Raw genomic sequence first — 51195 nt, forward strand, 5'->3', positions numbered from 1 at the left:
CACGCCATCTCTCCTACGAACGGCGAAAGCAGGAAATGTCACGCGATGGAATAAGGCATCTCCGTTCCGGAGCAAGCAAGACATCGGTCTGGTAACTGCGCCGGACGGGCCTACGGAGCCGTACCACGTCTTTGGAGCGACTTCTGCTTCTGCATGACGAGCGCACCCACCTCATCGCCGTCACTGACGCCCTCCATGGCCCCTGGGACACTGGGACAGGTTCAACCGCGAGGAGGGCGTCTTCTCGTCCGTGGACCAGAGGATCGTCCGGACCGAGCGCATTCCGGTGAAGGAGAAGTGAGCTGATGTCCCGAGCACGTCTGCCGGCGGCCGCCGCCGTGCTGGCTCTGCTGACCTGCCTGCCGGGTTGTTCGTCGGCGTCCACCGCTGTCGAGGGCTGTATGGGGAGGCAGGCGGCCAGCGCGACCTCCGGGGAACTCGCCGGCACCTACCGGGGCGAGGGTGACGCGCAGGGCGTGACGCTCACCCTGAAGGCGTCGCAGAGCGAGCCGGGCAGCGGCACGGTCACCGTGCACGACTGGCCGACCGGTGGCTGGTACCGGGACGAACTCGGCGAGTCCTTCGACGGGTCCGGCACCTGGACCGTGGTGCAGGGCGGCACCTCGGCCACCGAGTTCGGGCACCTGTCCCTCTCCTTCACCGCACCGCAGCGCTTCCTGGACGGGGACACCCTCGATTCCCTGTCGATCGCCGAGGGCGACGGACGCACCTACCTCTACGCGGAGGACGACCCGGACGTCTGCCCCGCTTTCCGGCTGCGGCTCCAGGGCGGCTGATCCCGACGCCCCGCGCGGCAGCCGGTGAAGGTGCCCAGACCCCGCGGGGCCCTCACCGGCTGGCGGTGCCGGAGACGGTACGTCAGGTGCTTACCAGCTCCCGGCCGATGCCGGGCAGGGCCCGGTCCCCGGTCCAGCGGCTGCGGCAGCCACCAACCCGACTTGCGGAGCAGTGCCGGGATAGCCGGGACCATGGAATGGGTGGAGCCGGCGAAGACGGTCCTCATGGTCACGGCCGCGGCCGTGACGACCCGGGCTCGTGCCGGAGACCAGTCACCAGGGCCTGGTTCGGTTTCTCGCTGTGGACGCGACCCTTGCGCATCCGGGTGGCGAGCAACACCTGGTAGTCCATGGCCGGCCGAGCCCCTGCCGACCATGTAGATCGGCATCATCGACATGACCGGTCCGGTTTCCTCAATGCCCATCAGGCCGGCCGACTCCCCGGGCTCCCCGGGCTCACCGGCTTCGCGCTCCACCTGCTCCGGGACCTCGACGCCGTGACGCGGCAAGAAGATCAAGAGACAGCCCTACGGCCGAGCCGGATGCGGCGTCCTACGCAAGATGATCCTGCTGCTGTAGTCCGGAAGCAGACTCTTGCTGATGCGGCTCCGGCGGGCTAGAACTTCGTGTGATCACTGTTGTTTGCGCCGCCTGCGCCCGCCCTCTGACCAGGCCTGTGCAGCTGTCCGAGACGCTGGTCAGGCCCGAGTTCGACGGAGGGATCGGACCCGACGGGTACCGCCGGGCCCCGGCCACCATGCAGCAGGGGTTCTATGCTCTGGAGCCCGAGCCATGGGGCGCCCCGTTCCTTCCCACGGCCGAATGCGTCGCAGTATTTCCCGGAGGCCCGGCTGTCGCCGATCCCGACGGAGACGGGTTCCTCACGTCCGGAGGCCCCCGGAATACGATCGTTCTCCATCCTGACGACGCGCCGGACCTGCCGCCCGACCGTGAAGGGGACCACGGAGGCTGCTGCGGCCTGCATGGCCAGGGCGGGCTGAATCGACTGTGTCGTTGCGGCACTGCAGTGGGAACAGAGATCAGCGAGTGCTACACCGCGTACGAACTCCACCTCGACCCAACACGGGTCCATGCGCGAGACGCCACCATCGCCTGATCACCGTCGGAGTTCGTGGGACACATCCAGCGGTACGGATCTGAGGTTCAGACCCTTCTGTGCAGCCCATCGCCAAACGCTGCTCCTAGAGGTGAACGAAGGCAGGCGGCTCGGGTATGCCGTGCATTGCGACCAGCGTGACCGAGCGAGCGGAAAGCCGCCTGGTCCAGGTTGATTATTTTCGGCTGTGGCTGTGGCTGTGGCTGTGGCTGTGACCAGGTGGCGGCGTAGGTGAGCCCGGTAGCCGTCTGAGCGCGGACGCTGTCCCGCGCTGAGGCTTGATCTGCAGGCGCCGCGGGCCTCGCCCGGGACAGGTTCGGCGCCCGGGAACAGGCAGGGTGTGGGGGCCCGTGTGCCGTCCGTATGTCAGCTCGATCGGGGGGATTTGTGGACGGGGAGGGATGGATAGGTATGCGAAGGACGGAGGCGTAATCCAGCTGCCGTCCACCCGCACCTACGGAGTCGCCCGATGCCGACCCCCGGCCAAACAGTGTCCTGTCCCTTTGACTTCAGCCAGGCACTGCACTTCGACCCTGCGTTGGCTGCGTTGATGGTACGTGGACCGGTCAGCCGTATCCGGCTGCCGTACGGCGAGGCCAGGGCCTGGCTGGTGACCAGCTTTGCCGGGGTGCGTCAGGTGACCTGCGACCCGCGGTTCAGCAGGGCCGCCATCGTCGGTCGCGACTATCCGAGAATGACGCCGGAGCCCATTGTGTCGCCGGAGTCGGTCAATGTGACGGACCCACCGCGCAGCACCCGGCTGCGGCGCGTGGTGGCTCAGGCGTTCACCCGGGAACGGGTGGAGGGCATGCGGCTGGTGGCGGACCGGGTCGTGGCCGGGCTGCTGGGCGCGATGGCCCAAGCGGGGCCGCCGGCGGATCTGGTGACTCGTCTCTCCGCCCCGCTGCCCCATCTGACGATCTGCGAGCTGCTCGCCGTCCCCGAGGCCGACCGGGAAGAGCTGCGCGCGTGCACGATGCGGCTGCTGGCCACCGCACCCGGCGCCCGGCAGGCCGCCGCCGGTGCCAAGGCCCGCCTGCGCGCCTACTTCGCTGACCTGATCCCGTCCCGACGTCGCTCGCCGGGCGGAGACCTGCTCAGCGCGATGGCCGCCGCCCCGGTGCCCCAGGGTGAGCAGCCGCTGAGCGACGACGACTTGGCGGTGCTGGCCGTCACCCTCATCCTCAGCGGCAACGACACCACCACCTGCCAGATCAGCAATCTCGCCTACCTGCTGCTGAGCCGGCCCGAATTGCGGGTCGCTCTGGTCCGCGACCCTTCCCGGCGCCCCGGTGCCCTGGAGGAGTTGCTGCGGTTCATCCCCTTCCGCAAGGGCGTGGGCATCCCGCGCATCGCACTGGAGGACGTGGAGGTCGAAGGGACCGTCATCCGCGCGGGCGACTACGTGCACGTCTCCTACCTGGCCGCCAACCGTGACCCGGCTGTCTTCCCCACCCCGCACGACCTCGACATCGACCGGCCGGCACGCCCGCACATGACGTTCGGCTGGGGCGGCCACTACTGCCCGGCCGCACCTGTGGCCCGGGCCCAGCTGGAAAGCGCGGTCACAGGACTGCTCAGCCGGTTTCCGGGCCTGCGCCTGGCCATCGACGCCGAGGAGGTGGGGTGGGACACAGACACCATCCGCCGCTTTCCTCTCCGCCTGCCGGTGGCATGGTGACGACACTCCGCGCACCGGCCGGTGTGCGTGCGGCCTTATCGTTCCCGGCAGCCGATCAGCGGTCCGCGTCTGGGCCGCCGTGTGCTGGAGCAACAGGTTTCGTGTGAGTGCGGGCGTCGTCCCGCCCAACTGCCGCCATCGTGTGTGCCCAGGTCCGCTGCCTACGACCTCCCGTTCATTCCGGCATGGAGAGATCTCTGTCCCGCGACGCTGCGCGACGGCTTGGGGAAGGTCAGCTCCCCGCCTGCCGCTCCGCTGCCTGGGAACGCTCCAAAAACCCTCGGAATGCATGGGTTTACGGGGTCACCGGGGAAGGCAGCCTCCCGCCCGGCAACCGATGCCGGCACTTACGCGTCGGACACCATATGGAACGCGAATGGCTCCTCCTGCTCATACCCCTGGCGACCGGTGTGGCCTTCCTCTGCTTCGGCGTGTACGGCCTCCGCCTGGCCAGTGCGCTTCGTCGCACCGGTGTCACCGCAGAAGCGCGAGTCGTCCGTTACGACACCCGGCGAGACGGCGACGGAGCCACTTACCACCATCCGGTCGTCGCTTGGACGACCCGCGACGGCCGCGAGTGCGAGCACTCTTCCAGGCTCGGCCGCGGCAGCGCCCCCCGTGGCCTGGGCGTAGGCAGCTCTGTGACGGTCCGCTACGACGAGGAAGACCCCCGCCGCTTCGCGATCCAGGGCTGGGAGTCAACGACGGTCGACACGGTATTCACCGTGGCAGGGGCGGTGCTCACAGCAGGCACGCTGGCGGGATTCCTCCTGCTGATCACTCTGTGACCGCCCTCGGCCGGCGCACGCCCCGGAGGCGGGGCCCGCTTTCCGATCCGGCTTGTCAGCACCCGGCCGGCGGGAACGGACGTCGGTCATGCCCTTTCACCGGGCGCTGCAAGAGGTTCGAGGTGGCCGACGCCACGCTGCCCGACGGTACGTACGCGGCCAAGCCCCTCAGCCGCTACCGCTGACGAAGAGGAGACCCGGCCCGGCGGAGGGGTGAGGATGGTCCGGGTTCGCCGTGCGGCGCCGCGCTGCCTGCCCTGCCGATGCCGGGCCGTTGCGCTTCATTGCTGCCGCCCACTGGCCGTCCGCCATCGCTGTGCGCGGCCACTTCGCACGCGCCTGGCCCGTTCGCCGCCTCGCTGTCGTCTCGCGCCCTGCGTACGGTCGCCGCTCCGTACCGAGGTCTCCACCTCCTACCTCCTGGGAAGTGCCGTGCAGCGTACCGGGGTTGCGCCGCCGCATACGGCGACACGTTCAGGCCACCCGCCGCCCCGCTGTGCGCCATGCAGCCGCGGGCCAGGTACCCTCCGGCCCGCGGCATGGTCCGCCATGGCGGTGAGCAGCTCGGCGGGGCGCGGGTGCGACTGATCGGTTCGGTGGGAATGCGCGCTTCTGGTCCGGCTCAGGGCCTGATCTCCAGCTGGGCCTCACCGTTGCTGCCCCGAAGCCCGGACAACAGGCATGAGGTGGGCAGTTGCGCAGGGAGCGCCGCAACGGTCCGATGCGCTGCCAGCCCTTCGCCGCGGCCCTCGACTACCCGGCCCGAGAGCCTGACCACGAGGACACCGGCGACACGAAGAGTGGTGCTGCTGTCGTACGCGATCGACGACCGCTTTCCGTCACCGTAGTGGACGACTTCCTCAAGGCGCGGGCTGCCCACCGTGATGCAGGACGCCGCCGGCGACTCGCCTTCCAGGTGGCCGGTGGCCGGCACCGTGCGGCCGGGAGCAACCGCGCACGTGTACCTGGCGTGTGTCTGGACGTGTGTCGGGCGCGGCAGCAAGGTCAAGGGCGGGTCGTATGTGCTGCTACTGGAGCCTGTGCACACAACGTTCTCCCGCTGTACCGGCTCATGAGCCTGACCAGCTGGAGCCCAGACCACCGACGAGGCCACCAGGGCCAGGGAACTCATCACGACTGCTGCGCTGTGGCTGCCGAACATCGGCCCTCCAAAGAATGCGTTCTTCCGCAAGGCTTGTCACCAGGGTTGTGACTACCCCCAAGCCGCTTCGGCCGCCCCCGGCTCACGAGTCACACCACCGGCGCACTACGCGCGGCACGTGCGGGGAAAGACCCCACGCCCCCCGAACGGGCGCCTTGATCAGCACCGCCGAGGGGTAGGACAGCCCACTCGGATTGAAACGCTCACACTCGCGCACCGTGAGGAAGGCACCTCGATGGACCAGACAGCCGCGCACAAGCTCGTCTTCGCCATGCTCGACGCGGACGGGGACGGAGTCGTCTCCAAGGAGGAGTACATGGCGCGCACCAGGAACGTGGCACTGGCCATGGGACTCAAGGACGACGACCGACTCGTCGTCACCGCCCGCACCCTCGGAGAGCGCGCGTGGGCGTCGATGGACGCCGACAGCGACGGAAGGATGACCTTCGACGAGTACGCTGCGTGGGCCGGCGCCGAGGCGTTCGACACCGTGTGCGCTCCCGTCCTCGGCGCCCTGTACGACCTCGCCGACACCGACCATGACGGCGCCCTCGACCTTCGCGAGTTCACAGCCCTGCGCACAGCACTGAACAACCCGGCCATCAACGCCGAAGCAGCGTTCACCGCCCTGGACACCGACGGCGACGGCCGCATCCGCCGCGACGACTACATCGCGTCCATCCGCGCTCACGTCACAGGTGAAGGCTCTCCCATGGGCACGGCGCTGTACAGCCGACCGCTTTCCGACATCCCGGCGCGATGATCGGCGTAAGCGGTGCCGACAGCAGCCAGGACACCGCGCCCGGCTGCAACAGCGTCTTCGCTGACAGCCGTGGTGGACCAACTGGGCGGCATCTTCCGCAACGGCGCACTGGTTGACCGCCACGGCCGCCCGCTCCGGTAAGAAGTTGCCAGCACCTGTTTCTTGTCCGCGGTGAGCCTGGCGCCCCTGCTCTTTCTGTCCGGTTCGATGACCACTGTTGTCCACCCGGCTTGGCCGGCGGCCCGGGCCCATACCCGCCCGTCGTACGGCTACTTCGAGCGCGCCGGGTCCGCTGCGCTCCGCTGCCCGCCGCACGGTTGCCGCTCTGCCCCGTGCCGGGTTGCGGCCGACCGCTTCACTGCCCGTCGTACGGCCGCTGGTCGAGGTCGCCGTACGGCCGAGCCGCGGACGCCGCCGCCCGGGGGAGCCGGCCCCCGACACCCGCGCCCGACGCCGCGCGTACCGGGGGCCACGCCGCGCCCGCCGTGCGGTCTCCGCCCGTCCCGCTGCCGTGCGTCAGCCGTACCGCGCGGCCGCGTGTTCTGGCCGGTCGGCGCCGCCGCACAGCCGGGTCACCGCCACCGCCCGTTGCCCGACCGGACCACCGCCGCCGTCGTCCAAACGGGCCGCCGCGCGTTCTATGGGCGTTGCTCCGCCGCTGTTCGGGCTGGCGGACGCCGCCGCTGCGCCCGGCCGCGGGGGAGACGGGCCGCTTCCCGCCCGCCGTAGCGCACCCGCCGTTCGGCGCTCCTGCGAAACGGCGCGGGCTCCGAGGAGGAGCCCGCGCCGACTGCTATCTGGTGATGGCTACTCCGCCGTCATGGCTCAGATCACCGGGTTGACCGGCCTACCGGACGCGTCGGTGTAGTCGCACCGCCCGGGGGTGCTACTGCACGATGACATCGGAGTCGGCCAGGTCGCGGGCAAGCTCGGGCGGGCGCGGCCGCGGCGCTGGCTTGCCCGGACGGTAACGGGATGGGTGGCCTGGCCGATGCTGTCCAGCAGGCGACCAGCAGCCTGGATCCGGCGGACTGCGACGACCGCGACCCGTGGGGAAGCGGCCGAGTTCCCCAGGCGCTCCGGGACCGGCTGGACGTCGCGCCCGGTCTGCCTGCTGTCGAGTGGCCCCCCGGGGGCGCAAGGCGGTGACCGGTTGCATGCTCGGCATGCCAAAGGTCCTCTCCAATGACCCTGTCACCGCCGTCAAGGAGGTCCCGCCCAGGCTGTGCGCGCGTTGATCGACAGCGCCGTCGACACCCTCGTTAGCCCTCAGGCCAATGTGGGTTCGGCGTGCCGTCATCGCTCATGTGGACCCGCTGCCAGATCCCGTTCCAGCTGATTGGGGTCTCCGGCACGAACCGGTGCTGCTTCCCGCACGGACACGGAGCCAGCACCCATGCGCACCGACGGCACAGCTCAGTCCAGCCGTGCCCGGTCGAGGTCAGCACCCGCGGTCCTTCATCCGCGCAAGCTGGGCAGCCGGGCAGCTCGGCACCGTCCAGGATCGCGTTTTGTCGCCGGACGTAGTCGAACAGTCTCAGCGACGGGTGGCGAAACGGGTCTTGGTGCCAGACGCGGTCCCGACCGTCCCACTTGGTCCGCAGCCACCACGGTCGCGGGTTGGGTACAGCCCGCCGCCCCGCCCGCTTTTCCGCCCGGCGTTGCGCGGCATACTCCTCCGCTCGCGCGAGCCACAGCACTCGCGCCTCATGCAGTTCCTCCACCGCCCGTACCAGCGCGTCCGGGTCCGCCTCCAGCCGCCGGGGGATCGCGGCGCTGAGCGTGAGATGGTGGTACGTCGCCCGGAGGCCGTACGGCGCGAAGAGGGTGATGCAGGCCCTCAGCGCGCTGTGCCGACGGCGGAGAGGGAGGCGGGTGTCGTGCACGTGCGCTCGGTGGGTCAGGAAGCTGGTCATCGTGTGGGTGCCAGGTCCAGTGCCCGTGCCAGGGCGGTCGTGACGGCGGCAGCCTGTGCTGGCAGGTGTTGTTCGGCCCAGGTTCCGGCAAGCCTGAGGAAGTCCTGCAAATCCTGCTGGGCGCCCGTGACGAGCTTGCGTATGTGGTTTACCGACAGCTCGATCACCGGGCTGCCGTCCGTCCCGCGGGCGTCGAGCGTCAGCCGGACGATGTCGCCAACGCGTTCGGCTACCGAGGATGGATCGTGGCCGAAGTAGGAGCAGCCGGTGCCGTCGAGCACCTCCAGCCAGTCCCGCCAGGTCTCTAGGCCGTTGCAACAGCCCGGCTCGACGAAGACTGTGCCGGTGGTGTCGTCGCTTACCCGGAACCCTCCGGTGGCGAACAGATCCGGCATGGTGAGCAGCCCGTGCAGGAATGTGCCGAGCGGGTCGCTCGGGCACGGCCCGTGCTCCTCCTCCGGCTCGAAGGCGTTGCAGTTGGCGATCCGCATAACTGCCGTGCCGACCTCTGCCGGAGTGAGCTTCCCGTTCAGCACCAGGTAGCCATATGACTCGTGCTCGCCAATCGGCCAGAGCGCGAAGTCGTCGGCAGCGGAGATTGCCAGAACGGGTTGCATCACCATCACATGGGGATGATGCCGGACCCACTGCTACACCGCCACGGGCTTTCAGCTGCGGCATCGGGCTCGCAGTGGGCCCGCTACCTGGGCAGCTTCGCGGTGCGCTCTGGGCAGACGGCAATGGCTTCGGCATGCTGGCGGCGTACGACGCCCTCGGGCCAGTGCGTGGACTCCGGCGAAGACGGCGGTCAGGGTGGCGACCAGGGCCAGTCCCTCGATGGCGCGGAGGCGATCGGACATGCTGGGTGTGCTCCTCATCTCGGATTCGGGGTGCGGGGCGGCCGGCCTCTTGCCGATGCCGCGGACGCCCCGTGGCGCCTTCGCCCCCAGCCGCTCTCCGGCCAGGGGCGGTGGTGCTCAGACATCTCATGTCGTTGGCGGGTCGAGTTGAGTCACCGGCGATTGACGCCTGGCCTCCTGCAGCTGGCCACGCGGTTGAGGAAGGGGGTAGCGTCCTCGGCATGCTGGACGGGCCTGATGTAGCGGTGGCTCTGCAAGGCGGAGTGCGTACTCGCTCCGATGCGTGGGAGTTCGTGCGCTGGTTCGCCGACGCCTGGATGGGCCGTCCGGTGGATCCAGAAGATGGCTTCAGCGCTGACGAGTTGGCAGTTGTGGAGGCCGATCTGGGATTCGAGCTGCCGGCCGCTTTGCATGAGGGGTATACGCTCTTCGGCCGTCGGGACGACCTGACCCGGCAGCAGGACCCTCTGGTCAGGCCACCTGGCCTCTATGTCGATGACGCCCTGGGCGGCGTGCTGGTCTTCCGCTGCGAGAACCAGGGCTGCGCCTCGTGGGGAATCCCTCTGACCCGGGTCGAGCAGGACGATCCACCTGTGGTGGTTGAATCACATCAGGGCTGGGTGCCCTTTCTCGACCGGATGTCCCTGGCATGGGTCGAGCTGGTGCTGAGCGAGTCGCTGTTCGCGGCGGGCAACCTCTATGACGCCTGCGAGCTGCCCGACGCGCTGGTGCCGGATCTCCACGCCCGCTATACCCGGGTTGGCCTTCCCGACCATCCGATGTGGGCGAGCGAGGACGACTCACCGGTCCGCTGGTACGCGGCTCCCGGTCGGCTGGTCCGCCGGGACGGCCTTCAGGGCCAGTCCTGGATCCATGCGCGTGGGCGCACGATTTCCGATCTTGAGGCCGTCCGTGAAGAACTCCCGGGTCCCTGGGTCGGCTGAAGCCGCGCCGCTGCCGACGTGGGCATTGTGAGATCGGTCAGACGATCACGTAGCGAGCGCGACGGAGTGTGCGAACGCGACTGCGGGGTCGTAGAGGGTCCGCGCTTGCAGGCAGTGATAGCGGCAGCGGTAAGCAGCCGAGGAGCTTGTTGAACAGGTTCCGCAGGGCGGCGGTGTGCCGTTCGGCGGCGAAGGCCCCACATGTACCCCGCAGAGGCCAGCCGTTGGTTTCTGACGGACCTGGCGACCACGACTCGGCTTGCGGCCGGAGGCTCGGGTCACCGGGGCGGCACCGAGGCGCCTGCCGTGCACGCCCTGGACCTGCGGGATCCGGGATGGCGCGCCCCGTGGTGCCGGGCCACCCGGTCACGGTGGCGGAACTCGTCTGAGCGGTACGCCACGAGGGCGCCCTCGACGAGGGCGACCTGCTGGACCGGCGTACCCGGATCGGTGTGGTGCCGCACGACCGGGCGGTGGCGCTGGGCGCGGCCCGTGAGGCGCTGCGCCAGGAGGAGGGCGGCCGGCTGGCTCCGCACGCCCCGTAGGACGGCGGGCGCCGGTCGCGGCGCCGGCGGGTCGCAAGCCGGTCGGTCGCAAGCCGGTCGGTCGCGGTGCCGGTCGGTCGCGGCGCTGGCCGTTGCCGCGCCGGTCCGTTGTCGTGCGGGTCAGCGCTGTGCGCCGCTCAGTTGCTGCGCCGGGCGAGGCTGTGGAAGAGGATCAGCACGGCCACGGCCATCACCGTCACGTGCAGCCAGGCGGGTGCGGCCGAAGCGTCTTGGGAAGCGGTCACGAGGTGATTCATCAGTGCCTTCGATTCATGTCGTCGTTCGTTTGGTGGTGTTGTCGTGTCACGCTCCGCGCGTACCCCGCGCGGCGGGCCTGACGCGTCGGGAGGGACCGCTTCACTCCGTCGGGGCACCGTTCCGAGACGATTGTCGGTGCGACCGCCTAGGCTTCACGACGAATGGCTCGTACGGGCCGCTTCGGGGGGAGGGCGGGGCATGTGGTTCGAGCAGGTCTTCACGTACACGTGGCCGCACACGACCGGGTGGCCGCACCGGCCGGCGGAGCAGGGGTCGGCGGTGCTGTCGGTCGCGTACGAGCCGCCGGAGGGGGACGGGCACCGGCGCTGGCTGCTCCTCGCCGGGCTGCCCGTCTTCAGTGAAATGCTGGCCTTCGACGACGCGGCGCACGCGCGGGAGTTCGCCCGCGCGGTGCTGGATCTGCCGACGGCACCCGTCCGCTACGAGCGCGAGCTCCACCTGAGCGAGAGCAGCACGCGCACGCTGGTTTCGGGGCCGGCCGAGGAGGAGCGCTTCGCGACGCTGAGCGTCGGGCGCGATCCCGACGACGGGATGCGCGCCTACTTCGCCTACCAGTCGTACGTCGACTTCCCCGGAACCCCGCACATGACGGCCCTCGGCCTGGAGGTCATTTGCGACGACGTCGACGTGGAGCGGGCGCACACCGAGGCCCGGGCCCTGCTGGCGGCGCTGGACGAGGACGGCTGATCGGCCCGGCCGGCCCCGTCACTCGCGGGCGCTCTCGGCCCGTGCCAGGGCGAACACGCCGATCACCACGAGGCCGACACCGAGCACCTCCGGCACCAGCCACCAGTGGCCGCGCAGGTGCTCCTCGTAGAGCAGCACGCCCAGCGCCAGGCTGACGGTCGCGTCGCCGAGGGTGAGGGCCGGCTGCGACGCCACCAGCGGCCCGCCCTGAAGAGCGTGTTCCAGCAGCAGCAGTGCGCAGATCCCGCACACGGCGAAGGCGTAGGTGTGCCAGGTGGTGAAGAAGGCGGTGACGCCCTCGTCGTCGAGGATGTGCATGGACGTCTTCATCAGGGAGGCCGTCAGCGCGTAGCAGACCGCGGTGGCCGCACCGAGGCATCCGGCGCGGGCCATGCCCGGGGGTCTGCGCAGCGCGGTGGCCGTCAGCAGGAGGACGACAGCGGCGCACACCGCCAGGGTGATCACCCACCGGTCCAGGGGGACGTGGGTGCGGTTGCCCTCGGGCGAGGCGGCGAGCATGGCGACGATGAGCCCGGTGACCACGGCGGCCACGGCCGCCCACAGGCGCGGCGGCAGCCGCTGACGGTCCGCCAGGGACCCGAACAGCAGCGCGAGCGGCAGCTCCAGGATGAACAGCGGTTGTACGAGGGCGAGTGGGCCGGTCGCCAGGGCGGCGGCCTGGCCCACGCCGGCGACGATCACGGCCAGGATGCCGGCCAGCCAGAGGGGCTTGCGGAGCAGGTCGATCAGCATGCCCGGGCGGAAGCCTTGCGTCTGGGGGACGGTCAGCGTGGCACGGCGCTGCAGGACGGTGGCGACCGCGTTGGCGGTCGCCGCGCACAGCGCGAAGAGGGTGGGGAGGAGGACGCCCATCCGCCGATCCTCGCCGCGCAAACGGTGCGGACGGCGACGACACGGCCGTGTCCGGCCGGTCGGGGGCCATCGTCACGGCCCGCCGAACGGGCGGGCGGGGGCGCCCGGCGGGGCGCGGTCTGCCCCTTGAAGGTCCCGGCGGCGCGGCTCCGGCGGGCGGGCGGGTCCGGCGAGGGGGCCCGGCAGGGCGGCGCCCGACCTAGGCCGGCTCTCGGCGATGAGCCCGGCGGAGCAGCGCCCGACCGAGGCCGGTCCCAGGCCATGGGCCCACGGCGGGGTCCGGCGGCCGGGACCCGTGAAGGACCCGTGGAGCGGGGTCCGGTGGTCAGGCGTCCTTGAGCTCGTCGACCACCTGGCGGACCACGTCCACCGAGGAGTGCAGTGCCTCACGGGAGGCGGCGCGGGCCACGCGCATGCGCTTGGACCCGTAGTGGACCAGGACGGAGGCGCCCGACGCGTAGAGGACGGTGAGCGCGCCCGTGACCTTCTCGGGCGCCCAGACCCGTTCCAGTCCGCGCACCAGCGTCGAGTGGGCCGACAGTAGGGCCAGCAGCCCGCACGCCCCGCCGGCCGCCAGCGCCACGACGCCGTGGCGCGCCTCCGACAGGCCGAGTGCCGCCTCGTCCCGCGCGGTGTCGATGTCCTCGCGGACCGTGGTGTCCTCCCGGACCATGGTGTGAACGTCCTCGGCCGTCTGCCTCATGACGCGCTGGTACCCGGTGCGGGCGCGGGCACACCGCCGTTCGCGCCCGCCGCGGCGGCGCCCGACCGGACCGGGGAGCAACCCGGCGAAGGTTCGCGGTCACAGCACTAGCCGGTGCAGAGACGTGGGCCTGAGCACTGCAGTTGGTCCCTGTGCGGGAACGGCGGGCGTCATCGGGCGCCACCGTTCTCGAAGGCGTCGATCAGCGGGCCGATGAGGTCGGCGCTCGTCGCCTCGCCAACCCACTCACCGGACGCGAGAAAGACGGCACGGCGGCGCCGTCGGCGTTGAAGATGACGACGTACGGGCCGTACCGGTCGAAGACCAGCTCGCGAGGCACCACGACCGGTGCCGAGGTCAGGACCTCCAGCGCGTCGACGGTGAGCCGGCCGGGCGTGACGGGGTCGGCGGGCTGGGTGAGGGTGCCGGTGACGCGCAGCAGGTCACCGAGCTGGATTCGGGTCAGGAGCAGCTCGGTGATGCGGGGGTTGTCGGTCGAGCAGACCGGGACGGTGTCCGGGGGCGTCTGGGGCGGTGCTGTCCGCGTCGGCGGGTCGGACGATCAGCTCGAAGGTGGTGGTGCCGCTCGGGCCGGGGGTGGGGAGTGCGTCGACGTAACCGTCGACGGCGAGGTGCTTGGTGTCCATCAGCTGGCCTCCGCCAGGGTCTCGGTGGGGCGAGGGGAGCGGGGTCGGGTGGTGCGCTGGGCGATGTCCAGCAGCTCGCGGTTGCGCCGCTGTCGGGCGGGCGTGAGCGGGCGGGCCTTCGCTCCGTGCCGGTGCCAGAGCGGGGAGGCCGGCGGCTCAGGGTAGGCGCGGGCGTGGTCGGCGTCGCGGGTGGTGTTGCTCATGGGGCCTCCGTCTGGAGGCGAGGGGTTCAGGCGTGGTCGGTCGTCCCGCCGCCCTTGGGCGGGTCGGAGACGAACCGGGTCTCGCCGGGGTGCCGCGAATTCCAGAGCTCAGCGCAGACCTTGTGGGCTGGCTCTTTGGCGTGGGACTTCAGCGGTGTGGTGGTGCCGCACAGCACACACGGGGCGGGCAGGCCGAAGTGCGCGCCGTGGCGCCAGTTCAGGAGCTGGACCGGCGCCTAGGCCTGCTCCGGAGGCGTGGGCACCGCGCGCAGATGGCGGCGCCGGGCGGTCACGGCCGGAAGCCGGGGAACTGCTGGAACACCTTCTCCATCAGCTCCGGTGTCGGCTTCCAGGGCCCGAGCTGCCCCGCCGCGGGGACGGGCAGCGGCAGCTCCAGGACGTCGGCAAGCACCAGGCGCCAGGCGCCGGCCTGCGCCCACGGCGTGCAGGGCTCGGAACCTCGGGGTCCTGGTGGCAGTCGACCAGGCGGACCACGCCGACCACTGCGCCGGTGGTCAGCTCCCGGCCGCGGATCGTGCGGGCGACCAGCGGGAGGCGCAGTGCGGGCCGGTCGATCCGCTGGCCCGCGTGCAGGAGCATCCACTCCCGCCAGGACCACAGCCTCGGGCGGTTCTCGACGCCCTTGTCGCCGGTGAGGATGCAGGCGGCGTGCGGCTGCTGGACGCTGATGCCGCGGATCCAGTCGCCGCCGGGGAGCTTCATGGTGCTCATGCCGCTCGCCCCCCAGACTGCCGTCCCCGGGCGGCCGGCCCGGCGGCAGTTGATGGACGGCACCTCGGTGTGCGTGGTCCGGGCGAGGGTGGCACGGCCGGAGTGCTTGCCCTCGCACAGGGCGGCGTCGGCGGCCCGCTGCAGAACCGGTCGGCACCTACGTAGGCGGCGACGTCCACCACCTGGTCGTCGTCCAGGGCGACCAGTGTGTGCAGCATCCGGACCAGCGGCGTGAGGCGCTGCTCACGGCGGACGACGGGCAGCTCCAAGACGACGGCGAACTCGTCGTCCCCGAGCCTGCCGACGGCCGCGCGCGGACCCGCCCAGGCGGTGAGCCGCGCGCGAACGTCGCGAGGACAGCGTCGCCGACCGGGTGCCCGAGCGCGTCGTTGATCTGCTTGAACCTGTCGGCGTCGACCAGGACCACGGAGGTGTCGTCACCGTAACGGCGCAGGACCTGCCGGGCGCGGGCGGTGTAGGCGTCGCGGCGCAGCAGGCCGGTGAGCGGGTCGCGGCGGACCGCCGCAATGCGGGGACTGAGCCGCCGCGCATTCCCCTAGCCCGACGTCGTCCCGCACGACGCGCCGGCCCCGATCGAGCAGGCCCACACCCAACCCCGCCGCCACACCGCAGCGACCAAGGCCGCCGCCCCCTTCACCGGGCCCGTGCCGAGAGAGCGGCGCGGGAGACCGGAACACCGCTGGTTGGGCCGTCGCCTGCGCTGCGGACCACGGCTTGAGCGGAAGCATCCATTTCACGGAAAGGCCTTTCAAGCACCACCCCCGCGCGCGGGGGGACTGCGAAGCGCTCGGGCTGGCCTGCTGCGGCCCGTGCGGACTGCCCCCGTGCGGGGGAGGCCTCGTCGCCCAGCTCGCTGTCGGTGCGGCGGCGTCGCGGTGTCGCGGTGTCGCGGCTCCGCGCGGTTTCGAGCGGTACGGGGAGAGCCTTCAGCCTTTCCGCTCGAGGTCAAGGCGCGGGCGTAGGGGACGGGGTGACGCGGGCGGCCCGCAGGGCGAGGGACGCCGCACTGATCGCGCTGGTGAACGACACCTCGGTCAGCACTCCGGGCGCCGAGATCTGGTCGCCGGCGAGGAGGACCCCGTCGCCCCGGTTGATCGCCGGGCGGTCGCGCCACGTGGTGCCCGGGAGGTCGACCGCTCCCGTACGGCCGTTGGCGACGGCCTCGCGGCGCCAGAGGGTGCGCTCGCGCCAGCCGGGGAAGCCCTTGTCGAGCAGCCGTTCCGCGTGGGCGACACCGTCCGCCTTGGACTGCTGCGGGGCGATCGGGAACTGGCCCTGGAGGAGGGTCTGCCCGGCCGGTGCGAGGGAGGGGTCCTGGGCGGTGAACCGTTCCAGCCAGCCGGGTGCGTCCAGGTCGGAGACCACAAACGGGTCGCCGCGGTGCGACCGGAGGGCTAGGTCGAGCAGGACGGTGCGCCCGCTGGGCCAGGTGAGCGCCGGGTCCCCGAGGAGGCGGCGGGCGGCGTCCAGGGACGTGGCGACGAGGACCGGGCCGTCACGGTCGGGCAGCGCGTCCACGCGGGCGGAGGTCTCGACGCGTACGCCGAGGTCCCGGGCACGGGCGGCCATGCGGTCGATGACCCCGCCCCAGCCGCCTTGCGGGTAGTGCGCCTCGGGCGGCAGCGCGGTGGCCCGGCGCAGCCGCTCCTGCACGAAGCGGGCGGAGAGCGAGCCGGGGTCGTGGTGGAACAGCGCAACGGCCGCGAAGTGCGCGGCGGCGCGGCCGGCGGGGCCGTCGGTCAGGCGCTGCGACCAGGTGGCGAAGTCCGCGTCGACCGGGGCCTGTTCGGGCCTGCGGCGCGCCAGGCGGAGCATGCCGAGGGGCGGCGTACGGCGCAGCTCGCCGTCCAGGTGGAAGCGGAACCGGACGCTTTCGCGCGGCGGCACGGCGGCCATGGGCCCGAGCAGGCTTCGCTGCGCCAGCCAGGACCAGTGCGGGCCGCGGTGGTAGAGGGCGTGGGGGCCTTCGTTCGTGCGGTACGGGCCCTCGGCGGTGCGGGCCCGTCCACCGAGGGTGCGGTGCGCCTCGTACAGAGTGACCCGGGCGCCGGCTTCGGCGGCGGTGATGGCGGCGGTGAGCCCGGCGAAGCCGCCGCCGACGATGGTGATGGGTGTGGGCATGGTGTCTCTCCCGGAGGGTGGGTGTGTGGCCGTTCCTCAGGGATGACGGGTGGGTGGTGCGATGTGTGACATCGGGCGGTTGGGGGTGGTGCGGTGGGCCAGGTACCGGGCGCGCGGGGCGCCGGGTGGTGCCAAGCCGCGATGACCGAGGCCGCCGCCCTGCGTCGGGCCCGAGCGGAGAAGGCTGGCCGCCACGGCCACCGTGGCCATGTCGGCGGCGAGGGAGGAGCGGGTGTCTGCTGCGTGGCTGCCGGTGCAGCCGGTCGACGAACCCACGCTCGTTACAGAGGACGGGCGCGCTCCTCAGGACCTGGCGGACACCGGCGTGCCGGAAGGCGAACCAGATTCGAACGCACGTATCATTCCGGCTATGGCTGAGACCTCCTTCCCTGGCGACCTGCTCGCCGCGCAGAGCCGCCTGCACCAGGTAACCGCGGAGCTTTCGGCGCTGTTGCGGTCCCTGCCGTGGTCGGTGGAGCCCATGGAGGGCTGGCCCGGTACCGAGCACCCTCATGCCGGCGAGGTCTCCGGAGGCCGGTAGTCGAGCCCTGGAAGGACCGATGAGCAGAAGGCCGCCGTCGCCCGGCTGCGCGAGGAGTGCCTCGAGCTGTCCGAGACGGTCACGACCCACTCGTACGGGGAGGGCTTCCAGGGCGCGGACGTGGTCAAGGAGAGGATGTGGCTCAATGCCGCGTCCGGCGCCGAGGTGACGGTAGCCGCGGCGGACCTGAGTACCGCCGCCTGAGCGCGTAGACCGCTCACGATGTCCGACTGAGGATGCCCCGGAGACGGATGACCGCGCTCGGCCTCAGCCATCGGTGTCGTCCTCGTCTGCCGTCGTACGGGGCCGGCCCGGAGAACCTGTTCACGATCACGCAGAATCCCATGAACAGTCCGGAGATGAACAATTTCGAAAGACAGATCTACAACGCTGCGAAGGAGAAGGGAGAAGTAGTCACCTGCAATGTCTTCCTTCACTACGCCAACGATGACCCAGACTCACCTCCGCGGAGCATCCAGGTCGAAGCCTGCACGCCGACGAGAACAAAAAGCTCCTGTTTGGTATCGAGGACTGGATTGAAAACCCTGTCCATGACGAGCCGCGTCCCTAACATCCTGGAGAATATATGGCTGCGATCACCGCTCTGGCTCAGCTGTGCCCGCCACCCTCGGAGCCCAGTCTTAACGATTGGGACGAAGTGGAGCAGTCTGTCGGGCTGTGCCTGCCCGACGACTACAAGCAGGTCGCTGATCTCTACGGGCGCGGTGATTTCAACAACTTCATCACCCTCTACAAGCTCGGGGGGCATGAGGAATACAGCCTGACCGGTCCCACGCCGAGACGCCTGCGCGAACAGATCAAGCAGATCTGGCAGGCCGACCCGTATGCCGAGCCACTTCCCTGCAATGTCGAAAATCTTCTGGCCGCAGGTGTCACAGGAAACGGCGACTACATTTTCTGGATCACGGATCCCGTCGAAGATCCGGACTCCTGGAAGATTACGGTCAATCACGCCATGCGCGGCGGCTGGTTCACATTCGACGGGAAGATTAGCGAATTCATCCTGGCCGTCCTGCAGGGGTCCGTGCAAGTCCCCATGTTTCCTCGCACGATTCCCGCTGCAGGGCCCGTGTTCTCTCCAGCCCCACCAGAACGCGGCCCCAGTGTGCGGGTCAGCACAGAAGATGCCGCAACGAGCCCTAAAGCGATCAGGGCATGGGCACGTGCCAACGGGTACGAACTCCCGGACCGCGGACGTATTCCTCCCGAGATCGTCCGGGCTTGGGAGCAGCGCGGCAACGGTTGACATCAGATTGGCCTCCCTGCCTGACCGCGCCAAGGCAGGCAGGGGCAGCTGGCCCCCGTACCGTCAAGGAGCGGATGCGCCTCAAGGCCACGGCTCGCCCCACCGTGACGGTGACCGCGGCGGACCTGAGCACTGCCGCCTGAGCTCTGCTCCCCAAGAGGCCGCCGACCGTCGATACGGTGGCCCGGGCTTGTACGGGTACGTACCCGTACCCGTACCCGTGGGGTTCAGGAGCATGATGATGTCCGACGCCAACGTCCGCATTCCGGAGGAAGCAAAGGACCGGCTGGCCGCCATAGCCGCGGCGGAGGGGCTGTCCCTGCGCGCTTACCTCGCGCGTCTGGCCGAGACGCTGCTGACCCCGGCCGAGCGGGCCGAGCGGGCCGAGAAGGCACGGGCTGCACTCAAAGAGTGGACCGGCTACGCACCGACCGCTGCCGAGGAGCAGGAGCTGGACAGCGAGCTGGACCGGCGCCTGGCGCAGGCGGCCGGCCGGTGAGCGATGCCGTGCACATCGTCCTGGACGACACCGCGATGACCGCGGCCGGCCAGGGCAACGTCCTCGCCTCCCCCCTGATCCACCGCGCCCACGCCGAAGCGGACTGGTTCCTGTACGCCCCGGCGCGCGCGCTGGTCGAAGCCGACCGCGCCCGGCCCGGCCCGGCCGAGCACCTGGCCTCCCTGCCCGATATCACCGTGCTCGAGCTGGACCTGCCCGCCGCCCCTTGCCCTCGCGGAGCAGGAGACCTGGGCTGCGGCCCACAGCCAGTACGCCGCGCAGCCGACCGCGGACCGGCCCGACGGAGCGATCATCGCCACCACCGCTCCCGACCGGTGGGCGGGGGAGCCGGTACGCGTACTTGACCTGACCCCCTGAGCCGGCAGCGGCTCGTACGACAAGGCGACCCGGGCTCCAGGGAGGCAGCCGAGCGGCTGTCCGATTGGCTCCTAGCGCGACGTTCTCCGGCGGCAGGGGTGTACTTCAAAGGCGCGATGTTCTCCGGCGGCACGGTGAACTTCGGCGGCACCACAGGTTCAGCTGCTGAGGGCTCTTCTGTGCACCTCCATACGCGTCGCCGGCCGGCTCCACGACGGAGAACTGGACGAGCCCCTGGTCCGTGTCGTCCGCCCGCGTGGGCGGCGCCGGCGGGACGGTCAGCCCGTGCTCGTGCAGCGGCACCTCCCGGTCCAGCAGGATCGGATCCGGTACCGGCGCCTCGCCCCCGCACGACCGGCGCGTCCAGCGCGTGGGCCATCACCTCGGCGCCGTACCGCGCTGCGGAGCAGCGACGCTGAGAAGGCTCATGGTCACTGGGACATGGAGATGTCCACGATGGCACCGGTGCCTTGGTGTAGGGCCTTGACCGCGCGTTCCAACGCCGTGGCGAGTTCGTCGGGTCGGGTGACGCGTTCGCCGTGCATGCCGAAGAGCGGGGCGAAGCCGGCCGGCGAGGGGAAGTTGTCCAGTTCGGCTCCGAGGAAGTCGCCGGTCGCAGCAGCGGCACCTTGTGGGTAGAGCCTGGTGTGGGCCGCTTGCATGGCCTGGTACCGGTGGTTGTTCAAGACCACGATCAGCAGTGGCAGGCCGTTGGCCCGGGCTGCCTGCAGACCGGGGATGACCGGGTTGTAGAAGAACCCTCCGTCCCCCACGAGCAGCACCACCGGCCGCTCGGGGGCGGCGAGCTTGATACCGAGTGACACCGGGATGCCTTGGCCCAGACCGCCCCGCGCCCGGAAGTAGGAGTCCGGGGAAGAAGGACGCAGATGGCGGCGGAGCGTCGGGCTGTAGCGAGTGGTCTCGTCGACGATCACGCTGTCCGTGCCGGCGAGGAGGTCCCTCATCAGCGCGGCGACCAGCACCGGGGAGATGGCGGTGCCCGCGGCTGCCTCTGACTCCGTGCGGGTGTCCGCCGCCTGCCTGGCGTGCCGCTCGGCTGCCTGTGCCTGCTGTCGGCTGCTCCTCACCTGTGCCGGGACGGCATCACCGTGCTGTGCGAGCGCGTGCAGGGTTTGTACCGCCCCTCCCTCCAGATACAGGTCGGCATGCAGCACTTGGTGGATCAGATGCGGACGCTGTGGTGCTTCGCCCAGCGCCACGATCCGCCCCCGGGTGGGTCGGCGGGCGGGCGGGAAGAAGGGGGTCTGGCAGCCCGCGAGCAGCACCAGGTCGGATTCGGCCACGTAGGAGGACAGGTCGGACCCCGCGTGCAGGGGGTGCGTCGCCGGGAAGTTCACACACAGGGCCTGGGACTCGATCACGGGGACGGCGAACGCCTCGCAGAAGGCGACCAGAGCCTCCATGCCGCCGTCTTCCAGACCCAGGCGCTCCGCGACCACCACGGGACGTGCGGCGCCGGCGAGCAGGTCGATGAGCGCCCGCTGGTCCGCCATCGCGCTGACCGTGCGGCCCCTCGCCGGCACCGGTGGGCAGTCATGGCCCGGCCAGGGTTCCTGCAGCGCCTCCTGCGAAAGGTTCACATAGACGGGCCCCGCGGGCGCCCGCGTGGCGATCTCAGCGGCGCGGGTGAGGCTCGGGTACACGGTGGGGAGGCTCGCGGCCTGACCGGCCCACTTGACGAACGGGCGTGCCATGCCGTCCGGGGAGCAGCTCAGGGAGGGGTTGGAGTACCACTGGTAGCCGGGACCCGGGCCGGGTCCGTCCCCGTAGGTCGTGGACTGCGCGGACGCCGCCACCAGCGGCACCCCCAACTGCAAGGCGCCGTGCAGGGCGAACGCACCTTGCAGCAGCCCGGCACCGGCGTGCAGCAGTACGCCTTGCGGGCGCCGGGTGATCAGCGCGTAGCCGACCGCCATGGAGACCGCCACCGACTCATGAGCCAGGTTGAGGTAACGGGGGTGGTCGCTTCCGTCGCGGCGTCGGCGTGCCAGTGCCTCCCATACCGGTGCCCACTCCGAGCCCGGAGAGGAGAACAGACAGTCGGCCCCCATGGCCTGGAAAGCACTGACCACCGCCTCGCCCCCGTCACGGACTTCCTCGCCCGCAGGCTCTGCGTTCCGCATGCGTTCAGCCTTCCCGACGTGGCGCTGTCCCCGTGCTGCCGTCGACGGCACGCTAGACCTTCCCGGCACGGGCAGCCCTCCCCGGCGCCCACACCGCTCGATACGTCCACCCGAAAGGACTTGGTAAGGCCTGTCACGCCTTGCACGGGCAAGCCACACCCGAGGCTCGGGCGCCTGGTCTTCGATCCGCCGTGATGCGCATGCCTCGGGTCGTGGGCCCGGCCAGCGTCGGGTGGCCTGCTGTCACCGAGTCACGGGTAGCGCCCGCGGGCCGCGGAAAATGGTGCGGGGCTGTCACCGCCCCCGGGTCGAAGGGAGCGCCAGTCGCAGGCACCGAGCCGAACCGCAACGGGTCGCCGTCCTCATCGAGCCGGACGCCCCGCACCGCACCCCCGCGGCCAGCTGTCCCGGGCCGTGTTGGGCACCCCCGGAGGGCTGCCCGCCGTCAGGGGCGTGTGAAAGGAGGCTGCCGATCGCCGACCATGCGGGCGAATGCGCAGGGCCGGGCGACGCACCCGTCTCGACCGCGGGTATATCCCGCCGGGACGCCCGTGCCGCAGGAGCCGCTCGACCTTGCTCCTCCTGGGCCGGGAGCGATGACAGGAAGTGGTGAGTGATGCCCGTCGAGCCTGCTCGAGGAGATGCGGGGCCTGGCGCCGTGGACGTTCTCATCGTCGGTGCCGGCCCGACAGGGCTCACTCTCGCCGTTGACCTGACCCGGCGCGGCGTACGCACCCATGTCGTGGAGGCCGCCGACCGGCAGTCGTGGGGCGGTTCGCGCGGCAAGAGCCTCCAGCCGCGCACGCAGGAGATCTTCGACGATCTCGGCGTGATGGATGCCCTGCGGGATGTCGGCAGTCCCTTCCCACCCATGCAGACCTGGCGGGACGGTCGGCGGGACGGCGAATGGCGACTGGTGGAGCGCGATCCGCAGGCGCCGGCCTCGCGGTATCCCGACCCCTGGCTGGTGCCTCAGTGGCGCACGCAGGAGATCCTGCGGCATCGGCTGGAGGCGTTGGGCACAGCGGTCGAGTACGGTACCCGGTTGACGTCCCTGCGCCAGACCGACCGGCATGTGAGGGCCGAACTGACGCACGCGGACGGCAGCCGTCGCACCCTGACCGTGCCCTTCCTGGTCGGCGCCGACGGAGGGCACAGCACGGTGCGCGAAGAGCTGGGCGTGACGATGAAGGACAGCGGCGACGATCTGCACGCGGCCATCGTGGCGGATGTCCGCGTGCGCGGTCTGGACCGCGATCACTGGCACATCTGGCCCGACGGCCCGGGCGGTGGCCTGCTGCTGTGCCCGCTGCCCGGCACCGACCATTTCCGGCTCAACGCCCGCCCCCTGGACGAGGACAGCGACCTCACCCCGCGAAGGGTCCGGGCACTGGTCGCCGCCCGCACCCATCTGTCCGCCGACGCCGTCACCGACGTGCCGTGGAGCTCCTACTACCGCCCCCGTACGGCGCTGGCCGAATGTTTCCGTAACGGCCGGGTCTTCCTCGCGGGCGACGCCGCGCACATCCACTCGCCCGGCGGCGGACAGGGCCTGAACATCGGTGTCCAAGACGCCTACAACCTGGGCTGGAAGCTGGGCCAGGTCCTGCGCCACCACGCCCCGGAAGCCCTGCTGGACAGCTACGACGCCGAACGCCGCCCCGCGGCGGCCGGCGTCCTGGAGCTCAGCTCCCTGCTCTACCGGCTCGGCCGGGGCCCGCAGGGAAACAGCGCACGGACACGCCACGGCGCCCGCCTCACCCTGCTGCTGGTCCACTACCGCGACAGCCCGCTGAGCACCGAGGCGCGCGAACGACTCACGGCCACAGCCGTCCAGGCCGGTGATCGCGCCCCCGATCTCGTGGGTGCCTTCATGGAAGGCACCACGGCCCACGGCACTCTCCGACACCTTTTTGAGCTGATCAAAGGCCCGCACTTCACGCTTCTCGCGGTGAACGACCCACCACCCCCGATGCCGCAGGCCGTCCGCACGCTGCGCGTGACGGGTGGCGCCCTGGCCCAGGCACTGGGCGCAGGACTGTTCCTGATCCGTCCCGACGGCCACATCGGCCTGGCGACCCGGGACCCGGCGCACCTGGAGCGCTACCTGGCGAAGGTCCACCGCGCCGACTGACGGAATCCGTGGCCCCGGGGCGACGGCCTGACCCGTCACTCCACGGCCGTACGCAACGCACCCGGTCGACACAAGAGAAGGTGAGGCCTCCTTGGTACCGAACGCGGAGGACCATGCCGCAGACAGGGGCAGACCCGCGGTGGCTCAGTGGCCGCCCGCAGCGGCGGGGACCATGCCCGATCGGCTGAGGATCGGCCTGGTCGCGGAGGTCGTGGTCTGCCTGCCGCTGTGGATCGCGGAGAGCGAGGGCCTGCTGGCCGCGCAGGGCTTGAACGTCGAGCACCATGTGATCGGCTCCACGGACGGGGTCACCGACGCGCTGCGGGCGGGTGAGGTCGACTTCGCCCTCACCACACCGGAGGGTGTCCTGATGGACAGGGCGACGGGAGGGCCGCTGCGGATTCTGGCGGGCGTGACCAACCATCCACCGCTGTCGCTAGTTGCCCAGCCGGGCTACCGGACGGTGTCCGATCTGCGAGGAGGCGTCCTGGGAACCTCGTCACTGACCGAGGGCACCCGCCACCTCGTCGACGCGGTGCTGGGGGCGCATGGTCTGCGGCACACCCATGACTACCGGTTCCTGGTGGTCGGCAACCACACCGAGCGCCGGCGGCTGCTGCAGGACGGAACGCTCACCGCGGCCCTGCAGCCCCTTCCTTTCGACACGATGGCGATCGACGCGGGACTGACATGCCTGGCCCAGGTGGACCGTTACGTCCCGCACGCGGCGTTCCTCTCCGTCTGTGCGGACACCACCTCTGCCGCCTGCCGCGCAGGCGCGGTGGGTTTTCTGCGCGCTTTGAGCGAGGGAGCGCGCCGCTTCCACAGCGCGCCCGCCCACTACGAGCAGTTGACCGCCCAGCGCCTGGGCATCACACGTCACTACGCCAGAACCGCGATCACCGGCCTGGTACGGCGCGACCTGATCGACCCCCGACTGCACCTGACCACGGCGGCACTGCGGGGCACGGCCCAACTGCTCGTGCGGGCAGGGCGGCTCGACGCCGCCCACTGCGGACCGCAGGCCCTTGCCACCGCTGTCGACGACCGCTGGCTGGCCGCGGCACGCGGCGAGCGGCCCGCACCACGCTGACCGGCGCAACGGTGGACGTACGTGGCCGTGATGGTGCAGTCGTACTGCGTGCGGGCCCGACCCTGCCGATGGTGCGGCGTGGTGGGGAGCAACCGGCTGTTGCACGTGTGAAGGTTCGATCGACGGTACTCGGCGGGAGGGACCGTGAGGCTGGAGAGGGCGTGGCAGTGGTGAGTACGGCGCGGGAGCGGTTCGGGTCGGTGCTCGCTTTGGCGGGAGTGGCGGCCGCGACCGCCTCGGTGCGGCACACCGCTCAGCACATCGGGGAGGAGATCTACCGAGTGCCGCACGACCGCCGGGGCGCAGGCCATGTCCACTACCACATGGCGCGGGAGGCACTGGTCACCACGGGGGCGTTGGCCAGCGTGGTCACGGGCGTGCTGGCGGGGCCGGGCAGGGGCCGGACCGGCTGGCTTGCCATGGCAGCCGTGGTCGCCGGTTACAGCGCCGCCATGTGGTGCGCTGGACCCGTCACCGGCCGATGGGCTCCGAGCCGCCACGCGCTGTACTCGCACATCGGGTCCACCGCCGGACTGGTCGCGGGTGTACTCCTGCTGCGTCCCCGGCGGCAGGAGAGGTGAGTTCGGTATGGGTGACGTCGGACGTCTGGGGGGAGCATGCGGTGCGAAGGGCGCGACGTTCACGCCCACCTCGCCGGTCCGGCCATTGTCGTGGACGCGTTTCGCTGGTGGCTTCGTTCGGCCGGCCCCGAGGCGCGGGAACCGACCGGGGCAGCACCGCGAGGTGACCGGTAGGGCACTCACCCCAAGGCAGGCCCTGCGGAGAAGCGCCGAGCGGCACGTGGCGAGGCGTCCCAGGGAACGCGGCGAGGGCCGCGCCCTCGCGGGTACGACCCTCTCCGTTGCCGGCCGGCCGTCAGAGCAGCGGCCTCTTCGTGTACGTCAGCAGGTCACGCGGGCCGCTTGACCCACTGCTGCGCCTGATCCCCGAAGGCGCATTCGACGAGTTCCACGGGCGCGTTCCTCCGGATGACCGCCATACACTTTTGCTGCGCGGGACTCCGGTAGACGTACCGGGTGCCGACCTGGATCGCGTGCCACCACACCACGCCGCCGTTGCCTTCGCATTTCTGCATGGAGATGTCGGCGGTGCCGTTGAACACCGCGCCGACGCACAGCTCCTCCCCTCCCACCCGCTGCCTGATCTGGACGGGCTTACCGCCTGCGGAGGCCACTTGCCACTCCTGGTTCTTCCCCCCGTTGCGGTCGTACGCCAGGATGCTCGAGTACTCGCCTCCACCGGCATCGTTGTCGAGCACCATGTCGGAATAGGCGACGTTCTCGAGCACCAGCCCACTCTGTGCTGTCGCTTTCTCGGGAGTCGCCAGGGTACCCGCGGCGAGGAAACCCGCCATGATCAGAGCGGTGACTGCGGTCTTCCTACCCGCTCTCACCAGGTTGGTGACGGTGTGACGCATAGGTCAGTCTCCTTCCCCTCATCGGGCCACGGCACGGGCGCCGGGACAGACGCCCTTTCGTGACTCTATGAATGGAATCACGCACTGTGCGTGACGAGTTGGGAGATGGTGGACGCTCACACGAACGAGTCATGGGTCGTTCTGCAAACCTTGAGAAGTTCCTCCCTGTCGCCTCTCCCTGTCGGACGCCGAGCCGATCCGCCCCGGTGCTCTCCCTCTCATGGACAGGGGCCGGAGACCCGCACGGGCAGGTCCTGGGTCGCGTGCCACCCGAATGGCCCCTTCTCACTCGCGTGGCTTGTCCCGGTTTGCCCGGGGGGCGGGAGCGCGCCACGCTCGGCCTGATGGGCGCCGCCGGGGACCACCGCAGGTCGTGCGTGCCGGTGGCTCGCGTACCAACCGGCTTGTACACCACCCCCGTCGGACCCCGTGTCCTGGCTCGAGTGGGAGGTACGCGGCATGGTCACTTCGCAGACGGCTGACGTCGTGGTGGTGGGCAACGGCGTGCTGGGGTTGTCGGTGGCGGTCGAGATCGCTCTGCGCGCCCCGAGGACCAGAGTGGCGGTGGTGGGGCCCACGGGCCGGCCGATGGCGGCCACCGCCGCCGCCGGGGCGATGCTCAACTGCTTCGGGGAGGTCACCCGCTACACCGACCGGCACCCGGTCTCCCGGGCTCGCTTCGCGCTCGCCCGTGAAGCCCTGGACGCCTGGCCCGGCTGGGTGGAGACCCTCGCCGACCTGGCCGGCCCAACTGTCGGAGAGGCCCTGCGCGCCTCCTACCGCCCGGGAACGTTCGTCCTGCTCGGCGCCAGGTCCGGCCACGTGGCCGCCGACAATTTCGAGGCGATGCGCGCGGCCGCCGAGCGGTACGACGAACCGTACGACCTTCTGGGGGCGGCCGACGTGGACGGCCTGGCACCGCGGCCCGACGCGCGCCCACTGCGGGTGCTGCACCTGCGCCGGGAGGGCGCGGTGGACGCGCGCGCGGTCCTGGCGGCGCTGGAGGCCGCCGCGTCGCGGCTCGGTGTGCGCCTGGTGTCCGGTACGGTCCGGGAACTGCTGGCCGGTGCGGGTGCGGTACGCGGGGTCCGCCTCGATGGGGACGGCGACACGTTGACGGCCGGCACGGTCGTCCTGGCCGCCGGTGCCGCCTCGAGCGCGCTGGCCGACACCGTGCTGCCGCCCGGTGCCGTGCCGCCCATGTTGTTCGGCACCGGCGCGTCACTGCTGGTCCAGCGCACCACGACCAGCGGGCCCGGTGCCCGGCAAGTGATGCGCACACCCAACCGGGCGGCCACCTGCGGCCTGCATGTGGTCCCCATGGCAGACGAGGGCCACCAGTACATCGGCGCCACCAACGTCATCACCACCGAGCCGATCGCCGGCGCCGAACTCGGTTCCTGCCACTCACTGATGCGCCAGGTGTGCGAGCAGTTCGACCACGACCTCGCCTTCGCCCGCGTGCGGCGCCTCATGGTCGGGGCCAGGCCCGTCCCGCTGGACTGCTTTCCGTTGCTGGGCCCGTGCTCCATGTCCGGCCTGGTCTTCGCCACCGGCACCTACCGGGACGGCTTCCACTGCTCGCCGGCGCTCGCCCCTCGGCTGGCCGCCACCGTCCTGGATCCCGCCGCCGAGGACACGGATCTGCGATGGTTCGCACCCGAACGTCTGCCCATCGCGGTACTGACTCCGGACGAGGCGCTCACCGACGCTGTCGAACACGCCGTGGACACCATGAGCGAGCAGGGAATGCAACTGCCCTTCTGGGTCGACGGCACCCCGCTGCGGGAGTGGGTACGCCGCCGCATCGAACGCCTCAACGAGGAACTGGGACAGCCTCTCGCCCTGGCTCCGGAGCTCATCTACCCCCAGTTCCTCGCACCGAAGTCGACCGACAGCTCCTGCGCCACCACTCGCCTGCGACGCTACCTGGACGCCGCGCGTACCCACTACGCGCTGCGCCTCGACGCCCCGGCGCGGATCCCCGGCTGAGACCATGACGCCCCGGGAGGCGCAGGCCGGCGTACCCGCTCGCTCCACGCCATGGGATTCCGTCCCCCGGGCCGGCACGAGGACCGGATACGGAAGGAGCGGGCAGGTTCCGTACCGGTGGACGACGTACCGGTCGTGGTGGTCGGAGCGGGCCCGGTCGGTCTGCTGGTCGCCTGCGACCTGGCCCTGACCGGCATCCGCGTGACGCTGCTGGACAAGTGGGCCCACGGCGCCGGGTGGACTCGGGCGCTGCATCTGTACCCGCGCGCTCTGGAGATTCTTTCCCGGCGCGGGCTGGCCGAGGAGCTCATCGTCAGCGGTCGGCCGCTGCCGCGCGGGCACTTCGCCGCGCTCCCGGTCGAGTTGGACTTCTCCGTCCTGGACACGCCCTTCCCCTTCATGCTCAGCCTGCCGCAGGAGATTCTGGAGCGCTCCCTGGAACGCCGTGCCCGTGCCCTCGGGGTGACAGTGCGACGCCGGTGTGAGGTGGTTGCCGTGTGCCAGGACCGGACCGGTGTCGACCTCACGGTGCGGGAGGCGGCGGGCCGGCGCCGTATCCGGGCCCGCTATGCGGTCGGCTGCGACGGCAGCCACAGCGCGGTCCGCGCGCACGCGGGCATCGCGTTCAACGGCTCGCCGGTGCGCGCCACCTCCCTGCTGGCCGATGTGATCCTGGACCGCCCGCCACCACCCGGAACCGCTCCGAACAACGACGGGCGCGGAGTGCTGCTGCTATGGCCGCTGCCCGAGCGCTGCCACCGTGTGGTGGTGATCGACAAGCACACGGTGGGACAGCCCGCGGATGGCACGGCGACCCTAGCCGAGGTCCGGGCGGCCCTGCGGCGCGTGTGCGGCGACGACTTCGACGTGCGGGCCCCCCGGCGCGTGGCCCGGGTTTCCGGCGCCTCGTACCACGCCGAGTGCTACCGTGCGGGCCGTGTCCTGCTCGCGGGGGACGCCGCCCACGCCCTCTTCCCGGCGGGCGGGCAGGGGCTCAACACCGGCCTGCGGGACGCGGTCGACCTGGCGGGCGCACTTGGCGCCCATCTGGTCGGGGGTGCTCCGGCGGAGTTGCTGGATGCCTATGCCGCCCGGCGCCGGGCGGCGGTGGCCCGGGTGCTGGCGAGTACCGACCTGCAACGTGCGGTCATGACCGACTTCACTGTGCCGGGTACCGTTCTAAAGCGTCTGCTCACCCGGGTACTCGCCGTGCCCGCAGCCAACCGCGCGCTCGCCATCGCCGTCGCCGGCCTGCTTCCGCCCTCCGTTTGAACCACCTCCCACGACTGCGCGCGATCAAAAGCACGACGCGTGGGCCGTCGAACGGGTTCGGCCACGCCGCCTCGCGCGGAAGCGGCATCACCCCGCTTCCGGGTTCGTTGCCTCGAATGGCTCGACCCGATTGCCGCCGACAGGCGTGTGCCGATCCTGGAGTAGGGGCGGCGCGATGGAAGGACCAGCACCGATGTCCGAAGCAGCTTGTCGCCGGTACGTTGTCACCGAACCGCCGGCGCTGGAGTTCGACCCGTTCTTGCTCGCCTCCCTGCGCGAGTGGCCGATCTTCCGCATTCAACTGCCGTTCGGCGAGGGGGTCGCGTGGCTGGTGACCCGCTACGACGATGTCGTCCGCGTCGTCTCCGACCCGCGGTTCAGCCGGGCACGCGCCGGCGTCGGCTCCTTCCCCAGGACCACGAAGCACAACATCTCACGCCCCGGAACACTGACCATGCTCGATCCGCCGGAACACACCCGGCTTCGCGCGGTGGTCAACCCGCTGTTCTCCCGGCAGGCCATGGACCGCTTGCGGCCGGTGGCCCAAGACATCCTGGACCGGCTGCTGGAGGATCTGCTGACGGCCGGCCCGCCGGCCGATCTCGTGCGGCAGGTGATCAGCCCGTTCACGCTCCATGTCTCCGGCGAGCTGATCGGTGTCCCCACCGCCGACCGGGAGCGCATCCGCGCGTGGTCGCGGCGAGCCCTGATGAGGTCCACCGACGAGGCCAGCGCCCACGACGGGCGCCAAGCCAGCCAAGCCATGAGCGACTACTTCCGCACCCTCATCTCCGGTGAACGCGTCCACCCCGGGGACAGCACCGTGCTCGGCACCCTGCTGGCCGCCGTGAACCAAGGCTGCATCGACGAGGCCGAACTCGCCGAGACCGTCACCGGGCTGCAGATCAACGCCTGGAACATCTTGCGCAACAACTTCTCGAACTTCCTCTACGTCCTTCTCACCCACGAGAAACTGTGGGCCCACCTGCGCTCCGCGCCGCAGCTCCTGCCGCAGGCGGTGGAGGAGCTGCTGCGCTGGACCCCCAGCCGCTACGGCATCGGGCGGCCCCGCCTCGCCACGGACGACGTCGAGATCGGTGGCGTCACCATTCGCAAGGGCGAGTACGTCTGCCACTCCTACATGACCGCCAACCGCGACGAAGACGCCTACCCGGACGCCGGCCGGATCGATTTCACCCGCCAGGGACCACCCCAGCTGGCCTTCGGACACGGCCCGCACTACTGCCCCGGCGCCCCACTGTCCCGCATGGAAGCGGACGTCCTGCTCGGAACCCTGCTGCGCCGTCTTCCCCACCTGCGGCTCGCTCACCCCGCCCATCAGGTGCGATGGCAGCCCGGCACGATCTTTCGCGGACCCGAGGAGCTGGCCGTGACGTGGTGATGGCGGGGTGCGCGCCGTAGGCGGCGGGCGCGGCACCGGTCATCAGGACCGCCGGCGGCTCGTGAGCGCCTCATCGAGGTCGGAGTGATGGAGTGGGGGCCGGAGCTCGGGGTCAGGGGCGAGGCGGTGATCATCCGTGCGGCGAACGTACGCCCACGGTCACGCCCGCACCCCCGCCTTCCGCTGCGCGCGGATTCCGCTCCCCGCTCAACAGCCCGGTTCAACGAGGTTGGACTGCTTCCTGATCCTCGCGGAGGAACTGCCGCGCGTGCGGGGACGACTCCGCGAGGACCCGGGCCAGGACATCGAACCGGGGGACTACCCCCCGTGGGCGCGGGGGGCGACTCCAAGCTCGACCCACTAGCTGCCCGCTGCGGCGCGGGATTCTCCTGCGTGCGGGGACGAGCGGGGACAACGCGTGCACCAGGGGATGCCAGCAGTGCGGGCCTGGGGACTACCCCCGCGCCTGCAGGGACGACGCCCTTCCGGACGTGAGCCTGGAGCTGCCGGGCACAGTAGCCCCGCGGATACGGATACGACGGTTCGAGGGCTTCGAGGGCTTCGGGGCGTCGGTGAGGACTGGACTACCGCGGGCGGGGCCGAACGGCACCGCAGGCAATGACGTACGCGGGTGAGGGACGGTAGCGCCCGGACTGAGGGCCTTGTCCCACCGCGAGTCGGCGGGGATCATGACCGCGTGCGACACCGCAAGGAACTCCACGAACTGCTCCCATGCGCCGGACTCACGGTTGTGGAGGACGTACGCCCGGGCAGTCTGTTCCCGCCGGAGGCCGGCTGGCGGATCGCGCGGGGGATCGCGGCGCCGGACGGCGCGGTCCGGGAAGCGCTCGACGCCGAGTGGTGGCGCCGCCTTGCAGGTGCCGACGGCGAGTTCCTGGTGGCCGTCCTCGGACATCGGATCGGTGGCAACGACTCCTGGTGGACCCGGGTCCGCTACGCCGGCGGCGGGGTGCCGGGGCTGACGGGCGACCCCGGGTTCGTGGCGCTCTCCCTCGACGGGCAGGTGCTGCTGGCGGAGGTGCCCGGCGCGGACGGGACTCGGGTGACGGCCCTGGACCGACTGCCGGAGCGGCTGGAGGAGGCCGCCGTGGCCGCCGGGCGCGAGACGGAGGCCGAGCGCGCCGAGGTGTGGTCGGCGGTGCCCGGCCGGCCAACATGGCCCTTGCACTGGGCGGAGGGGATCGGGTCCAATCCGGCCGCGCCGGACGAGCTGCTGATCCGGCTGCTGGATGTGGAGGCGGGCTTCCTGCACGGCTGCGACCGGCCCGCCGTACTCGACGCCGCCGTGGCACATCCCGATCCGCAGGTGCGCTCGAGGCCCGCGGACACCTTCCGGCCCAAGCTCACGTCCGATCAGTGGGTACGCCTGATCCGCGCCGAACCGTCGCCGAGCCGGCGAGTGCTCTGGGCCGAGCGTGCCTGCGCCTGGGGCGTCGAACTCCCCGGGGACCTGTACGACGACCTCCTCGCCGGCCCGTCCCGCGCTCAGGCCGCGGAACTCCCGGGGCTCCCCGGACACCACCTCCTCAGCCTCGCGGTCGACGCCGATCCCCGGGTGCGGGCGACTGCCTGCGCCCGGTGGGAAGACCTCGCCGCGCCGCTGCGGGCACGACTGCTGGCCGACACCGACGACACGGTGCGTACGGCGGCGCTGCTCGCCCACCACACCGGCGTCCCCATGCCTCGCGAGGTCTTTGCCGCGCTGCCCGCGCCCCGGCGCGCGCTCGAACAGTGCCGTCTCTCGCCCGAGCTGGAGGCGGAGCTGATTACGGACGGGGACGCGAAGGTACGCCGAGCACTGGCCGCCAACCCGGCTCTCAGTGCCCACGGTGTCGCCGTCTTGGCGGAGGACCCATGCGACGACATCCGCTCGGCGGTGGCACTGCGGCCCGACCTCAACAAGGAACAGCGTGCCGCGGTGCGCTACGACTTCGACCCGACGTCGATGTCGCGGACTCTGCCCTGGGTCGAGAGCCTGCACGGTGACGCCGACGCGATGCGCCGCCTCGCCGTATCGTCCCATCCGCTCATCCGCCGGAGCGTGGCCCGTGCCCGGCATCTTCCACCGGATATCGTGGAGCGTCTGGCCCAGGACGAGGACCGGACGGTCCGCCTCTTCCTCGCCGAATCGTGCGATGACGCCCCGGCCGAGATGCTGCTGGAGGTGTGGCGCTGGTGGGACGGCAGCTTCACTCACCCCGACCGCCCCCGCAGCCACCCCAACTTCCCCCGCACCGGCCTGCTGCGCCATGCCGACGCCCCCTGTGGGCGGATGCGGCGTCTGGCCCTGGACGATCCGGAGTCCACGCCTGCCGATGTCGCACGCCTCGCCCGCGACCCAGAAGCCGAGGTGCGCCGCCGCGCGGCCGAGGACCCCCGGCTGTCACCGGCCGACGCGGTGCGGCTGCTGAACGACCCAGCGGCCCACGTCCGCGGGACCGCGATGCGCAATCCGCGGCTGCCGGCCCGCGTCCTTGCAGGACTGCTGCACGACCGCCACACGGCATGCACGGCGGTCACCAATCCGGCGATCCCGGTCCCCGTCCTGCACCGCATCCTGGCCGCGGCCGCCGCAGCCGTGGCAGCGCGGCGCTGAACCGCCGCCCCGCCGGGCGGCCGTGGCGGCCTGACGCTGATGTCGACGGCGTCATGCTCGTCCAGCAACTGGCCTTACGCGGCGGGCCCGGGCCGCGACGGTCTTATTCAGCGTGCTCGACCTGCAGAAGTACGCCCCGTGACTCCCCGAGGACCAGCCATCAGCGACGCCACGGCGGACCTGAGCACCGCCGCCTGAGTCACCGCACAACGTGGCCTTCGCGGGCCCAAGCCGCGACGTGGCGTTCAGCGGCGGTGCGCCTCCCACTCCGGCCGGCTTCCAGAGCGCGCCAGCTGTACGCCCGCAAGCTTTTGACGCCCTCGTGGGCGCGCTGTTCCCAGTAGCCGGTGATCGAGGAGGCGAACGCCGCGACCGCTTCTTCGGGGGCATCCCGGTAGGCCGGGATCTGGGCGGCGTGCTTCTCGGCTTCCTCGGGGGTGTGGCCGGCGAGGATGAGCTGGGGACGATCAAGGCGACGTCGGTCAGTCGGCAGGGCGCTCGCCTTGGGCGCGGGCTAGCTCGTCGGGGGCGTAGACCTCCGTGCCGGATAGGGGGAATCTGACGAGGACCTCGCCGTCGAGGGTGACCATGACGACCTCCCCGACGGGATCTTCCGGGTGATCGAATGCGACTGTCGGTGTGACGAGGGCGCCTACGGGCCATTCGGTGGGCATGGTTTCTCCGGCCGGCTTGAGGGCGCTTCAGATTCTACCTTCATCCTTGCCGCATCCCGAAGGGCCGACGTGGCCGGAAACCCAGTACGCGGTGATGATTCCTTTCACACCGTAGTTCCTTCCGTCGTGGACGTAGTCACTACGGTCGGAGACAACGCACATTGTTCTCTTCTGGGTGCCTGTCTTGTATTTGAGGGTGGATAGCAGGCCGTTCGGGAACGGGGAGCTGGAGCTTCCCTTGGTAAGATTGTTGATCGCCTTGTCCCATAGTTTCATGGCCTGTGTGTCAACCGGATGGTTTTCTTTTTTGTTTGTGCTTCCGCCCTTGGCGATGTGCTGGCGACCGAACCGTGCGTTCCCTTCGCGGAGCAGGCCCGAGTTGAAGTCTCCGGAAAACCATTTGACGACCTTCGCCGCACCAGGTCCGCTCGTTGCGAAGCACTCGTCGTCGAAAGTGCGGGGACAACGCCACCCGCTCGGCTTCGTGCCGTGAACGTTCGTCGGGACCGCGCTAGCAGGAGGGACAAGAAGTGCCGATGGAACGGCCACGAGAAGAGAGGCGATGACAAGGGCGGGAGTGCGCATAGTGCCTCCGTTCGGCGTGGATCGCCCGTTCCAGAGCTTTCCGAGTTTCCCGAACGTGTGGTTCAGCCATAGGGCAGCCTCCAGAGATCGTATGTCCTCCATCAGACTGCTGTCGCCGCCCAAACTCATCGACCGCTGGCAGGCCGCACGTCAGGACGGCGCACCGCCCGCCTGAGCCGCGCCTGCCGCCCGTTGTACCGCGCTGTCGAAGCCGCCGTTCGCCGCTCTGTCGGTCAGCCGGGCCGCTGCGCGCACCCCGCTGACCTTGCACCCGCCCGCCCGTGTTGTGCCTGAGCTGGGGCCTGGTTCCTTCGCGGTGCTGCCTCTTTGCTGTCCCGCTGCCGTCGCCGAACGGCCGTAGCCGTCGCCCGCCGCTCGCTTGCTGGGGCGTGCTACTGCCGCCCGCCGGCCGCCGCCCCCACCCGCCGCCCGTCGTATGGCCGTTGGCCGTGGCGATGGGCAGGGCGTAGAACGGGACCGGGGTGCGGGGTTTGGCCGAAGGACGACGGTTGCCGCCCCGGGGGCATGACCGATACGGGGCCGTCCTTCCCGATCCCCGTGGCAGGAGGACGGTCCCGGCCCTTTCCGGTAGCCGCCCGGTCGGTACAGCTTCTCGACGGCCGTGCGCGTGGTCTTCTTGAAGGCGGCCACGGCGCGCTCCCGCAGTCGCCGCCCGCCCTACGGCCGCCTCCCGCCCTACGGTCGTCGCGCGCCGGACGGCTCGCGGCGGGCCACAAGGTGCTCAAGCAGATGGCCAAGGCCGGACAGCAGATTCCCCAGCGCGGGCTCGGTGCGTGGGCCCGCGTCTACCGGGAGCCGGAGGGATCCCGGCGTCGGTGTGCAGCTGGCTATCCCGTCCCTGGGGCCGCTCTACCCGTCCACGAGTGGGACAACAGGAACAACCCGCTGCTGCCGACCATGCACGCCGCGGACCTAGCCCGGTTTCCGGGCATGTACGCGGAGCGGGTGATGACACCGTGACGGGCGGGCGGGCGGGGCGTGCGGGTGAGGGACGATGGAGCCATGACAGAGATCCTCACACCCCGCCTCCTCCTGCGCCGCTTCACCGACGACGACCTCGCCCCCATGGCCGAGATCAATGCGGACCCCGAAGTGATGCGCTGGATCGGTGACGGGTCCATCCAGGATCTGGAACAGACCGCCGAGTCCATCGAGCGGTGGGAGGAGGAGTGGGACGACGAGGGCTTCGGGCTCTTCGCCGTCGAGCTCCTCGGCTCCGGCGAGCTGATCGGTTTCGCTGGACTTTCCGTGCCCGAGTCCCTGCCCGAAATGCGGCACGAGGTGGAGATCAGCTGGCGGATCGGGCGCCCCTTCTGGGGGCAGGGGTACGCCTCCGAGGCCGCCCACGCGGTTTTGGAGTTCGCGCTTCAGGACCGCGGCCTCGACCGGGTGATCGCCATCGCCCACATCTCCAACACGGCCTGCCACAACGTCATGCGCAAGCTCGGCATGGTCCCAGAGCGCGACACGGCCGACCCACGGTTCGGTCTCCCGCTCCGCGTGCACGCCATCGATCTCAGCGAGTACGAGGGGTGAGTCGGCGGCGGCCGTCAGGAACACCGGGTTCGTGACGGCCACCAGCGCGCCGGGCAGGGGGAGCGGTGTCGCCGGCTGCCGGCTGGCAGCCCGACTACCCCCGGGCCCACCACGGAGCCCTCCCGCTGGGAGCACCACAGCAACGTGTGCGACTGTCCCTCAAACCCGGCCCGGTGGCGTGTTAACCGGGCCCGGCGATCACGGGCTGGGACGTTCGCGAGGCGGGTTCACCACCCAGCTGCACGTGGCTGTCGAGCACGGTCAGAAGCGTATGGCGATCGTGGTCACGGCCGGTCAGCGCGGCGACTCGCCTCAGTTCGAGCCCGTGCTGGGGAAGATCCGCGTGCCTCGCATCGGGCCGGGCCGGGCCAGCCACGCCTCTGCCCCGACTGGGAGCGGGCCGACAAGGCGTACACCTCCCGCAAGAACCGCGCCTACCTGCCCCGATGCGGGATCCGCTGCACCATCCCAGACAAGGCCGCCCAGGCGCGCAACCGCCGGAAGCGCGGCTCCCGCGGCGGCCGGCCGCCGCGATTCGCCCCGGCCGACTACCGCGAGCGTCACGCGGTCGAGTGCGGGATCAACCGCCTCAAAAGACATCGCGCTGTAGCCACGCGATACGACAAGCTCGCCGTCCGCTACGAGGCGACCGTCCTCGTCGCGACCATCAACGAGTGGCCGTGACCGGCGGTCTCACGCAACGGGATCCACGTTCCACGCCGCGGGCAGATCGCCCCCACAGAAGACACAGACGAAGTCGTCCTCACGCACGATGCTGCCTCGGCACCAGCCCGAGACCGCGGTCTCTGCTTCCTCCTCCCAGGGGCTGCGACAGCCCCGGGGCCTGAACCCCGCCCCTGCATGTCCTGACCCGTGGCGCCCGACTACACCGAAGCCTCGGCCCCTGCGCCAGAGGCGAACCCGCTCCCTTGCTCGGCGAACACCTTGATCGCGGCGCCCAGGAATTCCACCAGCCCGGGGTGGTAGGAATTGTGGAACGCCCTCATGGCCTCGTCCTCGGCGTAGAAGAGCGCCATGCCGACGTAAGCCTCCCTGGAGGGGGTGTAGAACCGGCAGGCGATGTCGAAGTGCCTGCGGACGAGCTCCTGGATCTGCTGGTCCCCTGGCAGGGAGCCGCCGTCCAGGAAAGCCGTGATCTCCCGGTATAGGATGTCCCAGTCCTGGTGGACCCGCTCCCTGTCCACATGTTCCCAGTTGTTGGTCCCGGCAAGGCTCTTCGCCTGCTCCTCGGCCAACGACCGGCGACACTCGTCCTCGTAACTGTTCCGCACGGCACCGGTTCCTATCGTTTCGTCACCTCTCCGGTAGATCGCCGAGAGGCCGCCGACATGTCGGCATCGACCGGCCGCCGATGATCAACTGCCGGTCCAGGCCGAACGGTGACACACCGCCACCGGGTCGGCAAACCATTTCTTGGATCCCCCGGTGCTCCGTCCTGGTCAGCTGGCGGCGGAAAGGCGCAGTTCGAACGGCGAGCCGTCGGAGCGGGGCGTCCAGCCGCTCGACCGCGCGGCCCGGATTCCCGCAGCGACCTCGCGCGGCAGGACGAGCTCGGCTGGCACCGGGATCGGTTCCATGGCGGCCGGTCGACCGGTCTCCACGACGGAACACCGGTTCGGACGCGGATCCGTATGCCGTCGATCAACTGCCGCCGAGGCCAGATGGGTGGCCGCCCGACCCTCGTAGCCTTCGGCAACAACGGCTCCAGCACCGCCCACTGTTCGTCCGTGAGATCTCCCCGACCCGTGAACCGAGATCATTCACACCTCAAGATTCACTTTCGATACACGCCCTAGCGGGCGGCGCCGATCTGCTCGCGCTGCGGCGGACTACTCCCGCTCGTGCGGGGACGACAAGGTCGCGGAGCGGCAGACCGAGCGGGACGCGGGACTGCTCCCGCGCGTGCAGGGGGCCGACGCGGTGGGGAGCTGGGCGGTGATGGCGACGACGGGACTACCCCCGCGGGGGGGCGGCGACGATAGCTCGGCGCGGGCGTCGTCGGCGGCCTTCTGCGGACTGCCCCTGCGGGCGCGGGACGACTCCGGCTCCGTCGACAACATGCTCAGCAAACTCACCGCGCACCGTGAACCCGTAGGCGCCGTCGCCACCGATGTTCACGGGCACCACAGCGCCCTCGTCGATGTACTCGACGAGGCTCTCGGCGCCGTCCACCCGGTTCACCGAAACGGCCCTCGTCCTCAGCGGGACGCGACCGGGTTCAGCTCAGGGTCTCCAGGACCTCGGCGGGGGCCGGCGCGTGCTCCCGGGCCTCGCCGTCGACGGTCCACGAGCCGTTCCACTCGATCCGCCGGACCCGCCCGTGGTGGTTCTCGTACTCCACGAAGCTGCCGGGCGCGCCCTCCAGGAGCTCCAGCTCCCGGAGCAGCACGTCGGGGGTGGTGAAACCACGGAGGTCGCCTTCGCTTCCTCCGCCGGTCCTCGTGTTGTCGAACTTCATCCGGAGGAACGGCATGGCCCCACGAGTCATGTCCGCCGCGTTCAGCATCCGCTTGAAGCGGAAGAACGCCTCCTCCGGGGTCTCGTTCCCGGAGAACTCGCGGACGTACGCCGGGAAGACCCCGACCACGACCTCGTTGAGCCCCTCGTTCCGGCCCACGTAGTAGCCGTGGATGTCGGGCTGGATCGCCACCAGGGCGTCGAAGTCGTACCCCGGGTGGGAGAACCCGGGAACGACCTCGAAGGGCCGGGGGTCCTCCCCGAGCCCGGCACGGTGCTCACGCGCGAACGTGAGCACCGACCGGGCCAGGTCCTCGTCGAAGGAGTCTCGGGCGTTCACCTGATGGACGCGCGTCCCCTCCGCGTTCATCGCCAGCGAGAACACGAACCGGGACATGGGCGACCAGCGCCACGCGTGAGAGAGGCCAGGAAACTCCTCTATCCCGGGAATTTCCCGTACAGCCTGCTCCACATCAAATGCCACCCTTGGTCTCCTTTTAATTCGAGTAGTTGGGACCCGTGTCCTGCCGATAACGCGCCGTGCCGATCGTGCCGGTGACGCGGGTAAAACGTACGCGGAGCTTATGACAGCCTCAGGGTCACGGTCGTGGCCTTCAAGACGTGCTACCCGCCGGGCACGGGACGACCCCCAACGGAGATGCCGGCCAGGCAGACCAGGGGGGGGACAACCCCCGCGCGAGCGAGGACGACGGCGGCATCCAGGAGAAGGCCGAGATGGGCGGACTAACCCCGCACGTGCGGGGACGGCATCTGGTGCGGATCCATCGTATGGAGGCAGGCGCGCCAGTGGAGCGGCCTTGGTCGATTACTGCTGACCTGGTTCGGGCGTGGTGGCCGTTGGAGGGCGCGCGTACGCACCACGTGCCTACTGTGCCGCTATGGCGGTGTGGTGGGAGCGGCGCCTAGGTCCGCACAATGTTTCTGAGTGTGGCCGAGTGCAGTGGTAGAGGTCTCGGCGGCGTGAGAACGCCTGACGGGCGAACAGCGGAATCCTGCGCTCAGGTTGGCGGGCGGGGCGTGGGATCTGGACGTTGACGGCGCGTTGGTCTTCGTCTGCCTGCTGTACGTGACGGGGTACCCGGAAAGCGCCCAGTTCTGGTGGCGGCTCGCCGTCGGAGCTGGCAACCGCGTAGCCGCGTACTGCCTGCACGTGCACCATCTGGGGCTGGGGGAGCCGGGAAGTGCAGCACTGGCTGCACAAGGTGACCCACTTGGTGGTGGACTCCGACGCCCCGGACGAGGTGTTCTTGGACTGCCTGGAGATGTTCGCCCGCTAGGTGCGCTACAACGGCTTCGCCGCCACCCCCGCCGACCGGGGACCTGGAGATGGGAGTCGACCGCCTGGCCACCAGGGACTCCTGCATCATCGTCGGCGGTCTCGACAGAGTGGATGCCGCTCAGCCGCGACGTGCCGTCGTCCCGCTGGACGAACAGGGCCCAGGACCCGCCCCGCTCGCTTTCGCGGCGGATGTCCTTCACCTGGTACCCGGACCGCGAGTACTTCACCGGCGGTGCCTCCGTGCCCTGCGCCTACGACCCCGAGTGGAAGCACGGCGATGCCGGCCCTGCCGGAGACGACCAGCGGCCGCCCGCCTTCGGCCCCGCACCGAGGCACTAGCAAGGCGCACCCACCCCCGTGGGCGTCACCGCGCGTGAGCCGTATCCTACCCCCCGCTCCCAGGACGAGAGCCGGGTCACAGCAGTAGCGTCCAATCGTGGACGACAGCCCTCCCCTCCGACGCTGATGGTCAGATCCTCAGCCGTGTTCAGGAGGGGGGTATCGCTGTGCCGGTCCTGCGCCAGATCACCACATGCACCGAGCCGTCGACCGTTGTCGTCGAGCGCCGCGTCCGCGCCCGCGACCGGACGGTGGACTACCGGCTGGAGGTCTGCCGGCGCCACCGGTGGCTGGCGGGCAACTGGATCGGACGCGGCAGTACCGACGGCGCCGGCGGACAGTGCGGCACCGTCACCGACTACCGCCCCTACGCCCAGATCGTGCCTTTTCCGTGGCTGCTGGCCGACTGGCTCACCGCCACGGTGGCCGGGAGCTGTACGCGCGCCGCTCCGCCGCTGCGTACAGGTGCAGCGTCTCCAGCCGCAGGGCCCAGTAGTTCAGGTTCGCGGCTTCCACGGTGTCGTCGCGGGCCAGGGCGCGGTCGTCCACGGCGGTGCGGTCGCGCTCGACCGCCTGCTCCGCGCTGCGGTAGAGGGCGGTGGCCCGGCCGCGGGGCGGCTCCTTGCCGGTGATGGTGTAGAGGACCCGTGGGTGCCGACGGCCTCGGGCCACCGGTTTCGAGCTGCCTGCCGTGACAGGCCGCCGGCGGCCTGTCCGAGCTGGGTGTAGCTCGCCCCGGCCCGCCCGGCCCGCCCGGCGCGCGCGGCGGCATCGTCGACCAGCTGGCGCGCGCGACGCCGGCCTCGGCGGCGACTTCCATGTAGACGAGGTGGAGCCGCCTGGCCGCCGCCGAGGTGGGGCTGAGTGCGTTCACGCTGTGAGGACCCTTGCCCTCGCCGTACCCCATGCGCCTTCTGGTCTCGCGCCAGACCATGTTGCGTGTGACCGTGCGCCGCAGTTGGCCCCGCTGGACACCTCCGTTGCACAACCGCAGCCCGGTTGCTCAGAACAGGGAGTCCCAGAAGACCATTTCCGGGTCGGGTTCCCCCGGTTGGAGCATGCAGCGCTTGCAGCGCAGGAGTCCCGGTTCGTTGGCCCCGGAGGCGGCGCTCATCCACGGCAGGGCCTCCATCGCCTGTGCGCGTTCGTCGTCGGCGAGGGCGTCGACGGTCCGGCGGAGTTCCTCGGGGGCGGGGTCGTCGGTGAGGCAGAGCCATCCGATCGCCGCTGCCAGGCGGACTTCGGGGGCCTCCGTCCGGTCGTGCCAGCGCTCTCGCAGCCAGGCCGCGGTTGGCGAGTGCGCGTGGGCCCGGGTGATCTCGGCGGTGGCCAGGACGAAGGCGGCGCGGACCATGGCGTCACGCTCCGCCGCGAACCCGGTGGCCAGGGCGGTCCGGACGATGTGGTCGAGGTCGGCGGCGGTCGCCAGGACGTAGGCGGCGTCAAGGCGGACGGCAGGGTCGGGGTCGCCGAGGAGGGGCAGCAGTGTGGGCGTGTCCGCGGTGATCGCGGCTCGGGCGGCGGCCACCGACCAGCCGGCCGGGTAGGCGGTTACTTCGTAGCCGTAGCCGTAGCCGTAGCCGTAGCCGTAGTCGTCGTCTCCGTCGGGGGCGTGACGTACGGGATCTGTGCGGTGAAGGAGGAGTTCCTCGCGGGAGGCGACGCCGAAGTACCGGGCGCGGGCCGGGCCGGAAAGGACGTCGAGGGCGGCGGCACGGTGTGGGTGGTGGGCGTCGGTGGCGAGGGGGATCAGGAACGGTACGGCGAGGGCGGCGGCCGCCCGGCTGTCGTTGGCGCACAGGCCCCACAGCACGCCCGTCGCGTCCATGCCCGGTTCGCCGTCGGCGCGGAGGGCGGCAACGGCCTCTCGGGCGCCGGGGCCGTGGGGGAAGTTGCCCCACGGGACGGCGTCGAGGGGCAGGTCGCGTCGGGGCTCGGGCAGGATGCTGGCCACCACCGCTCGCACGTCGAACGGGCCGCCCGCGAACGAGGCCAAGTTGGCCCCGCCCGCGACTTCCCGGCACATCGCAAACGTCGGATCGCTCCGCCAATCCGCCACAGCACACCCCACCGTCGAACCCTCGGACACCTGATCATGACCTGCCCGGCGACCCGCCGGAACCCGGGCGGCGGGGGCGGGGCGGGCGATCTAGCTGCTCACACGGGGCCAACCACCGTGCACAGGGGCCAATTCGGAATACTCAAAAGCCACCTGCCGCGCTCAGTCACATTGCGTACCTCGGCCGCGAACGCCACCGTCGTTCACCGGATCTATCCACAGGTCGGCGGCCGTGGAAGGGAGGTGTCCGCTTCCGGGTGTGCAGTGCCTGGAGGCACACCGAAAGGGCACGACGCATGGCGCAGACGAAGTTCGACAAGCAGGTGGAGGAGTCCGCCGACGCCCTCGCGCGAGGGATCGGCCGGGTGCTGGCCGGCCGGGACCTGGACGGCGTGAAGCGCACCGATGCCACGTTCTGGCGCTCGGGCACCCGCGTCCTGCCGCTCCGCTGCCCACCGCACGGCCGCGCTGCTCTGCGCGGCCGCTTTGCTGGGATCGCGACGCTGTCCCGTCCGTTCGCCGCGCCCTGTGGCCTGTCGTACGGCTGCTGGCTGAGGACGTCGTACCGCGCGCGCCGTGCCGGGGTCGTCGTACCCGCTCCGCTCCCCCGTCCCGCGCCCGCCGAATGGCTGCCGCTCGCTCTACGGTCGCGCGCTCGGGCCGTGTCGGTCGTACGCCGTCTCTGCGTAGCCGGGCTGCGTCGTCCTTGCGTCCGCTCAGGTCGAGGTGGACGCGTTCGCCGCCTCCGCCGCGTCGGGGTCGCTGTCGTTCGGGCCGGTCGCCCGCTGCCCTCCGCCGTGCTCCCGCTCCTACGCCACCGTCCGTCGTACGACCGCCGCCGCGCTGTACTGGGCAGGGCTGGTCGTCGTCCGCGCGCGCCGGGCGGTTCCGCCGTTCGCGCCGTCCGCTGCCCGCTCATTGGCCTCAGAGGTCCGCCGCGCTGCGAGCTGCTCGCGGGCCCGGACTCTCAGCGTGTCGGCGGTGAGACGGGTTCGCTCGTAGGGAGTCGCGGACCTTTTTGCGGGTCAGGGGGTGCAGCACGACTGCAACACGGCAGCGCCCCCGCCGTATCGGCAGGGGCGCTGTACTGCTGGTGTGGCAGGGGTGACAGGAATTGAACCTGCGACTCCCGGTTTTGGAGACCGGTGCTCTGGCCATCTGAGCTACACCCCTTCGCGGAGGACAGCCTGTCAGCCGGCTGAGTGTTTCACCACCGACTTTCCCGGCGGCCGCGGCCCAGCGCCGCACCCGCTGCGCGTGCCGGTAGCGAGCTCGCCGATGCGCTCCGCCCCGCCGTGCGACCGTCGTACGCTGCCGTCTCCCGCTGGGCCGTTGCCCGCCCGCCGCCGAGCTGCCGCGCACGCCGACGACGTCGCCCGGCAGGAAGCCGCCCGTCTCGAGGCCGCCCGAATCCAGGCCGCCGCACCGCCAGAGCCGGGGACGACCAGGAGCCGGACCGGGGCGGCCGCGGCTGGTTCCGCCGGCCGACCTGACCGCACAAGACCGCTGTACGGTCAGCGTCGCCAGGCCGCACAGCGGGACCGGCCCCGAAGCCACCGCACCACCGGGCGGAACGGACCGGCCCACCCGGCGCCGCCGGCAACCCGCAGGCCCCACACAGGCCGTATGAAACGCAGCCGAGCAGCCGAGAACAGACCGCACCCCCGGATCTGCCGGGCGACCTGTGGCACGCCCTGACCGAACTCCAGCACACTCATCCCGACCCCGTGGGCCGCGTCGGGCCGCTCGCCCGCCCGGTCGGATGGCTGTCCTTCACCGCGGCCACCGACACCGTCCTCGCGGGCCGCGTGCAGTTGTCCGGCGCGGAGACGATGCACGAACTGAACGAGACGCTCCGCTCGATCACCAGCGGCATGCACGCCCACTTCACCGGCCCCGGCCCCGCGCTGGAGGCCACGCTCGGCCAACGGCAGGAACTCCCGATCCACAAGGCCCACACTGCGGGCCTCACCCGGCTCTTCCGCCCCGCCGCCGGCACCATCGGCGCCCGCAGCACGCCGGGAGGCGGCCGGTGCTTCCACTGCGACGGGACGGGACGTGCCCGCCCGCTGTGGGAGCCGGCTGCCGGGCACGCGTGAGCGGCACGCAAGAACAACGCCCGCGCCCCGGGCCGCCCTTGTAGACGGCGTGGGACGCGGGCGGGCGCAAGGACCTCGGAGGATTACGCCGGTACGGGTGCCGGCTCCGGGCGCAGCGACGCGAGCGGGAAGCGGCGGCCCTTCTCCAGGGTGCGCAGCTGCTCCCAGTCGACCTCGGGGTGGGCGGCGGGCACCGCGTCGACGGACGCCGTTGTGCAGAGCGCGACGTCGACGGCCCCGGCCCGGCTGGTGCCGAAGCGGACCCCGATCGACTGCGGGGAGCGGACCCAGCCGAGCCGCACCATGTGGCCGAAGTCGGCACGGCGAACCCGAAGGCGGGCGGCGGTCTGCTCGGATCCGAGCGGGGTGTCGGCGGCCACCAGGTCCGCCAGGTCCTCACGGCGGCAGACCTCCTCGACCTGGCCGGGGTGGTGCAGCGTTCCCTGTCCGGGTTCGCGCTCAGGTTTGACCAGCAGGACGCGGTCGACGAACCACCGGGCCGCGAAAGCCGTCACGTTTCGCCTTCGGTGATCACTGCGCCGAGTTGCGGCTGTTTCCGCGAAGCTCGTCGTCGGGCCGGGTGCGCTGAGACGTTTGGGTACAGTGCCTGGGTGCTGACTGTCTGGTCGGCGCCTTCCTGGGGGGATGAGCGAGACGAGGGTTATGCCGGAGCAAGCGAGTCCTCCTGCGATAGCACCGAGCGGGCCTGTGGCCGCGTCGGCCGAGGCGGCACGGTTGGCGGCGGTGCGCCGTTACGACATTCTCGACACCCCTCCGGACGGCGCCTACGACCGAGTCGCGGCGCTGGCGGCGCGTCTGTTCGAGGTTCCGGTGGCGACGGTGACGATCGTGGACGAGGACCGGATCTGGTTCAAGGCCACCCACGGGCTGGAAGGCGTCACCGAGATCGGCCGGGATCCGGGCCTGTGCGCCTCGGCGGTCCTGACGGATGACACCACGGTCATCCCCGACACCCTGCTGGACCCGGTCGCCTGCTCCAACCCGCTGGTCGCCGGTCCGATGGGGGTGCGGTTCTACGCCGCCGCTCCGATCATCACCGCCGACGGGTACCGGCTGGGCACGGTCAACGTCCTCGACACCCGCCCCCGCGAGATCAGCGAGGCGGATTCGGCCACGCTCGCGGACCTGGCGGCGGTGGTGCGTGACCAGCTGGAACTGCGGCTGTCGGCGTTGCGCGTGGTGCGCGCCGAGCAGGAGCGCCGCAAGGTCGAGCAGGACAAGCGCCAGGCGGAGGAAGAGGCCCGGCAGCGGGCGGAGCGGGACAAGGCGGCCATCGCCGCGTTCGCCTCCACCCTGCAGCGCACCCTGGTGCCACCCGCGTTGCCCGCGGTACCCGGGCTGGAACTGGCCTGCCACTACAAGACCGCCTCCCCGCAGGAAGTAGGCGGCGACTTCTACGACGTCTTCCCCGTCGACGGGGGCCGGTGGGCGTTCTTCCTGGGCGATGTGTGCGGCAAGGGCGCCGAAGCAGCCTCGGTCACCTCACTGACCCGCTACACGCTGCGGGCCGCGGCCCTCGTCGACGCGGACCCCACGGCCGCACTCAAGGCCCTAAACACTGCGCTGCTGCTGGACGCGGCGGTCGGTACCCGCTTCTGCACCGCCATCTTCGGCCTGCTCGATCCGGACCGGAACGGCGGTTTCACAGTCACGCTGGCCACCGGCGGCCATCCGCCCGCCTACCACCTGAGCCCCACCGAGGAAGGCGGTGCACGGGTGGAAGCAGTCCGCGCCAAGGGCGGCATGCTGGTCGGCGCGATCGCCGAAGCCACCTTCGCCTCACGCACCCTGCACCTGACGCCCGGCCAGGGCCTGCTGCTCTACACCGACGGGCTGACCGAGGCCCGCACCGCCGATGGCCACATGCTCGCCGACACGGGCCTGATGGACTTCCTCGCCCGGCGACCGGCACCGGTCAGCGCCGGCTCCCTGATCGACGACACCGTCGCGCTCCTGGACACCCTCCCCGACACCGAACGCGACGACGTGGCGCTGCTGGCCCTGTCCGTCCCCCCACCCGACGCCGCTCCCGCAGGCACCACCACCACCGCTCACAGCGCCGCCGCCCCGACCGCCGACGTCTCCGTCGGGCAGGAGAACCGACGCCCATGACCGACGCACTCCACATCGATGTCCCGCACACCGACGGCGCCCTGGCCGTGCTCGCACTGTCCGGTGAATTCGACATCACCACCGCGCCCGCCGTGCGGGCCCGCGCCCTCGAGCTCATCACGAACGGCCACCCCCATGTGGTCGCCGACCTGGCGGGCGTCACCTTCTGCGACTCCTCAGGGCTGGGCGCCCTCGTCGGCATCTGGCGCTGCGCCAAGGACGCCGACGGCTCGCTGACCCTGGCGGCCATCCCCGGCCGGCTGAGCCGCCTGCTCAGCGTCACCGGGATGGACACCTTCCTGCCCGCCTTTCCCACCGCCGACGCCGCGCTTGCCGCACGCCCGGGCAACCACACCACCGCCTGAAACCTCTCGCTCACCAGGGCGGCCCCAACAGCTGGCCAGCACATGGCCAAGCGCGCGCCGCGACCAACGCACTGGTCGCGACGCGCGCTCATCCGCTCCGCCAGGCGCTACACGTCGGGCCGCGGCGTACAGCACACCGGATGCTGCCTTTCCCCGCCGGGTTAGCGGCATGCCCACCCCACCCCGAGTTCTCGTAGTGCGGCGAGTTGGTCGGCGTCCAGCCGGCCCCTTCTCGATTTGGTGTTCGAGATCCATACGCCCAGCTTCACGACCACCGGCTCCGTCTCGCCTTCGACCGTGATCTCCTCGGCGTGCCCCCTCGGCACGGGCCGGTCCGCGCCTTCCCGCTCAACCCACTGCGTGAGGGCGGCCAGGCCCCGCTGGAACGCCTGCTGTGCCTTGCTCGGGCCCTTCGTCGCCCGCGCGACCACTGGGGCGGGAGACGGGGCCTGAGTGGGCTGCACGCCCAGCTTCGACAGCCGCTGCTGCTGTTCGGGGAGGAGCTGCGCCCAGGTGCCTGGGTTCTTCTGCCGCTGAAGCCACTTGCCCAGGTCGTCGCCGTCGAAGGTGACGCCCGGTTCGATGGCTGGCAGGACGCCGTGGGGTTCGTCGGAGGCGAGGTCGGCGAGGACGCGGTAGTGCCGTTGCCAGTTGAGCGGCCACCGGCAGTCCCAGTCCGGGTCGATCTCGATGAGCTGCGCCGCGCGCTCCTCTGCCCGCTTCGCGTCCTTCCCGAGACCGCCTTTGCGTCGGAGGTTGGCCATGTACTGCCCGACCGGCACGGTGCCGCCGCCGGCCGGGTCGTCCCACACCGCGTCCTGCCGGGGCGCGAGGTGCCCGGTGGCCCGCCGGTAGGCCCGCAGCGCGGCGAGCTTCCTCTCCCACGCTTCCTCGCCCGGCTCCCAGACCATCCCGGCCTCCGGCGCGTCCAGCAGCGTCTTGCGCCGTTCCTCCAGCTCCCCGGCCCGCAGCGCCTTCCGCTGCTGGTGGACCCATCGCCCGAGCGGAAACGCCTTCGTCGCCCCGATTTCAACCTCGACGTCATACGGGACGGCGTACAGGCCGGTGATCTCGTTCTCCCTGCGCCAGCGGAGCAGGGCCTGGTAGCCCTCCAGCCATGCCAGGGACTCCGGCCGGTAGACCCGGGTGCGCAGGAACGCCGCGATCGTGGCGGCGTCGCGCGGGCTGGAGAAGTGCAGCAGCGCGGACTCGGCAGCGGCATCGGCGCCGTCCTGCTCCTCGCCGTCCCCTTCGCCGCCGGCCCCGACGATCCGCCCGTCCTCGTCGCGCCGGACGTGCACCTTGCGCTTGCCGTGAGTGAGGGCACGGGAGGCGAGCTGCTCGACCAGGCGCTCATCGTGCGAGCGCAGGCCCTGCAGCACCGCGACGAGAGGGCGGAACGAGGCGGAGGCGACCATGTCCTGCGGGTCCTCACCGGGCTGGAGAAAGACCGGCACGATGATCCTGGCCACCTTGGTGGAGCCGTCGCGGTTCAACCTGAGCGCGCGGCCGATGTTCTGCACGATCTCCACCTGCGAGCCGCGGGTGTCGGCGAAGCAGATCGCCTCCACGCCGCGCTCGCCGGTGATGTCGACACCTTCCCCAAGGACGCGAACGCTGGCGACGAAGGCCCGGTGCACGCGCCGGTTGTTCGCGTCGATGCCGCCTGCGAACTGGCGCAGGACCTCGCGCCGCTCGGCGACGAGGTGGTCGCCGCATAGCCACGCCGACCACACCCGGTCCGGGGGTACGTGGCGGCCGGCTTCCAGCTCGTAGAACTCCGCCTCGATCGAAGACGCGGGCAGCTTCTCGGCGGCGGCCAGGTCGGCGTCGGAGGCGTCGTTCATGTACAGCTCGGCGGCCGTCTCGGGCAGCTTCTCGGCGAACGCAGCGGCTTCTTCGACCTTCTGGTGGAACGTCATGACGGTTCGTAGGTTCCAGGCGGCGGCGTGCTCCAGGAGCGCGGTCTGCAGGAGCGCCAGGCGCCGGCCCCGCTGCGCCTCCTCGGACTCCCCGAGGATGGGGGAGGGGTCGCGGATCTCCAGGACGTCGATCTCGAACCCGGCGAGGATCTCGCGCTCGATCGCCTCTGAGAGCCCGAGTTCTGCGATCCACGCACCGTACGTACCCTCCGGGTCATCGGCCATGCTCGCGAGCTCCACCTCCTGGCTCTCCACGCCCCTTCGCGGCTGGGGCGCCGCCAGGATGCGCGGGGTCGCGGTCAGGTAGAGCCGGAAGTCGGCGGGGATCCGCTGGTTGTCGTGGATCGCGGCCCACGGACGGCCAAGATCACCGGCCGTTCCGTGGGCCTCATCCACAATGGCGAGGTCGAAGCCGTCCATGCGCTGGCCGTAGAGCCGCTCTCCGCCCGCCAGAGCGGCCTCCAGCGGCCCGCGAACCTTCCGCCGACCCGTCGGGTCCTCCGGGTCCTCGCGGTCCACGAGAGAGGCGTATGTGGCGAACACGACGACCGGCCCGGACCCGGCCCACAGGGCGAGCTGGATGGGGTTGGTGGTGGTGCGCACCCCCAGCTCATTGAGCACCGGGTCGTTCTCCAGCGAGCACACCGCGACCATCGGCGCCCGGTGGCCCACCAGGCGCCACGCCTGGGCGGTCTGCACGAGCAGGTCCAGGGTCGGCACGGTCACGAGGATCCGGCCGTCCGCGAACGACTCCAGCGCGCACGCGGCCGCTGTGATCGTCTTGCCCGAGCCGGTCGCTGACACGATCGTGGCACGGGCACCCTGCGGGGGCACAGATGACCTTGCAGGAAATCCCACCCACCTACGAAACGCAGCACGCTGATCTACCTGATGTTCCTTGAGCTGAATCGCTGACATTCCCTTGCCTCCCCTAAGCCTGAATTCCCGTGGTCGTTCAGATGGCCGCGTGCGGAATGCAGGCCGCACCCGCATCGTTCCAGATCGACGCACCCGCCTCGTGCCAGCCACCCGGCTCCCCGCCCTTGAAGGGCGGCTTGTCGTCCAGGTCGTAGTGCCCGGCATCGAGCGTGCAGACCACGACGTCCCCGTCCGCGTTCCGCGTCCTGGCCGTGCACAGACCGCCAGCCTCACCCAGCGCCTCCAGCACCCGCCGCCGCGCCGTGGTGTGCGGGCGCGTGCCCGGCAGCACGGTCTCCCGGACGAACGTCTCCAGCCGCACCCGGTCCGCCCGTTCACGCCGCCTCACGTCCGCCAGATGTACGGCCAGCTCAGCAGCCCCGGCCGACCGGCCGCCACGCCTCTGCCAGTCCCGGTCCGCGATGCCCACCAGGGCCTCGCCCACCGCCATCACGCCTTCGTCCCAGCCGTCCGCGAACCGCGCACCTTGAGAGGCTGGCGCCATCCCGTCCAGCTCGACCACCTCGCTCTGCGCCCCGGCGACCGCTCCGGCCTCCAGCGCCGCGACCAGGTCGTCAGCCTCAGCCGCGAACAGCCTCAACCGGGCGTTGGTCGCCGCCGCCTGATACTGACTCACCCGCCGTACGGAATCGCTGCTCAGCGCGATATATGCTCCGGTAGGGTCGTGGTGACCGGTCATCTGTTGCCGTTCCTCTCGAAATTCAGGGAGGGTCGCGGCGGTTTGAGGGTGTCCGCTATTTTCGCCAACGGTACATGCTGCATCAACCTGATGCACGCGCTAGCTGAAACCCGACACGAACGAGCGACCCCCACCCTCGCAGCCAGCCCGGCCCGCGCCAGCGGGCCTAAGCGGTTCTGGAGGCGCAGCCGGAAGGACCGTTGAGGCGGGGGAGCGCAGCGGACCCGCCGGCTCGGGCTGAAGCGAAGCGCAAGCCCAGAATACGGGGCCAAAGTCCCCGCTAGCTCCGAGAGCGCAGCGAACGGAGCGTCACCCCCAGTGCGTAGCACTGGGGGTTGGTGGGACGCTGTGCGTCCCACCAACGCTCCCGCGGAGCGGGAGCGCAACACCCCCGCGAAGCGGGGGTGTTCGCTTGCACAGCGCGCAGCGCTGTGGTACCCGCGCCGCGGG

At 71.1% G+C, this 51195-nt stretch carries 43 protein-coding genes, 1 tRNA gene and 5 pseudogenes; 23 read left to right on the forward strand and 26 right to left on the reverse strand.

What is annotated here, in order from left to right:
• The first annotated feature begins 305 nt into the window (after positions 1-305).
• Positions 306-797, forward strand: a complete 492-nt coding sequence (locus tag AC07FJ_RS20690; protein WP_479050804.1) for a hypothetical protein — start codon at positions 306-308, stop codon at positions 795-797.
• Positions 798-925: 128 nt separating this feature from the next.
• Here AC07FJ_RS20690 and AC07FJ_RS20695 read toward each other — a convergent pair.
• A pseudogene (locus tag AC07FJ_RS20695) lies at positions 926-1240 on the reverse strand (MMPL family transporter); the annotation flags it as partial.
• 1143 nt (positions 1241-2383) lie between these two features.
• On the opposite strand from AC07FJ_RS20695, the gene AC07FJ_RS20700 reads away from it, so the two are divergent.
• Positions 2384-3595, forward strand: coding sequence for a cytochrome P450 (locus AC07FJ_RS20700; protein ID WP_479050805.1), 1212 nt, complete (start codon positions 2384-2386; stop codon positions 3593-3595).
• Positions 3596-3960: 365 nt separating this feature from the next.
• Positions 3961-4383: a DUF3592 domain-containing protein gene (locus tag AC07FJ_RS20705; RefSeq protein ID WP_479050806.1), complete on the forward strand. Its 423-nt coding sequence runs from the start codon at positions 3961-3963 to the stop codon at positions 4381-4383.
• 622 nt (positions 4384-5005) lie between these two features.
• On the opposite strand, the gene AC07FJ_RS20710 is transcribed toward AC07FJ_RS20705, so the two are convergent.
• Positions 5006-5392, reverse strand: coding sequence for a hypothetical protein (locus AC07FJ_RS20710; RefSeq protein ID WP_479050807.1), 387 nt, complete (start codon positions 5390-5392; stop codon positions 5006-5008).
• A gap of 388 nt (positions 5393-5780) precedes the next feature.
• Between AC07FJ_RS20710 and AC07FJ_RS20715 the strand changes: the two genes are divergently transcribed.
• Positions 5781-6308: an EF-hand domain-containing protein gene (locus tag AC07FJ_RS20715; RefSeq protein WP_479050808.1), complete on the forward strand. Its 528-nt coding sequence runs from the start codon at positions 5781-5783 to the stop codon at positions 6306-6308.
• Positions 6309-7570: 1262 nt separating this feature from the next.
• On the opposite strand, the gene AC07FJ_RS20720 is transcribed toward AC07FJ_RS20715, so the two are convergent.
• Both AC07FJ_RS20720 and AC07FJ_RS20725 read right to left on the reverse strand, forming a co-directional pair.
• Positions 7571-8224 carry a hypothetical protein gene (locus tag AC07FJ_RS20720; RefSeq protein WP_479050809.1) on the reverse strand — a complete coding sequence of 218 codons (654 nt, stop codon included), beginning with the start codon at positions 8222-8224 and terminating at the stop codon, positions 7571-7573.
• The gene (locus AC07FJ_RS20725; protein WP_479050861.1) at positions 8221-8847 is read right to left on the reverse strand and encodes a hypothetical protein; all 627 of its coding nucleotides are present in this window, start codon (positions 8845-8847) and stop codon (positions 8221-8223) included. Before AC07FJ_RS20725 ends, AC07FJ_RS20720 begins: the two co-directional genes overlap by 4 nt.
• A gap of 458 nt (positions 8848-9305) precedes the next feature.
• On the opposite strand from AC07FJ_RS20725, the gene AC07FJ_RS20730 reads away from it, so the two are divergent.
• Positions 9306-10028, forward strand: coding sequence for an SMI1/KNR4 family protein (locus AC07FJ_RS20730; protein ID WP_479050810.1), 723 nt, complete (start codon positions 9306-9308; stop codon positions 10026-10028).
• Positions 10029-10306: 278 nt separating this feature from the next.
• Here AC07FJ_RS20730 and AC07FJ_RS20735 read toward each other — a convergent pair whose 3' ends face one another.
• A complete protein-coding gene (locus AC07FJ_RS20735; protein WP_479050811.1) occupies positions 10307-10564 on the reverse strand; it encodes a hypothetical protein in 258 nt (85 codons plus the stop codon).
• Between the two features lie 465 nt (positions 10565-11029).
• Between AC07FJ_RS20735 and AC07FJ_RS20740 the strand changes: the two genes are divergently transcribed.
• The gene (locus AC07FJ_RS20740; protein ID WP_479050812.1) at positions 11030-11539 is read left to right on the forward strand and encodes a hypothetical protein; all 510 of its coding nucleotides are present in this window, start codon (positions 11030-11032) and stop codon (positions 11537-11539) included.
• 18 nt (positions 11540-11557) lie between these two features.
• On the opposite strand, the gene AC07FJ_RS20745 is transcribed toward AC07FJ_RS20740, so the two are convergent.
• The 7 genes and pseudogenes from AC07FJ_RS20745 to AC07FJ_RS20775 all read right to left on the reverse strand — a co-directional run bounded on the left by AC07FJ_RS20745 (position 11558) and on the right by AC07FJ_RS20775 (position 16839).
• The gene (locus AC07FJ_RS20745; protein WP_479050813.1) at positions 11558-12412 is read right to left on the reverse strand and encodes a DMT family transporter; all 855 of its coding nucleotides are present in this window, start codon (positions 12410-12412) and stop codon (positions 11558-11560) included.
• A 325-nt stretch (positions 12413-12737) separates the two neighbouring features.
• Positions 12738-13115, reverse strand: coding sequence for a phage holin family protein (locus AC07FJ_RS20750; RefSeq protein WP_479050814.1), 378 nt, complete (start codon positions 13113-13115; stop codon positions 12738-12740).
• A 443-nt stretch (positions 13116-13558) separates the two neighbouring features.
• Positions 13559-13762: a hypothetical protein gene (locus tag AC07FJ_RS20755; RefSeq protein ID WP_479050815.1), complete on the reverse strand. Its 204-nt coding sequence runs from the start codon at positions 13760-13762 to the stop codon at positions 13559-13561.
• Positions 13762-13965 (reverse strand): hypothetical protein, encoded by a 204-nt coding sequence (locus tag AC07FJ_RS20760; RefSeq protein ID WP_479050816.1) that lies wholly within the window; start codon positions 13963-13965, stop codon positions 13762-13764. The genes AC07FJ_RS20755 and AC07FJ_RS20760 overlap by 1 nt, the downstream gene beginning before the upstream one ends.
• Positions 13966-14254: 289 nt before the next feature.
• A pseudogene (locus tag AC07FJ_RS20765) lies at positions 14255-14697 on the reverse strand (hypothetical protein).
• 157 nt (positions 14698-14854) lie between these two features.
• A complete protein-coding gene (locus AC07FJ_RS20770; RefSeq protein WP_479050862.1) occupies positions 14855-15226 on the reverse strand; it encodes a diguanylate cyclase in 372 nt (123 codons plus the stop codon).
• A gap of 437 nt (positions 15227-15663) precedes the next feature.
• Positions 15664-16839, reverse strand: coding sequence for an FAD-dependent oxidoreductase (locus tag AC07FJ_RS20775; protein ID WP_479050817.1), 1176 nt, complete (start codon positions 16837-16839; stop codon positions 15664-15666).
• A gap of 370 nt (positions 16840-17209) precedes the next feature.
• Between AC07FJ_RS20775 and AC07FJ_RS20780 the strand changes: the two genes are divergently transcribed.
• The 4 genes and pseudogenes from AC07FJ_RS20780 (at position 17210) to AC07FJ_RS20795 (ending at position 19524) form a co-directional block, all read left to right on the forward strand.
• Positions 17210-17380, forward strand: coding sequence for a hypothetical protein (locus AC07FJ_RS20780; protein WP_479050818.1), 171 nt, complete (start codon positions 17210-17212; stop codon positions 17378-17380).
• A 586-nt stretch (positions 17381-17966) separates the two neighbouring features.
• Positions 17967-18647 (forward strand): Lsr2 family DNA-binding protein, encoded by a 681-nt coding sequence (locus AC07FJ_RS20785; protein WP_479050819.1) that lies wholly within the window; start codon positions 17967-17969, stop codon positions 18645-18647.
• 241 nt (positions 18648-18888) lie between these two features.
• Positions 18889-19146: a hypothetical protein gene (locus tag AC07FJ_RS20790; RefSeq protein ID WP_479050820.1), complete on the forward strand. Its 258-nt coding sequence runs from the start codon at positions 18889-18891 to the stop codon at positions 19144-19146.
• Positions 19143-19524 (forward strand): annotated as a pseudogene (locus AC07FJ_RS20795) (PIN domain-containing protein). Before AC07FJ_RS20790 ends, AC07FJ_RS20795 begins: the two are co-directional and overlap by 4 nt.
• A gap of 246 nt (positions 19525-19770) precedes the next feature.
• Here AC07FJ_RS20795 and AC07FJ_RS20800 read toward each other — a convergent pair.
• Together AC07FJ_RS20800 and AC07FJ_RS20805 are read right to left on the reverse strand one after the other, a co-directional pair.
• A pseudogene (locus AC07FJ_RS20800) lies at positions 19771-19927 on the reverse strand (MBL fold metallo-hydrolase); the annotation flags it as partial.
• 28 nt (positions 19928-19955) lie between these two features.
• Positions 19956-21668, reverse strand: a complete 1713-nt coding sequence (locus tag AC07FJ_RS20805) for a thiamine pyrophosphate-dependent enzyme (protein WP_479050821.1) — start codon at positions 21666-21668, stop codon at positions 19956-19958.
• A 658-nt stretch (positions 21669-22326) separates the two neighbouring features.
• Between AC07FJ_RS20805 and AC07FJ_RS20810 the strand changes: the two genes are divergently transcribed.
• The 3 genes from AC07FJ_RS20810 to AC07FJ_RS20820 all read left to right on the forward strand — a co-directional run bounded on the left by AC07FJ_RS20810 (position 22327) and on the right by AC07FJ_RS20820 (position 25476).
• Positions 22327-23802, forward strand: coding sequence for an FAD-dependent oxidoreductase (locus AC07FJ_RS20810; RefSeq protein ID WP_479050822.1), 1476 nt, complete (start codon positions 22327-22329; stop codon positions 23800-23802).
• A gap of 172 nt (positions 23803-23974) precedes the next feature.
• Positions 23975-24895 carry an ABC transporter substrate-binding protein gene (locus AC07FJ_RS20815; RefSeq protein WP_479050823.1) on the forward strand — a complete coding sequence of 307 codons (921 nt, stop codon included), beginning with the start codon at positions 23975-23977 and terminating at the stop codon, positions 24893-24895.
• A gap of 161 nt (positions 24896-25056) precedes the next feature.
• Positions 25057-25476 (forward strand): hypothetical protein, encoded by a 420-nt coding sequence (locus tag AC07FJ_RS20820; RefSeq protein ID WP_479050824.1) that lies wholly within the window; start codon positions 25057-25059, stop codon positions 25474-25476.
• A 329-nt stretch (positions 25477-25805) separates the two neighbouring features.
• Here the strand turns inward: AC07FJ_RS20820 and AC07FJ_RS20825 are convergent, their stop codons facing one another.
• A complete protein-coding gene (locus AC07FJ_RS20825) occupies positions 25806-26333 on the reverse strand; it encodes a ricin-type beta-trefoil lectin domain protein (RefSeq protein ID WP_479050825.1) in 528 nt (175 codons plus the stop codon).
• Positions 26334-26792: 459 nt separating this feature from the next.
• Between AC07FJ_RS20825 and AC07FJ_RS20830 the strand changes: the two genes are divergently transcribed.
• From AC07FJ_RS20830 to AC07FJ_RS20845, 4 genes are all read left to right on the forward strand, one after another.
• Positions 26793-28325 (forward strand): FAD-dependent oxidoreductase, encoded by a 1533-nt coding sequence (locus AC07FJ_RS20830; RefSeq protein WP_479050826.1) that lies wholly within the window; start codon positions 26793-26795, stop codon positions 28323-28325.
• Positions 28326-28376: 51 nt separating this feature from the next.
• Positions 28377-29597: an FAD-dependent monooxygenase gene (locus AC07FJ_RS20835; protein WP_479050827.1), complete on the forward strand. Its 1221-nt coding sequence runs from the start codon at positions 28377-28379 to the stop codon at positions 29595-29597.
• A gap of 193 nt (positions 29598-29790) precedes the next feature.
• The gene (locus AC07FJ_RS20840; protein WP_479050828.1) at positions 29791-30999 is read left to right on the forward strand and encodes a cytochrome P450; all 1209 of its coding nucleotides are present in this window, start codon (positions 29791-29793) and stop codon (positions 30997-30999) included.
• A gap of 697 nt (positions 31000-31696) precedes the next feature.
• Complete coding sequence (locus AC07FJ_RS20845; RefSeq protein WP_479050829.1) at positions 31697-33616, forward strand: hypothetical protein; 1920 nt, start codon at positions 31697-31699, stop codon at positions 33614-33616.
• A gap of 701 nt (positions 33617-34317) precedes the next feature.
• On the opposite strand, the gene AC07FJ_RS20850 is transcribed toward AC07FJ_RS20845, so the two are convergent.
• Positions 34318-34977, reverse strand: a complete 660-nt coding sequence (locus AC07FJ_RS20850) for a hypothetical protein (protein WP_479050830.1) — start codon at positions 34975-34977, stop codon at positions 34318-34320.
• 921 nt (positions 34978-35898) lie between these two features.
• Here AC07FJ_RS20850 and AC07FJ_RS20855 point away from each other — a divergent pair.
• Complete coding sequence (locus tag AC07FJ_RS20855; protein WP_479050831.1) at positions 35899-36432, forward strand: GNAT family N-acetyltransferase; 534 nt, start codon at positions 35899-35901, stop codon at positions 36430-36432.
• Between the two features lie 144 nt (positions 36433-36576).
• Positions 36577-37116 carry a transposase gene (locus AC07FJ_RS20860; RefSeq protein WP_479050832.1) on the forward strand — a complete coding sequence of 180 codons (540 nt, stop codon included), beginning with the start codon at positions 36577-36579 and terminating at the stop codon, positions 37114-37116.
• A gap of 200 nt (positions 37117-37316) precedes the next feature.
• Here the strand turns inward: AC07FJ_RS20860 and AC07FJ_RS20865 are convergent, their stop codons facing one another.
• The 4 genes and pseudogenes from AC07FJ_RS20865 to AC07FJ_RS20880 all read right to left on the reverse strand — a co-directional run bounded on the left by AC07FJ_RS20865 (position 37317) and on the right by AC07FJ_RS20880 (position 39307).
• Positions 37317-37724: a TipAS antibiotic-recognition domain-containing protein gene (locus AC07FJ_RS20865; protein ID WP_479050833.1), complete on the reverse strand. Its 408-nt coding sequence runs from the start codon at positions 37722-37724 to the stop codon at positions 37317-37319.
• A gap of 168 nt (positions 37725-37892) precedes the next feature.
• Positions 37893-38015: a hypothetical protein gene (locus AC07FJ_RS20870; protein WP_386583952.1), complete on the reverse strand. Its 123-nt coding sequence runs from the start codon at positions 38013-38015 to the stop codon at positions 37893-37895.
• A gap of 14 nt (positions 38016-38029) precedes the next feature.
• Positions 38030-38197: pseudogene (locus AC07FJ_RS20875) on the reverse strand (transposase); the annotation flags it as partial.
• A 474-nt stretch (positions 38198-38671) separates the two neighbouring features.
• Complete coding sequence (locus AC07FJ_RS20880) at positions 38672-39307, reverse strand: hypothetical protein (protein ID WP_479050834.1); 636 nt, start codon at positions 39305-39307, stop codon at positions 38672-38674.
• A gap of 1014 nt (positions 39308-40321) precedes the next feature.
• Here AC07FJ_RS20880 and AC07FJ_RS20885 point away from each other — a divergent pair.
• Positions 40322-40549 (forward strand): hypothetical protein, encoded by a 228-nt coding sequence (locus AC07FJ_RS20885; protein WP_479050835.1) that lies wholly within the window; start codon positions 40322-40324, stop codon positions 40547-40549.
• Positions 40550-40960: 411 nt separating this feature from the next.
• On the opposite strand, the gene AC07FJ_RS20890 is transcribed toward AC07FJ_RS20885, so the two are convergent.
• The 3 genes from AC07FJ_RS20890 to AC07FJ_RS20900 form a co-directional block, all read right to left on the reverse strand.
• On the reverse strand, positions 40961-41221 hold the full coding sequence (locus AC07FJ_RS20890; RefSeq protein ID WP_479050836.1) for a hypothetical protein: 261 nt from the start codon (positions 41219-41221) through the stop codon (positions 40961-40963).
• Between the two features lie 331 nt (positions 41222-41552).
• Positions 41553-42506 carry a HEAT repeat domain-containing protein gene (locus AC07FJ_RS20895; RefSeq protein WP_479050837.1) on the reverse strand — a complete coding sequence of 318 codons (954 nt, stop codon included), beginning with the start codon at positions 42504-42506 and terminating at the stop codon, positions 41553-41555.
• Positions 42507-43704: 1198 nt separating this feature from the next.
• Positions 43705-43781: transfer RNA gene (locus AC07FJ_RS20900), tRNA-Trp, on the reverse strand.
• Between the two features lie 554 nt (positions 43782-44335).
• Here AC07FJ_RS20900 and AC07FJ_RS20905 point away from each other — a divergent pair.
• On the forward strand, positions 44336-44707 hold the full coding sequence (locus AC07FJ_RS20905) for a hypothetical protein (protein WP_479050838.1): 372 nt from the start codon (positions 44336-44338) through the stop codon (positions 44705-44707).
• 83 nt (positions 44708-44790) lie between these two features.
• Here the strand turns inward: AC07FJ_RS20905 and AC07FJ_RS20910 are convergent, their stop codons facing one another.
• The gene (locus AC07FJ_RS20910) at positions 44791-45222 is read right to left on the reverse strand and encodes a hypothetical protein (protein ID WP_479050839.1); all 432 of its coding nucleotides are present in this window, start codon (positions 45220-45222) and stop codon (positions 44791-44793) included.
• A gap of 229 nt (positions 45223-45451) precedes the next feature.
• Here AC07FJ_RS20910 and AC07FJ_RS20915 point away from each other — a divergent pair, with 229 nt between their 5' ends.
• The gene (locus tag AC07FJ_RS20915) at positions 45452-46840 is read left to right on the forward strand and encodes a PP2C family protein-serine/threonine phosphatase (protein ID WP_479050840.1); all 1389 of its coding nucleotides are present in this window, start codon (positions 45452-45454) and stop codon (positions 46838-46840) included.
• Positions 46837-47205, forward strand: coding sequence for an STAS domain-containing protein (locus AC07FJ_RS20920; RefSeq protein WP_479050841.1), 369 nt, complete (start codon positions 46837-46839; stop codon positions 47203-47205). The genes AC07FJ_RS20915 and AC07FJ_RS20920 overlap by 4 nt, the downstream gene beginning before the upstream one ends.
• A gap of 161 nt (positions 47206-47366) precedes the next feature.
• Here the strand turns inward: AC07FJ_RS20920 and AC07FJ_RS20925 are convergent, their stop codons facing one another.
• Positions 47367-50045: a helicase associated domain-containing protein gene (locus AC07FJ_RS20925; RefSeq protein WP_479050842.1), complete on the reverse strand. Its 2679-nt coding sequence runs from the start codon at positions 50043-50045 to the stop codon at positions 47367-47369.
• 37 nt (positions 50046-50082) lie between these two features.
• Complete coding sequence (locus AC07FJ_RS20930) at positions 50083-50682, reverse strand: hypothetical protein (RefSeq protein ID WP_479050843.1); 600 nt, start codon at positions 50680-50682, stop codon at positions 50083-50085.
• Between the last annotated feature and the right edge of the window lie 513 nt (positions 50683-51195).

The organism is Streptomyces sp. NPDC045998, from assembly GCF_056430285.1.

Coding starts and splice junctions, on each gene's coding strand:
- AC07FJ_RS20925 (WP_479050842.1), bottom strand. CDS start 50,045: ATGTCAGCGATTCAGCTCAAGGAACATCAGGTAGATCAGCGTGCTGCG.
- AC07FJ_RS20825 (WP_479050825.1), bottom strand. CDS start 26,333: ATGCGTCACACCGTCACCAACCTGGTGAGAGCGGGTAGGAAGACCGCA.
- AC07FJ_RS20760 (WP_479050816.1), bottom strand. CDS start 13,965: ATGAGCAACACCACCCGCGACGCCGACCACGCCCGCGCCTACCCTGAG.
- AC07FJ_RS20705 (WP_479050806.1), top strand. CDS start 3,961: ATGGAACGCGAATGGCTCCTCCTGCTCATACCCCTGGCGACCGGTGTG.
- AC07FJ_RS20840 (WP_479050828.1), top strand. CDS start 29,791: ATGTCCGAAGCAGCTTGTCGCCGGTACGTTGTCACCGAACCGCCGGCG.
- AC07FJ_RS20720 (WP_479050809.1), bottom strand. CDS start 8,224: ATGACCAGCTTCCTGACCCACCGAGCGCACGTGCACGACACCCGCCTC.
- AC07FJ_RS20755 (WP_479050815.1), bottom strand. CDS start 13,762: ATGGACACCAAGCACCTCGCCGTCGACGGTTACGTCGACGCACTCCCC.
- AC07FJ_RS20690 (WP_479050804.1), top strand. CDS start 306: ATGTCCCGAGCACGTCTGCCGGCGGCCGCCGCCGTGCTGGCTCTGCTG.
- AC07FJ_RS20715 (WP_479050808.1), top strand. CDS start 5,781: ATGGACCAGACAGCCGCGCACAAGCTCGTCTTCGCCATGCTCGACGCG.
- AC07FJ_RS20885 (WP_479050835.1), top strand. CDS start 40,322: ATGCCGCTCAGCCGCGACGTGCCGTCGTCCCGCTGGACGAACAGGGCC.
- AC07FJ_RS20790 (WP_479050820.1), top strand. CDS start 18,889: ATGTCCGACGCCAACGTCCGCATTCCGGAGGAAGCAAAGGACCGGCTG.
- AC07FJ_RS20730 (WP_479050810.1), top strand. CDS start 9,306: ATGCTGGACGGGCCTGATGTAGCGGTGGCTCTGCAAGGCGGAGTGCGT.
- AC07FJ_RS20815 (WP_479050823.1), top strand. CDS start 23,975: ATGCCCGATCGGCTGAGGATCGGCCTGGTCGCGGAGGTCGTGGTCTGC.
- AC07FJ_RS20835 (WP_479050827.1), top strand. CDS start 28,377: ATGGGATTCCGTCCCCCGGGCCGGCACGAGGACCGGATACGGAAGGAG.
- AC07FJ_RS20780 (WP_479050818.1), top strand. CDS start 17,210: ATGGCTGAGACCTCCTTCCCTGGCGACCTGCTCGCCGCGCAGAGCCGC.
- AC07FJ_RS20855 (WP_479050831.1), top strand. CDS start 35,899: ATGACAGAGATCCTCACACCCCGCCTCCTCCTGCGCCGCTTCACCGAC.
- AC07FJ_RS20775 (WP_479050817.1), bottom strand. CDS start 16,839: ATGCCCACACCCATCACCATCGTCGGCGGCGGCTTCGCCGGGCTCACC.
- AC07FJ_RS20745 (WP_479050813.1), bottom strand. CDS start 12,412: ATGGGCGTCCTCCTCCCCACCCTCTTCGCGCTGTGCGCGGCGACCGCC.
- AC07FJ_RS20920 (WP_479050841.1), top strand. CDS start 46,837: ATGACCGACGCACTCCACATCGATGTCCCGCACACCGACGGCGCCCTG.
- AC07FJ_RS20785 (WP_479050819.1), top strand. CDS start 17,967: ATGGCTGCGATCACCGCTCTGGCTCAGCTGTGCCCGCCACCCTCGGAG.
- AC07FJ_RS20830 (WP_479050826.1), top strand. CDS start 26,793: ATGGTCACTTCGCAGACGGCTGACGTCGTGGTGGTGGGCAACGGCGTG.
- AC07FJ_RS20700 (WP_479050805.1), top strand. CDS start 2,384: ATGCCGACCCCCGGCCAAACAGTGTCCTGTCCCTTTGACTTCAGCCAG.
- AC07FJ_RS20805 (WP_479050821.1), bottom strand. CDS start 21,668: ATGCGGAACGCAGAGCCTGCGGGCGAGGAAGTCCGTGACGGGGGCGAG.
- AC07FJ_RS20850 (WP_479050830.1), bottom strand. CDS start 34,977: ATGGAGGACATACGATCTCTGGAGGCTGCCCTATGGCTGAACCACACG.
- AC07FJ_RS20750 (WP_479050814.1), bottom strand. CDS start 13,115: ATGAGGCAGACGGCCGAGGACGTTCACACCATGGTCCGGGAGGACACC.
- AC07FJ_RS20725 (WP_479050861.1), bottom strand. CDS start 8,847: ATGGTGATGCAACCCGTTCTGGCAATCTCCGCTGCCGACGACTTCGCG.
- AC07FJ_RS20740 (WP_479050812.1), top strand. CDS start 11,030: ATGTGGTTCGAGCAGGTCTTCACGTACACGTGGCCGCACACGACCGGG.
- AC07FJ_RS20880 (WP_479050834.1), bottom strand. CDS start 39,307: ATGTCCCGGTTCGTGTTCTCGCTGGCGATGAACGCGGAGGGGACGCGC.